At 66.5% G+C, this 57671-nt stretch carries 50 protein-coding genes and 1 pseudogene (1 of these 51 running past the window's edge); 17 read left to right on the forward strand and 34 right to left on the reverse strand.

Annotated features, from left to right (window positions below):
- The 21 genes and pseudogenes from AC1DS0_RS29010 to AC1DS0_RS29110 form a co-directional block, all read right to left on the reverse strand.
- A pseudogene (locus AC1DS0_RS29010) lies at window positions 1-1518 on the reverse strand (hypothetical protein); the annotation flags it as partial.
- A gap of 343 nt (window positions 1519-1861) precedes the next feature.
- The gene (locus AC1DS0_RS29015) at window positions 1862-2701 is read right to left on the reverse strand and encodes an outer membrane protein (protein ID WP_476817680.1); all 840 of its coding nucleotides are present in this window, start codon (window positions 2699-2701) and stop codon (window positions 1862-1864) included.
- A 570-nt stretch (window positions 2702-3271) separates the two neighbouring features.
- Window positions 3272-3961, reverse strand: a complete 690-nt coding sequence (locus AC1DS0_RS29020; RefSeq protein WP_476817681.1) for an aspartate/glutamate racemase family protein — start codon at window positions 3959-3961, stop codon at window positions 3272-3274.
- Entirely contained in the window at window positions 3958-5418 is a 1461-nt protein-coding gene (locus AC1DS0_RS29025) for an MFS transporter (protein WP_476817682.1), read from the reverse strand. Before AC1DS0_RS29025 ends, AC1DS0_RS29020 begins: the two co-directional genes overlap by 4 nt.
- Window positions 5419-5712: 294 nt before the next feature.
- A complete protein-coding gene (locus AC1DS0_RS29030; protein ID WP_152013874.1) occupies window positions 5713-6552 on the reverse strand; it encodes a MurR/RpiR family transcriptional regulator in 840 nt (279 codons plus the stop codon).
- 123 nt (window positions 6553-6675) lie between these two features.
- Window positions 6676-7344: a TetR/AcrR family transcriptional regulator gene (locus AC1DS0_RS29035; RefSeq protein WP_476817683.1), complete on the reverse strand. Its 669-nt coding sequence runs from the start codon at window positions 7342-7344 to the stop codon at window positions 6676-6678.
- 7 nt (window positions 7345-7351) lie between these two features.
- Entirely contained in the window at window positions 7352-8533 is a 1182-nt protein-coding gene (gene bktB / locus AC1DS0_RS29040; protein WP_476817684.1) for a beta-ketothiolase BktB, read from the reverse strand.
- 11 nt (window positions 8534-8544) lie between these two features.
- Window positions 8545-10368: an AMP-dependent synthetase/ligase gene (locus AC1DS0_RS29045; protein ID WP_476817685.1), complete on the reverse strand. Its 1824-nt coding sequence runs from the start codon at window positions 10366-10368 to the stop codon at window positions 8545-8547.
- 11 nt (window positions 10369-10379) lie between these two features.
- Entirely contained in the window at window positions 10380-11189 is an 810-nt protein-coding gene (locus tag AC1DS0_RS29050) for an ABC transporter ATP-binding protein (protein ID WP_476817686.1), read from the reverse strand.
- A gap of 30 nt (window positions 11190-11219) precedes the next feature.
- Window positions 11220-12401 carry an ABC transporter substrate-binding protein gene (locus AC1DS0_RS29055; RefSeq protein WP_476817687.1) on the reverse strand — a complete coding sequence of 394 codons (1182 nt, stop codon included), beginning with the start codon at window positions 12399-12401 and terminating at the stop codon, window positions 11220-11222.
- 53 nt (window positions 12402-12454) lie between these two features.
- Entirely contained in the window at window positions 12455-13495 is a 1041-nt protein-coding gene (locus AC1DS0_RS29060; RefSeq protein ID WP_476817688.1) for a branched-chain amino acid ABC transporter permease, read from the reverse strand.
- A 4-nt stretch (window positions 13496-13499) separates the two neighbouring features.
- A complete protein-coding gene (locus AC1DS0_RS29065) occupies window positions 13500-14378 on the reverse strand; it encodes a branched-chain amino acid ABC transporter permease (protein WP_476817689.1) in 879 nt (292 codons plus the stop codon).
- Window positions 14378-15193 carry an ABC transporter ATP-binding protein gene (locus AC1DS0_RS29070; protein WP_476817690.1) on the reverse strand — a complete coding sequence of 272 codons (816 nt, stop codon included), beginning with the start codon at window positions 15191-15193 and terminating at the stop codon, window positions 14378-14380. Before AC1DS0_RS29070 ends, AC1DS0_RS29065 begins: the two co-directional genes overlap by 1 nt.
- A 1-nt stretch (window position 15194) precedes the next feature.
- Complete coding sequence (locus AC1DS0_RS29075) at window positions 15195-15983, reverse strand: enoyl-CoA hydratase/isomerase family protein (RefSeq protein WP_476817691.1); 789 nt, start codon at window positions 15981-15983, stop codon at window positions 15195-15197.
- 299 nt (window positions 15984-16282) lie between these two features.
- Entirely contained in the window at window positions 16283-17575 is a 1293-nt protein-coding gene (locus tag AC1DS0_RS29080) for an MGH1-like glycoside hydrolase domain-containing protein (RefSeq protein WP_476817692.1), read from the reverse strand.
- 11 nt (window positions 17576-17586) lie between these two features.
- Complete coding sequence (locus AC1DS0_RS29085; RefSeq protein WP_476817693.1) at window positions 17587-18636, reverse strand: ABC transporter ATP-binding protein; 1050 nt, start codon at window positions 18634-18636, stop codon at window positions 17587-17589.
- Window positions 18637-18645: 9 nt separating this feature from the next.
- Window positions 18646-19452 carry a carbohydrate ABC transporter permease gene (locus AC1DS0_RS29090; RefSeq protein ID WP_476817694.1) on the reverse strand — a complete coding sequence of 269 codons (807 nt, stop codon included), beginning with the start codon at window positions 19450-19452 and terminating at the stop codon, window positions 18646-18648.
- Window positions 19449-20303, reverse strand: a complete 855-nt coding sequence (locus AC1DS0_RS29095) for a carbohydrate ABC transporter permease (RefSeq protein ID WP_476817695.1) — start codon at window positions 20301-20303, stop codon at window positions 19449-19451. Before AC1DS0_RS29095 ends, AC1DS0_RS29090 begins: the two co-directional genes overlap by 4 nt.
- A gap of 76 nt (window positions 20304-20379) precedes the next feature.
- Window positions 20380-21657 (reverse strand): ABC transporter substrate-binding protein, encoded by a 1278-nt coding sequence (locus AC1DS0_RS29100; RefSeq protein WP_476817696.1) that lies wholly within the window; start codon window positions 21655-21657, stop codon window positions 20380-20382.
- Between the two features lie 65 nt (window positions 21658-21722).
- A complete protein-coding gene (locus AC1DS0_RS29105; RefSeq protein WP_476817697.1) occupies window positions 21723-22736 on the reverse strand; it encodes a substrate-binding domain-containing protein in 1014 nt (337 codons plus the stop codon).
- Window positions 22737-23154: 418 nt separating this feature from the next.
- On the reverse strand, window positions 23155-24630 hold the full coding sequence (locus tag AC1DS0_RS29110) for an ABC transporter substrate-binding protein (RefSeq protein WP_476817698.1): 1476 nt from the start codon (window positions 24628-24630) through the stop codon (window positions 23155-23157).
- Between the two features lie 209 nt (window positions 24631-24839).
- Here AC1DS0_RS29110 and AC1DS0_RS29115 point away from each other — a divergent pair, with 209 nt between their 5' ends.
- Entirely contained in the window at window positions 24840-25889 is a 1050-nt protein-coding gene (locus AC1DS0_RS29115; RefSeq protein ID WP_476817699.1) for a phosphotriesterase family protein, read from the forward strand.
- Window positions 25890-25898: 9 nt separating this feature from the next.
- Here AC1DS0_RS29115 and AC1DS0_RS29120 read toward each other — a convergent pair whose 3' ends face one another.
- Window positions 25899-26840: a TetR/AcrR family transcriptional regulator C-terminal domain-containing protein gene (locus tag AC1DS0_RS29120; protein ID WP_476817700.1), complete on the reverse strand. Its 942-nt coding sequence runs from the start codon at window positions 26838-26840 to the stop codon at window positions 25899-25901.
- A 22-nt stretch (window positions 26841-26862) separates the two neighbouring features.
- On the opposite strand from AC1DS0_RS29120, the gene AC1DS0_RS29125 reads away from it, so the two are divergent.
- Entirely contained in the window at window positions 26863-28149 is a 1287-nt protein-coding gene (locus AC1DS0_RS29125; RefSeq protein ID WP_476817701.1) for an aspartate aminotransferase family protein, read from the forward strand.
- Window positions 28150-28236: 87 nt separating this feature from the next.
- Here the strand turns inward: AC1DS0_RS29125 and AC1DS0_RS29130 are convergent, their stop codons facing one another.
- Complete coding sequence (locus tag AC1DS0_RS29130) at window positions 28237-28941, reverse strand: TetR/AcrR family transcriptional regulator (RefSeq protein ID WP_476817702.1); 705 nt, start codon at window positions 28939-28941, stop codon at window positions 28237-28239.
- Between the two features lie 113 nt (window positions 28942-29054).
- Here AC1DS0_RS29130 and AC1DS0_RS29135 point away from each other — a divergent pair, with 113 nt between their 5' ends.
- The 5 genes from AC1DS0_RS29135 (at window position 29055) to AC1DS0_RS29155 (ending at window position 35444) form a co-directional block, all read left to right on the forward strand.
- A complete protein-coding gene (locus AC1DS0_RS29135; RefSeq protein ID WP_476817703.1) occupies window positions 29055-30113 on the forward strand; it encodes an ABC transporter substrate-binding protein in 1059 nt (352 codons plus the stop codon).
- A gap of 107 nt (window positions 30114-30220) precedes the next feature.
- On the forward strand, window positions 30221-31252 hold the full coding sequence (locus AC1DS0_RS29140; RefSeq protein WP_476817704.1) for an ABC transporter ATP-binding protein: 1032 nt from the start codon (window positions 30221-30223) through the stop codon (window positions 31250-31252).
- On the forward strand, window positions 31249-32961 hold the full coding sequence (locus AC1DS0_RS29145) for an ABC transporter permease subunit (RefSeq protein WP_476817705.1): 1713 nt from the start codon (window positions 31249-31251) through the stop codon (window positions 32959-32961). Before AC1DS0_RS29140 ends, AC1DS0_RS29145 begins: the two co-directional genes overlap by 4 nt.
- Window positions 32962-32969: 8 nt before the next feature.
- Entirely contained in the window at window positions 32970-33773 is an 804-nt protein-coding gene (locus tag AC1DS0_RS29150; protein ID WP_476817706.1) for an enoyl-CoA hydratase/isomerase family protein, read from the forward strand.
- A gap of 9 nt (window positions 33774-33782) precedes the next feature.
- Window positions 33783-35444, forward strand: a complete 1662-nt coding sequence (locus AC1DS0_RS29155) for a class I adenylate-forming enzyme family protein (protein WP_476817707.1) — start codon at window positions 33783-33785, stop codon at window positions 35442-35444.
- Window positions 35445-35636: 192 nt separating this feature from the next.
- On the opposite strand, the gene AC1DS0_RS29160 is transcribed toward AC1DS0_RS29155, so the two are convergent.
- The 11 genes from AC1DS0_RS29160 to AC1DS0_RS29210 all read right to left on the reverse strand — a co-directional run bounded on the left by AC1DS0_RS29160 (window position 35637) and on the right by AC1DS0_RS29210 (window position 48869).
- Window positions 35637-36200 (reverse strand): cysteine hydrolase family protein, encoded by a 564-nt coding sequence (locus AC1DS0_RS29160; RefSeq protein WP_476817708.1) that lies wholly within the window; start codon window positions 36198-36200, stop codon window positions 35637-35639.
- Between the two features lie 64 nt (window positions 36201-36264).
- On the reverse strand, window positions 36265-37197 hold the full coding sequence (locus AC1DS0_RS29165; RefSeq protein WP_476817709.1) for a pyridoxal-phosphate dependent enzyme: 933 nt from the start codon (window positions 37195-37197) through the stop codon (window positions 36265-36267).
- 30 nt (window positions 37198-37227) lie between these two features.
- Window positions 37228-38304 carry a LacI family DNA-binding transcriptional regulator gene (locus tag AC1DS0_RS29170; RefSeq protein WP_476817710.1) on the reverse strand — a complete coding sequence of 359 codons (1077 nt, stop codon included), beginning with the start codon at window positions 38302-38304 and terminating at the stop codon, window positions 37228-37230.
- Window positions 38297-39508 (reverse strand): alanine racemase, encoded by a 1212-nt coding sequence (gene alr, locus AC1DS0_RS29175; RefSeq protein ID WP_476817711.1) that lies wholly within the window; start codon window positions 39506-39508, stop codon window positions 38297-38299. The genes AC1DS0_RS29170 and alr overlap by 8 nt, the downstream gene beginning before the upstream one ends.
- Window positions 39505-41349 carry a hydantoinase B/oxoprolinase family protein gene (locus AC1DS0_RS29180; protein ID WP_476817712.1) on the reverse strand — a complete coding sequence of 615 codons (1845 nt, stop codon included), beginning with the start codon at window positions 41347-41349 and terminating at the stop codon, window positions 39505-39507. Before AC1DS0_RS29180 ends, alr begins: the two co-directional genes overlap by 4 nt.
- Window positions 41350-41353: 4 nt before the next feature.
- Window positions 41354-43462, reverse strand: a complete 2109-nt coding sequence (locus AC1DS0_RS29185) for a hydantoinase/oxoprolinase family protein (protein WP_476817713.1) — start codon at window positions 43460-43462, stop codon at window positions 41354-41356.
- Window positions 43459-44448, reverse strand: coding sequence for an ABC transporter ATP-binding protein (locus AC1DS0_RS29190; protein WP_476817714.1), 990 nt, complete (start codon window positions 44446-44448; stop codon window positions 43459-43461). The genes AC1DS0_RS29185 and AC1DS0_RS29190 overlap by 4 nt, the downstream gene beginning before the upstream one ends.
- A gap of 1 nt (window position 44449) precedes the next feature.
- Window positions 44450-45400 (reverse strand): ABC transporter ATP-binding protein, encoded by a 951-nt coding sequence (locus tag AC1DS0_RS29195; RefSeq protein ID WP_476817715.1) that lies wholly within the window; start codon window positions 45398-45400, stop codon window positions 44450-44452.
- Window positions 45397-46362: an ABC transporter permease gene (locus tag AC1DS0_RS29200; protein WP_476817716.1), complete on the reverse strand. Its 966-nt coding sequence runs from the start codon at window positions 46360-46362 to the stop codon at window positions 45397-45399. The genes AC1DS0_RS29195 and AC1DS0_RS29200 overlap by 4 nt, the downstream gene beginning before the upstream one ends.
- Window positions 46355-47290 (reverse strand): ABC transporter permease, encoded by a 936-nt coding sequence (locus tag AC1DS0_RS29205; RefSeq protein ID WP_476817717.1) that lies wholly within the window; start codon window positions 47288-47290, stop codon window positions 46355-46357. Before AC1DS0_RS29205 ends, AC1DS0_RS29200 begins: the two co-directional genes overlap by 8 nt.
- A gap of 10 nt (window positions 47291-47300) precedes the next feature.
- Window positions 47301-48869, reverse strand: a complete 1569-nt coding sequence (locus AC1DS0_RS29210; RefSeq protein ID WP_476817718.1) for an ABC transporter substrate-binding protein — start codon at window positions 48867-48869, stop codon at window positions 47301-47303.
- Window positions 48870-49317: 448 nt separating this feature from the next.
- On the opposite strand from AC1DS0_RS29210, the gene AC1DS0_RS29215 reads away from it, so the two are divergent.
- The 10 genes from AC1DS0_RS29215 to AC1DS0_RS29260 all read left to right on the forward strand — a co-directional run.
- Window positions 49318-50529, forward strand: a complete 1212-nt coding sequence (locus AC1DS0_RS29215) for an ABC transporter substrate-binding protein (protein ID WP_476817719.1) — start codon at window positions 49318-49320, stop codon at window positions 50527-50529.
- Between the two features lie 177 nt (window positions 50530-50706).
- Window positions 50707-51060, forward strand: a complete 354-nt coding sequence (locus AC1DS0_RS29220; protein WP_476817720.1) for an NIPSNAP family protein — start codon at window positions 50707-50709, stop codon at window positions 51058-51060.
- A gap of 49 nt (window positions 51061-51109) precedes the next feature.
- A complete protein-coding gene (locus AC1DS0_RS29225; protein WP_476817721.1) occupies window positions 51110-51865 on the forward strand; it encodes an SDR family NAD(P)-dependent oxidoreductase in 756 nt (251 codons plus the stop codon).
- A 12-nt stretch (window positions 51866-51877) separates the two neighbouring features.
- Window positions 51878-52831, forward strand: coding sequence for a 3-hydroxyacyl-CoA dehydrogenase NAD-binding domain-containing protein (locus AC1DS0_RS29230; RefSeq protein ID WP_476817722.1), 954 nt, complete (start codon window positions 51878-51880; stop codon window positions 52829-52831).
- Window positions 52832-53003: 172 nt separating this feature from the next.
- A complete protein-coding gene (locus tag AC1DS0_RS29235; RefSeq protein WP_476817723.1) occupies window positions 53004-53852 on the forward strand; it encodes a branched-chain amino acid ABC transporter permease in 849 nt (282 codons plus the stop codon).
- Window positions 53849-54850: a branched-chain amino acid ABC transporter permease gene (locus AC1DS0_RS29240; protein ID WP_476817724.1), complete on the forward strand. Its 1002-nt coding sequence runs from the start codon at window positions 53849-53851 to the stop codon at window positions 54848-54850. The genes AC1DS0_RS29235 and AC1DS0_RS29240 overlap by 4 nt, the downstream gene beginning before the upstream one ends.
- Window positions 54847-55569 (forward strand): ABC transporter ATP-binding protein, encoded by a 723-nt coding sequence (locus tag AC1DS0_RS29245; RefSeq protein WP_476817725.1) that lies wholly within the window; start codon window positions 54847-54849, stop codon window positions 55567-55569. The genes AC1DS0_RS29240 and AC1DS0_RS29245 overlap by 4 nt, the downstream gene beginning before the upstream one ends.
- Window positions 55566-56261, forward strand: coding sequence for an ABC transporter ATP-binding protein (locus AC1DS0_RS29250; protein WP_476817726.1), 696 nt, complete (start codon window positions 55566-55568; stop codon window positions 56259-56261). The genes AC1DS0_RS29245 and AC1DS0_RS29250 overlap by 4 nt, the downstream gene beginning before the upstream one ends.
- A gap of 33 nt (window positions 56262-56294) precedes the next feature.
- Window positions 56295-57491, forward strand: a complete 1197-nt coding sequence (locus AC1DS0_RS29255; RefSeq protein WP_476817727.1) for an ABC transporter substrate-binding protein — start codon at window positions 56295-56297, stop codon at window positions 57489-57491.
- An 87-nt stretch (window positions 57492-57578) separates the two neighbouring features.
- Window positions 57579-57671, forward strand: the beginning of a protein-coding gene (locus tag AC1DS0_RS29260) for an SDR family NAD(P)-dependent oxidoreductase (protein WP_476817728.1). The gene runs 675 nt beyond the window's last position; 93 of the gene's 768 nt are visible here — the first part of the coding sequence; it begins with the start codon at window positions 57579-57581; its stop codon lies off the right edge, out of view.

Genomic DNA, 57671 nt, shown 5'->3' on the forward strand with positions numbered 1-57671 from the left:
GGCGGTCCATTTTGCTCTCGCTCCCGCCACGGTGACGGCGGCCACGGCGCCTGCGCCGCTCGCGATCTGCGCATTCGTCGCCGTCAGTTGCGCTCCTGCCGAGAAGACGAGCGTCCCGCCCTCGATCGCCATCTCGCCGACGCGAGCGGTCGACGCGCCCGACAGCGTCCAGGTGCTCGTACCGCTCTTGTTGAAAACCGAGAAGCCTTGATATTGCGAGCCCAGCTCGCGCAGGTCGAAGCTCGCATTCGTCGCGCCGCCGAGAATGAGCGCCGCATTGCCGCCGCCCACCACCTCGCCGACAAGCGTATAGCCAGCCCGCAGCTCAAGCGAGTTGCCAATGCCAGCAAATGTGATCGCAGCGCCGCGCGTGCCGTAGCGAGTGCCGCCGCCGCTGATGACGCCGCTGTTGATGATCGCGACGTTGCCGCCCGTCGCCACAATTCCAGTACCGGCCCTGCCATCGGCGCCTGCCTGGCCTCGGTCGCGACTGATTGATCCGCGCCACGCACCACCAGCGCCGGCGTCTCCTCCGACGATCCTCGCGCCGGCAGCGTTGATGATCGTGGCGCCCGACTGATCGGCGACGACGCCGCTGCCACCTGAACCGCCCGAGCCGCCATGCGCATGGCGTCGCACGCTGCCGAATGTGGATCGCGATTTGATCCCGTTCTGGCCGCCGTCGCCACCATTCCCACCCGTGATCGAAACACCCGGCGCAGTCGTCAGCGTGGCGCCATTGCGGATGGTGACGCCATTGCCGCCGTCGCCGCCGCGGCCGCCATCGCCTGCCGTCCTGGCGGCCGGCGGGTCGTAGTACTGAGTGCCGACGATCGTGCTGTCCGAACCGCTGTCGTCCAGAGCGTTGCCGTTCGTCTTGCCTGGACCGCTGTCGCCACCATTGCCGCCGCGGCCGCCGTTGCCGCCCTTGATCGCCGATCCTGCTCCGATTGATGCGCTGCCGCGCGACAACGACAGGCCGACGCCGCCTTCACCGCCGCCGCCGCCGTTTCCACCCCAACCGTCCACTCTTTTTGAGGAGGTGCCCTGGCCGCTACCGCCCCTTCCGCCGTCGCCGCCATCGCCGCCGTTTCCGCCCGTCAGCCGATTGTCGCCGAGCAGACTGACCGAGCCGCCATCGACGAGGCTGAGCCCGGCTCCGCCTCCGCCTCCGCCTGCGCCTCCGCCGCCATCGCCGCCATCACCGAGAATCTCGAAAATGAGGAAGGTGGCGACATTCCCATCGCCGCCGTTGCCGCCTTTTCCGCCGGTACCACCATCGCCGCCCTTATTCTGCAGCGAGGCTTCGATCGAATAGGCCGCCGTACCCCGCAGAACCACCGCCGGGCCGCCACCGCCTCCACCGCCACCGCCTCCGCCCTTGCGACCATTGCGGGACGCGACCAGGCGCTCACTGCCATCGTCCCCCGTTTCTCCCGGAGCGCCAGCGCCGCCTGGCGCGGCAGAAAATCCGCTGGGAGGGGATATTGAACCGTCGAACGCCGGCGCGCCGGCCATGCCACCAGTGCCGACCCTTCCGTCGTGCCATCCGCCGCGGCCCCTTCCGCCGCCCTCGCCACCGCCGCCGCCTGTTCCGGTCGATGCGTCGGAGGGCGCGCCGAGGCGGCGATCACCGGAGCCTCCTCTGGCTCCGCCATCGCCGCCGCGCCCCTCGCCCGCCTTCGCTAGGGAAATCGCAAGCGCACAGGACAGCAGCGCAGGCGCAGCAAGCGCCCGCGCACGGATCGTCACCTCAAAGAGCCGATTGCGGCGCGCGAGACCCTGATCTGGAGCCATTGCAGGACACGGTGGCCATTGCAGCAGCGGCGCGAAGCCCTTCGGCCGCACCGCCACAACCTCGTCAGTAGGTCGTGAACTTCCAGTTCAAGCCGGCGCGGGCGATGCTGCCGGTCTCGTTGTGCCGGGCCGTTCCGCCGAGGAAACCTTCGGTCGGGTCGCTGGAGCCGCCGCTGATCGCATAGCTCGTGCGGCCGAGATCGTAATAGAGATACTCCGCCTTCAGCGTGATGTTCTGGGTCAGCGCATATTCGGCGCCGGCACCGATGGTCCAACCCACGCGCGTATCGCTCTTGCCGCCACGCCATGCGCCCGCATAGGCGACATTGTCCACCACGCCTGCCGCGGTGATGCCGGTCTGGTTGGTCAAGCGGCCATAGGCGAGACCACCGGTCGCGTAGATCAGGGTGCGGTCGAAGGCCACGCCGGCGCGCGCCCGCACCGTGCCGAGCCAATCGACGCCGGCTTCCGCCGCAGTGACGATCGTCGTCGAATCGGCGCCATCCCTGAAGCTCGTGGTCTGGTTGGAGCGGCGCTTGACGTTGAGGGACTGGAAGTCGGCCTCGATGCCGAGCACCAGCGCGCCCATCTGATAATTATAGCCGATCTGCCCACCGCCGATGAAGCCGCCGCGGTTGCCCCCAAAGCCCTGCGGCACCAGGCCCGCCGCGTTGAATTCCGCGATGTCGTCCGGCCCCGGATTGTCGCCGAGGCGATAACTGTAACGCGTGCTGTTCTGCGTCCAGGCGTAGCCGGCATTCACGCCGACATAAAAGCCATTCCAGCTGTAGGCCGCCATGGTCGGTGCAACGGGCGCCGGCCTGCGACCCGACAGATCCGCCGCGTCGGCCGTCGCGCTCGCGCCGGCGATCAGGACCCCGGCCAGCAGCATTCTCGTCTTCATGGCTCTACCTTGCTCTCAACGAATGTCGATTGGCGCAGCGATCGTTCGCGCAGCACGAAACTGGCGCGCCTGGCGATGTCACCGACCGAGCGGTCGGCAGCCCCAACGTCGAAAGGATATCCCGGCGGGCGGCCAGCGCGTTAGGCTGCTCGTCTCAGTGCCGATTGTCGGGCCGTCTCACGTCAACTCTGGCCTTTTCGCCGAAAGCGTCTCTTGTTCGGCGGCGTTTCCATTGGCTGGACGCGCCTGATGGGGCTGCGAAAACTGACGCCGATTGGTCCAAATGTGGTCGGATTGCCGACGACTATGGACATCCGGACGTGCGATCTGCCCCCAAAGATCAAGGGACGTGTCGAGATGCGCTTCTGAAGGGAAAGGCGGGATCGAGGTCAGCTTTCTGCATGCGCCTGTCGATCCGTCTTAATCAAATGAAGAGCTCGCACGTGCGCCAGGAATGGACATTGAACGGTTGCCAGGAAGCGGATGTTCAAACGAGAGCGCCGGAGCCGGCTATCTATACCCGCCTTCTCTGAGGCGTGGCCTCTTCATCAGCCCAAGGCGATGGTCGGCTTACTTTGCCGCTGTCGTTCCTATTCTCCCCTCGCTCTGCGCGCTCGGAATCTGCTCCAGCAGGGAGGCGACCGCGCAGGGGATCGGCGCGATCACGGAGGTGGAGAACCGTGCTTCCAGAGCCCCCGCCGCCTCGCCGAGCGGCCCGCCTCCGATGATGACAGCCTCGGCCTCGTCCGCGATGCAGGCCTCAACCATCTCGCCGAGGGCTTCCGTCAACGCCGCCTTGTCATCGGTCAAGGCGGCGGGATCTCCTGTGGTGCAGCGGATCCCGGTCAACAATTCCGCGAGGCCAAGCGCGCTCGCGCGTGCCGCGATCGCATCGACCAATCGCGGCGTCGTGGTGGCGACGCCGAATCGTCGCCCTCCCCGCGAGGCTACCCGCATCGACGCCTCGCAAATGCCGGCGACCGGGATGCCCACCTGCTGCCGCAAGATCTCCAGCCCGGGATCGCCGAAGGCGCCGACGATGATGCCAGCGCAATCGGGGGCATGCCGCAGGCCGATCTCGACGACCTCCTCGGCCGAGGCAAGCAAATCCTCCCCGGTCACGATCATGGCCGGGCTGCGCTTGGCCGTGGCGACTGCCACGGCCAGCGCATCACCAGCTGCCCGCTGCGCGATGGCTTGCATCATCGCGCTGGTCGCCTGCGAGCTGTTCGGATTGATCAGCAGGATATGCCGGGTCACGCCCTCATCGCCTTTGCTGGTTCGGACAGGGGCTCGACCGGCACGACATCAGTCTCAGCAGGCTGGGTGATGTCTTCCATCGAGCGGCCAAAGGTCTCCGGCCCCAGCTGGATGCAGATTACGAAGACTGCATACATCGCTGCGGCGAGCGCGAAGACACCGACCATGCCGTACCTGTCGAACAGCATGCCCGAGATCGTCGGCACGAATGAGCCTGCCGCCGAGCCGGTCGCCAGGATCAGGGCGACGCCGAAGGCGCGGATACGGGTCGGAAACAGCTCGGGTGCATAGATCCAGATCGAGGTGTTGAGCAGCAGCACGAAGAACTGGAAGATCGCACCGAACAGCAGCACCATGTAGATGTTGCTGCCGAGATAGGCGATCGACACGGCTGCGACGCAGGCTAGGGCCGCGCCGACAGTGAGCACGAGCTTGCGCGGCAGGTAATAGCCGAAGGTCGAGGCCGCGATGGCGCCGAGCACGCTGCCGCTCTGGATGATCATGCTGTAGAGCAGGCTGCCCTGCAGCGTGTAGCCCATCGAGACGAAGATCAGCGGCATCAGCGTCAGCACGGAGAGCTGGGCGCCGTAGCTCATCAGGATGGCGATCGCGACGGGAATGGTCCGGCCGATGAAGGGCTGGCGGAACAATTCGCGCCAATCGGCCTTGGTCGGGGCGGGCATCTGCGCCAGATCGACGGCCAGGAAGGGTTGCACGACGAGATTGCGCGGCCGCAGGCTGCCCGAAGCCAGGATCGACAGGACCTTGTTGGCCTCGTCGAAGCGGTTGCGGGAGGCCAGGAAGCGCGGCGTCTCGGGCACGTAGCGCCGGTAGAACACCGCCAGCAGCGCCGGTAGCGCGAGGGCGGCGAAGAGCCAGCGCCAGCTGTTCTCGCCAGGAAACAGGGTGAAGATCAGCAGGCCGAAGGCCGGGGCCAGGAAATTGCCGAAGCCGCCGGCGCCGACATTGACGAGGCCCGCCGCAGTGCCCCGGAACTTGGAGGAGCAGAATTCCGACAGCATCGTCACGGCGGTGGAAATTTCGCCGCCGACGCCGAAGCCGACGATGGCGCGCGCAATGCAGAGCGTGAAGAAGTCCGGGGCCAGGGCGCAGGCGCCGGAGCCGATCGAGAACAGCAGCAGGTTCGTGGTCAGCATCACACGACGGCCGTAGCGATCGCCGAGGATGCCCGACATCAGCCGGCCGATGGCGGCGCTGGCGAAGGTGATGGTGTTGAGGAAGCCGATATCGGCACCCGTCAGGCCCCAATGCTGCCGCAGCAGCGGGCCGGCGACGCCGATGGTGTTCTGCTCGAAGCTGTCGAACAGGCAGCCGATCAGCACGAGCGCCAGGATCTGCTTGTGAGCCCCCGTCACACCGATCTTGTTGAGGGCGGAATCCAATTGCCTGCTCATCGGCGTCGATGCGCCCGATGGCTGCGAGATCTCCATTGCCATGATCGTTCCCCTGATTGTTCGTGGTTGTCCGCGCAATGCCTCCTGCTGCTCTTTGGCTGGTGCGAGGCTGCGCCGTCTGCTGGTGCCCTGGAAGCGGCCTTCTCCTTCCACCTCGTTCCAGGAGGGGCTCATCTCCTTCGAGCCGCTACTGGAACTATTAGATCATATTATTATGTCTGAAACTACAGTTTCAGAAAGGGCCATAAATGCGCCATCGCCACCGCTTCTTGCGGCAGGGCTGCCAAGCTGTTCACGATGGCCGAAAACGATCCGGCCGCGGCAGCCCGGAGGATGTCAGAGTTCGTCGAGCGCGTCGTTCAGCGTCTCGATGTGGCGCAAGCGCGTGCGGCCCTTGGCCCCGGCGATCTCGATGCAGCGCATGATCAGCAGGTGGCAGAGCGCCATCACCGCCGTGTGGTTGAACAACGGGCCGGGTGCCAGGGTCTGGCAGCGGAAATGCCATTGGCTGCGCGTCTCGTAGTCGGCGTTCTCGTCGGTGACGAAGAGGAGCCGAGCGCCTGATCTGGCGATCTGGTCGAGCAGCATGTCGGTCTGGGAGACGCGCCGGCGCAATCCAAAGAAGATCACGACGTCGTCCGCGGAGAGGCTGACCAGATGCTCGCCGAAGGTCTGGCCGCCGCCGGGAATGGCGACGATGTTCTCGATGACCTGGGTCAGCTGCCATTGCAGATAGGTCGAGAAGGCGACGCTCGCCCGGAAGCCGATCACCCAGACCTTCCGCGCCGCGAGGATCGCCTCGGCAGCGGCGCCGATCTGGGTCTCGCCGATCGTACGGAAGGTTTCCTCGATATTGGCGATGCCCTGGGCAAGATTGGCGGCGATCGATTGCTCGCCGGTCGTATCGGCCGTGGTGAGGAACAGGCGGGAGCCGCTCTGCCGGTCGAGCCTGGCGTGCCGGCGAGCCTCCTCGTAGCTCTCATAGCCCAGCCGCTGGATGAAGCGGGAGACCGTCGCTTTCGAGACATGGGCCAGCGCCGCCAATTCCTGCGCCGAATAGGTCGCGACCTCGCCGGGAAAGTCGCAAATGAAATCGCCGAGACGCCGCTCGGCCGGAGAGAGATCGGGCAGGATGCTGCGGACGCGGCTCAGAAACGACGTTTCCTTGGAGTGCATTACCGGGACCGCGGGATTGGAGGTAACGCAACCTCTTCCGTCATGGCCCGCTTTGCAAGCTGCTTCCCGGCATCGGTTCGCGCGGACGCCGTGCATCCGCACGAGCTTGCGAACCAAAAGGATTCATTTGGTAGACTTGACGCTGTCAGCGCCTGAACACCCTTCCGGTCCAAGGTGGCTCGCCCCGATGCCGTTGACGAAGAGTCCGATCGTCTCGCGGGCGATGTGGTCGACCGAGAGCGGCCCGGCGGGATCGTGCCAGCGGGCGATCCAGCTCAATGCGCCCGCCGCGGCGAAGGCGAGCAGCTTGGGGTCGCAGGCGCGAATCGAGCCGTCGGCAATGCCGGCCTCGATCAGGCCGCGGAAGCGCTTGTCGATCTTGCCCTTGAGCGCGCGCAAGTCCTTGCGCGTCTCGGCCGGCAGCGGATCCTCGCCGACCAGGATCAGGCAGCGCCCGAAATCCTCGGTGACGATATGGGCGTATTCGGTCCAGAGCACCATCAGCCGCTCGAGGCCGCTGCCGCCGCTGCGCCTGGCCTCGGCCGAGGCGGCGGCGGCATCGAGCCGTTCAAGCCCGATGCGCACGCATTCGAACAGGATCTCGTCCTTGCTGCGGACGTAGTGGTAGATCGTCGGCTTGGTGACGTTCAGCCGCTCGGCGACGTCGTCGAGCGAGGTGCGGTGGAAGCCCCGCTCGGCAAAGGCCTGCGCCGCGACGCGCAGCACGGCCTCACGCTTGAGCGCGCGCTCGTGCTCGCGCTGCGCCGGCGTCTTCCAGAGGGCTGTCGCCATGGTCGGCTCAGGCCCGTTCGATCGCGAGCGCGATGCCCTGGCCACCGCCGATGCACATGGTCACCAGCCCGTAGCGGCCACCGGTGCGCTTCAGCTCATAGGCCGCCTTCAGCGTGATGATCGCGCCGGTCGCGCCGACCGGATGGCCAAGCGCGATGGCGCCGCCATTCGGGTTGACCTTGGCCGGATCGAAGCCGAGTTCCTTGGCGACCGCACAGGCCTGGGCTGCGAAGGCCTCGTTCGACTCGATCACGTCGAAATCGCCGAGCGAGAGCCCGGTGCGCTTGAGCAGCGCCTGCACCGCCGGCACCGGGCCTATCCCCATCACGCCCGGCTCGACGCCGGCATGGGCGTAGCCGACGATGCGTGCCAGCACCGGCTTGCCCTCGCGACCGGCCCGGCCTTCCTCCATCAGCACCACAGCGGCGGCGCCGTCATTGATGCCCGAGGCGTTGCCCGGCGTGACAGTGCCGTCCTTCTTGAAGGTCGGGCGCAGGCCCTTCAGCGTCTCCGCCGTCGTGCCGGGCTTGGGATGCTCGTCGGTGTCGAAGCTGATCGTGTCGCGGCCCTTGCGAACCTCGACCGGAAGAATCTGCTCCTTGAAGCGGCCGGCGGCGATGGCCTCGGCGGCGCGGCGCTGGCTCTCGGCAGCGAAGGCGTCCTGCGCCTCGCGGTCGATGCCGTAGCGCTCGGCGACGTTCTCGGCGGTGATGCCCATGATGCCGTTGCCGAACGGGTCGGTCAGGATGCCGGTCAGATGGTCCGAGGCGACGGTGTCGCCCATGCGCTGGCCGAAGCGGGCGGTCGAGAGCAGATGCGGCGCGCGGCTCATCGTCTCCGCACCACCGGCGACGGCGGTATCGCAATCGCCGAGCATGATCGACTGGGCGGCCGAGACGATCGCCTGCACGCCGGAGCCGCAGAGCCGATTCAGCGTCAGCGCCGGGACCTCGACCGGGATGCCGGCCTCGATTGCGGCGATGCGGGCGAGATAGGCATCCTTCGACTCGGTCAGGATGACGTTGCCGAACACGACATGGCCGACCTCTGAGGCCGGCAGCTCGGCCCGGCGCAGCGCCTCGGCGACACAAGCTGCGCCGAGCGCGGTCGGCGCATGGCCGGAGAGCGCTCCGCCGAAGGTTCCGATCGCGGTGCGTACGCCCGCGGTGATGACGACATGTCGGCTCATGATAATTCTCCTCAGACGGGTTCGGCTTGCCGCTCGGGCTTGTACAGGGCTTCGATCTCGGCGGCGTATTTCTTCGCGATGCTCGCTCGCCGCACCTTCATCGTCGCGGTGACCTCGTCATCGTCATGGTCGAGTTCCTTGACGAGAAGGTGGAAGCGCTTGAGCTGCGCCACCGGCGCGAGCTGGCTGTTCGCCTGCTCGATCTCGCTGGCGACGAGCTCGCGCACCCGCTCATGCTCGGCGAGGCTGCGGAAATGGGTGAAGGCGATACGGTTTTCCTCAGCCCATTTGCCGACGGTCTCGCCGTCGATCTGGATGAGGGCGGAGGGGTAGCGTCGGCCGTCGGCGACGACGATGCACTCCTTGATGAAGGCGCTGCCCTTCACCGTGTTCTCGATCTCGGACGGGCTGAGATTCTTGCCGCCGGCGGTGATCATGATGTCCTTCAGACGATCGACGATCCGGACCTGGCCACGCTCGATCACAGCGACGTCGCCCGTATGGAGCCAGCCCTCGCGCAGCACGCCTTGCGTCGCCTCGGGGCTGCGGAAATAGCCCTCGAAGACGATGTCGCCGCGCACCAGCAATTCGCCCTGATCGCCGAGACGGGCTTCGGCGCCCGCGACCGCTTCGCCGACCGAGCCTGGCAACAGATGGTCGAGGCGCTGGCCGGTCGCCATGCCGGAGGTCTCGGTCAGCCCATAGACCTCGACCAGCGGCACGCCGAGGGTGCGGAAGAACTGCACGATGCGCGGCGGGATCGGCGCCGCGCCGGTCAGCGCGACCTTCGCCTTGCGCAAGCCGATGAAGTTCTGCAGCGCCCGGAAGATGACGAGGTGGTAGAAGCCCGCGAGCGCTTTCTCGCGCAGGCTGCGCGCCGCCCTGGGCTTGGTTGCGAAGGGCTCGCAGGCGGCAAGGCCAGCCTCGAACAGTCGCCGGCGCCAGCCGCCGGCCTCCATCAGCTTGATGTGGATCGCGGCATGCAGCTTCTCCCAGATCCGCGGCACCCCGAGGAAGAGAGTCGGCGCGACCTCGCGCAGATCTTCCTGCACGGTGCGGATCGACTCGCCGAAGGAGACGCAGGCGCCGGCATAGATCGGCGCCATCGTGCTCAGCATCTGCTCGGCGACATGGCAGAGCGGCAGATAGGACAGATTGGTCGTGGTGGCGTCATAGCCGAGCCGCTCGACGACGCCGGCGGCCTGGGCGCGCATGTTGCGATAGCTCAGCATCGCGCCCTTGGGCTTGCCGGTCGAGCCGGAGGTGTAGACCATCAGGCCGATATCGGCCTGCGTCTGAGCGGCGAGGCAGGCTTCGACCAGTCCGCGATGCCCGGTCTCGTGCTGCGCGCCCAAGCGCAGCACCTCGGCGAAGGCGACGACCAGCTCCGAGGCGTAATTGCGCAGCCCCTTGGGGTCGATCACCACGATGCGCTTCAGCTGCGGCAGTTCCTCCAGCCGCTCCAGCACCTTGTCGGTCTGCTCCTGGTCCTCGCAGACCACGATCTCGATCTCGGCATGGCCCAGCACATAGGCGACCTCATTGGCCGGGCTGGTCGCATAGACGCCGATCGCGACCGCACTGACCATACCGGCGCCGAGCTGGGCGACGACCCATTCGGCGCGGTTCTCAGAGAGGATGCCGACATGACCGCCCTGCCCCAGACCGAGCGCGCGCAGGCCAAGGCCGAAATGGCGGGCGCGGCGATCGTAGTCAGCCCAGCTGATCGGCAGCCAGATGCCGAAATCCTTCTGCCTGATCGCGATACGCTCCGGCATCGTCCGCGCATTCTCGCGCAGCATCTGCGGCAGAGTGAGGTTCGGAAGCTCGCGCATCGCCGCCATCCCTACGAGAGCCAGCGCTTGCGGCGCTTGTAGTGCTTGATATCGCGATAGCTGCGCTCAGATCCCGCGCCGCCGAGGCCGAGATAGAATTCGCGCACGTCCTGGTCGCGCATCAGCTTCTCGACCGGTCCGTCGATCACGACCTTGCCCATTTCGAGGATGTAGCCGTAGCTCGCCACGGCGAAGGCGACTGCGGCGTTCTGCTCGACCAGCAGCATCGAGACTTTCTGCTCGGCGTTGATGCGGGCGATGATCGCGAAAATCTCCTCGACCAGCTTGGGCGCGAGGCCGAGCGAGGGCTCGTCGAGCAGGATCAGCGAGGGCCTGGCGATCAGCGCCCGCCCGATCGCCAGCATCTGCTGCTCGCCGCCGGAGAGATAACCTGCCAGCCCCTTCCGGCGTTCGTGCAGGCGGGGGAAGTAGCTGTAGACGAGGTCGAAATCGGCTGCGGGCAGCTTGCGCCCGGTCAGGGCGAAGGTCGCGGCGGTGAGGTTCTCCTCAACCGTCAGGTCCTCGAAGATCCGCCGCCCCTCCATGACGTGGAAGAGGCCGCGCCGGACCAGCCCGTGCGGGGTTAGGCTCGCGATATCGTCACCGCGGAAGCGGAGGGCGCCGGCGGTGACGTCGCCATCCTCGAGCGAGAGCAGATTCGACACCGCCTTCAGCAGAGTCGACTTGCCGGCGCCGTTCGAGCCGAGAAGGGCGACGATCTCGCCCTCCGGCACTTGCAGCGACAGCCCGCGCAGCACCTGCACGGTCTGGTTATAGACCACCTCGACATTGTTGACGTCGAGCACCGCGGGACCGGCCATGACCTCTAGCCCTTCATCCGGCAGTTGCCGTCACAGCTTGATCCAGTCGGAGGCCGGCTGCATCTGCTTGGCCTTGGCGTCGAAGCGATAGATGCGCCCGACCGGCACGGAATTGCCGGGGATCGAGATCGGCACGCCGAACAGGCCGCCGGTGTCGAAATCCTTGATGCTGTTGAGCCCGGCCTTGAGGTTGACGCCGGTCAGCTCCTTGCCGGCATCGAGCGTGCGCTTCACCGCCTCGGCCATCAGCATGGCGGTGACGAAGCCCTGCAGATAGCCGGTCGACTGGTATTCCGGGCGCATCTGCCGGATCTTCTCCAGCATCGGCGAAGAACCGTCCTTGTCGTAATAGTAGCGGTACGGCATCACACCCATGAAGCCTTCGGCCGCGTCGCCCATGCGCTGCACGGTCGAGTTGTCCATGGTCCAGAACGTGCCCATGAACTGGCTCTTCATGCCCATCTGCTTCGCCTGCGCGACGAATTCCGGGATCGGCGCCAGCACATAGCCGTGGAAGATCGTGAAGTCGGGATTGGCGCGGCGCAGCTTCAGCACCTCGGTCGAGACGTCGACGCTGCCGGGCGGCGTCACGATCTTCTCGACGACGTTGAGCTTCAGATCCTTGGCGACCGCCTCGCTCGGCACGATCGGATCGCGCCCGAACTCGCTGTCGGAATAGACGAAGGCGACGCGCGCGCCCGGCTTCTCCTTGGCGATGTAGCGCAGCAGGATGCCGAACATCTCGGTGTAGTCCGGCCCGGCCATGAACTGCAGCGGGAACTTCTTGGGATCGTTGAGCTCGGTCGCGAAGGAGGCACCGGCCATGATCATGCTGCCGCGGCGCTCGAGCTCGGGATTGATCGTCTTGGAGAAGCCGGTCGAGTCGCCGTAATAGAGCGAGACCTTCTCCTGGCTGGTGATCTTGTTGAAGGCCGCAACCGAGGCGTCGACCTTGTAGGCGGTGTCCTCGGCGACATACTTGATCTTGCGGCCCTTGATGCCGCCGCCATCGTTCAGGATCTTCAGATAGTCCTGGATGCCGGCATGGATGCCGACCCCGGCGAAGGCGAAGACACCGGTCAGCGGGATCGAGCCGCCGAGCACGATGTCGCCGCCTTCCTGTGCCGTGAGCGGCCTGACGCCGAGCGCCAGTCCGGCGAGCGCCGCCGTGCCGGCCAGAAGCTGGCGCCTGTCGAGTGTCGTATTCGTCATCTCATCCTCCCTAGGGTTGGCTGCTCTTGACGGCAGCCGTTTCAGCGAAGTGCTCAGGTCCTGAACGGCCAGAGATGGAAGAAGCGCCGCAACCGCCGCCAGATCTCGGCGAGGCCGCGCGGCTCGAAGATCAGGAAGCCGACGATCAGCCCGCCGAAGACGATGGTCCGCACCGGCGCCAGCGCGGCGAGCGCGTCCGGGTAGACCGGCGTCGCCCAGTTCGCGACGAACTTCAAAAGCTCCGGCACCAGCGTCATGAAGACGGCGCCGAGGATGCCGCCGAGGATCGTGCCCATGCCGCCGACGATGATCGCCGCGAGATAGAAGATCGAATTGACCAGCGGGAAGCTTTCGGGCGTGACCACGCGGAAGAAATAGGCCCAGAGCCCGCCGGCGAGGCCGGCATAGAAGGACGAGATCGCAAAGCTGGTCAGCTTGTAGCGCAGCAGCGGAATGCCGAGCACCTCGGCCGAGATGTCGCGGTCGCGGATCGCGATGAAAGCGCGCCCGATCCTGGTGCGCAGCAGGTTGGCCGCACCGAGCACCATCAGGCAGGTCACCGGCATGATCAGCCAGTAGAGCGAGAAGGGCTGGTCGAGGGTGAGGCCGAACAGGCGTGCCGGCGGCATCGACAGGCCGCGCGACTCGCCGGTCAAGCTCCAGTGCGCGAACAGGAAATGCAGGATGACCGAGGCCGCGATGGTCGCAATGGCGAGATAGAGCCCTTTCACCTTGAGGCTGGGAATGCCGACGAGGATGCCGATCATCGCGGCGAGGCCGGCACCGACCAGGAGGTTGATGAAGAATGGCGTGCCGAGCCGGATCTCCAGCACGGCGACCGTATAGGCGCCGACGCTCATGAAAGCGGCCTGGCCGAGGCTGACGAGGCCGGTATAGCCGGTGAGCAGGTTGAGGCCCGTCGCGCTCGCGACATTGATCGCACAGAGGCCGGCGAGGAAGAGCCAATAGGGGCTGGCGACGAAGGGAAAGGCGATCGCGCAAAGCGCAAGCAGTCCCAGCAGCAGGCGTTGCGTCGGCGTGTCGAACAGCGCCTCGTCGGCGGCGTAGCTGGTCTTGAGCGTGCCGATCCGCATGGCGCTACAGCCTCTCGATCTCGTGGGTGCCGAACAGCCCGTAAGGACGGACCATCAGCAGCACGAGCAGCAGCGCGAAGGTGACGACGAGCTTGAATTCGCCGCCGAGGAAGGCGCCGGCAAGCGCCTCGACCAGCCCGATCAAAAGGCCGCCGACCAGCGCGCCGGCAATCGAGTCGAGCCCGCCGATGATCACCACGACGAGGACGGAGAGGCCGAACACGCCCATGGTCGGCGATATCCCGCCGATCGCGCCGATCAGCACGCCGGCGCCGGCCGCGGTGGCGCAGGCGAGTATCCAGGCCACTGAGAAGACGCGGGGAACGTCGATGCCGACCGAATAGGCCGCGCCCTGGTCGGCTGCGGTCGCCTTCAGCGCGACGCCGCCGCGCGAGAAGCGAAACAGAGCGAGGAAGAGTCCGATCACCACGGCGGCCGCGACGAAGCCAATCGCGACCTTTGGCGCGAGATAGGCCTCGCCGATGAAGACCGGCGCCGACGGCATGAATTCGGGCAGGCGCAGCGGATCGGCGCCCCAGCCCAACTGCACGACACCGGCCAGGATCGAGCCGAGGCCGATCGTGACCATGAACACCGAGATCGGGCTCTCGCCCAGCATCGGCCGGATCAAGGCGCGCTCGACCAGCCAGCCGAGCGCGCCGCCGGCCGCAATCGCAAGCGGCAGCGCGAGCCAGGGCGAGAGGCCAAGCCCGGCCGCGAAGCCGAGGAAGGCATAGCCGCCGAGCATCAGGATCTCGCCGATCGCGAGGTTCACGACGCGCGTGGCCTTGTAGATCAGCACGAAGGCGACGCCGGTCAGCGCGTAGAGCGCGCCGGCGCCAAGGCCAGCCAATGTCACTTCGGCAAGGAAGAGCGCATCCATCACGCCGCCTCCGCCTTGATCCGGCGCGCGATCGCGCCGACATCGCCCGAGCCGAGATAGGCGGCGATCACCGCTTCGTTGCCCTGGACCTCGCGCGGCGTGCCGCTTGCGATGACCTGGCCGAAATTCAGCACCACGACATGGTCGGAGATGTCCATCACCATGCCCATGTCGTGCTCGACCATCAGGATGGTGACGCCCCACTCCTCCTTCACGTCGAGGATGAAGCGGGCCATGTCCTCGGTCTCCTCGCGGTTCATCCCGGCGACCGGCTCGTCGAGCATCAGGATACGCGGGCGCATGGCGAGCGCCCGCGCCAGCTCGACGCGCTTCTGCAGACCGTAGGAGAGCGTGCCGACCGAGGCATTGCGGATGTGCTGGATCTCGAGGAAGTCGATGATGCGCTCCTCGATCTCGGCGCGCAGCTCCAGCTCCTCCTTCCGGGCCCGGCCCCAATAGAACAGCGCGTCGAGCACGCCGGTGCGCATATGGGCGTGACGGCCGAGCTTGATGTTGTCGAGCACGGTCATGCCGCGGAACAGCGCGATGTTCTGGAAGGTGCGAGCGAGCCCGCGCGCGGCGCGCTGCGGCGCGCGCACGCCCTCCAGGCTCTCACCAGCGAAGCGGATGCTGCCGGCCTGCGGCCGGTAGAAGCCCGAGATCGTGTTGAACAGCGAGGTCTTGCCGGCGCCGTTCGGGCCGATCACGGCGGTGATCGCGCTTTCCGGCACCTTGAACGAGACGTCGCTGAGCGCACGCACCCCGCCGAAGGCGAGCGAGATGCCCGAGACCTCCAGAATGGGCGAAGCCGTCATCTCAGCGCCCCTCGAACTGCGGCGGCCGCTTGGCCAGGAAGGCCTGCGCGCCCTCCCTGAAGTCTGCCGTGCGCGTACCGGCGAGGAAAGCCTCGCGTTCGAGATCGAGCTGGGCGGAGAGGTCGTTGCCGAGCGAGCGGCCGACGAGATGCTTGATCCGGGCATAGGCCACCGTCGGTCCCTGCGCGAGCCGGCGCGCCATCGCCAGCGCCTCGCTCTCCAGATCGGCAGCGGGGACGACCCGGTTGACCAGCCCGAGCGCCTGCGCGCCGGCGGCATCGACCGGCTCGGCCAGCAAGGCGAGTTCGAGCGCCTTGCGCTCGCCGACGAGGCGCGGCAGCCGATAGGTCGCCGAGCCATCCGGGGAGGCGCCGATGCGCGAATAGGCCATGGTGAAGACGGCATCGTCAGCCGCAATGCAGAGGTTGCAGGCCATGGCGAGGCTGAAACCGGCCCCGGCCACCGGGCCTTGCACGGCGGCGAGAGTCGGCAGTTTCAACGTGTCGAGCGCACGCAAGGCGGCATGAAACGGGTCGATGATCGCCTCGACCGCCGCGGCCGGGTCTTCCCCCGCGAAGCTGGCGACATCGCCGCCGGCGCAGAAGGCTCTCCCCTCGCCGCGCAGCAGCAGGGCTCGTGCCGTGCCATCCTGCTCGATCCGTGTAACGGCATCCGCAAGGCTGCGGGCCATCTGCGCGTCGATCGCGTTGAGTACGCGCGGACGATTGAGCGTGATGACGGCGACGGCCTGCTCGATCGTGAGCAGCACCGGGCTTCCGGCCTGGTCCATGACGTTCCCCTTGAGTCCGCAGTCGTTTGCCGCCGCGGTATCTCCAGCTCTACTCGATATTCCTGAGCTTACTCATGAGTAAGGCGAAAGCTGACGGCGTGCGCTATGCGCAATTGCGCACGGCCGGGATTGTCGAAACGGAACAGACCTGATCGCACCGGGTGATTGCGACGACCCACAGAGTGAAAAAAGGCCGATCTCGCCCCGAAGGCGTGGCCCGGCGTGGCCATCGCTCCGCCGAAGCCCGAACGCCTCCCTCGAGTGGAGGCGACGTCAAGGCATGTCGATCCTGGCCTCCTTCACATTTTGTCACGTCCTGGGCCCGCAACAGCAGCCTGATCGATCATCAGGCTGATCGCTGCGGTCCAGGAGAAGTGGCTGCCACCCAGCCCTTCGCCGGAGGTCGGGTCGAAATATTCGGCGATACCGCCATCCCGCATCAGGGTCTGTGTCGCCAGGTGGATCCGGCTGGCGAGAGCCGCATGCCCATAGCGCTCGAAGCCCTCGGCGATCATGAAGTTCACCACCGCCCAGATCGGGCCGCGCCAGTACCGCTTCGGCTCGAAGCGGGGATCGCGCGGCGAGGTGCTCGGAACCGGATAGGGTACCCTGGCAAGCCAATCTTCCAGCTCGCCGGCAAGGGCGGCTGCCTGCCCGGCCGAGGGGATGCCGGCGAACAATGGCAGCAGGCCGGCCGAGGTCGAGGCGTCGACCGTGGTGCCCGTGCAGAGATCACGCGCCTGGTAGATGCGCCGGCCCTCGCTCCAGAGCCGGGCGAAGGCCGCGGCCCGGCGCGCCATCCGCGCCTCGATCCTGCTGCGCTCCGCTTCGGTGCCGAACTGCGCGGCCAGGGCCAGCAGATCCTCTTCCGCCTTGTGCAGGATCGCATTCGTCGCGACATCGACGAGCTTGAAGGGCGAGGCCCGCCACATCGCCGCGGGCTCCCAGCCGAGCCCGGCATAGAGATCGACCAGGGCAATGAAGCGGCGATAGTCCTCGTCGCGCGGGCGCATATCGGCGCCGATATGGGAGGTGTCGCGGCGCCGGATCGGCGTCGTAGGGGTGATCGTCAGGCGCGCCATCGCCTCGTCCCAGGCCGGGCTGTTGTCCATGCCCGATTCCCAGGGATGCAGGATGGCGACGAGGCCGGTCCCGTCCGGATCGCGGGCCTTCTCCCACCAGTCATGCGAGGCAAGCGCGCAGCGATAGAGCCGGGCGGCTCGTGCCTGCGCGTCAGGGGCCCGTGCGATCTCGAAGACGCGGCGCAGCGCCGTGGCGAAGACCGGCGGCTGGGTGATGCCCGAGGTCGGGATGGCATGGCGGGTGCGCCAGACGTCCGGTCCAGGGAAATAGTCGTCGCTCGGCGCGTGGAAGACGATATGCGGCACCATGCCGTCATCCCATTGGCCCTCGACCAGCCGCTCCAGCTCGCGCCAGGCGCGCTCCTTGTCGAAGGTTGCCCAGCCCATCGCGACGAAGGCCGAATCCCAATTCCACTGGAACGGATAGAGCCGGTCGGTCGGAACCGTGTAGCCGCCGCGGTCATTGGCGCGCAGGATGGCGCGGGCCGCCTCGATGTCGATCGTCGTCATGCCCTAGTCCATCATTGCGTCGGAAGCGCCCGGCCGGAGGCCGGGTCCATCCAGACCAGTCGCTTCGGGTCCGGCTTGAGGCCGATGCGGGTGCCCGGCTTGTGGCCGCTGCCAGCGGGGGCGGCGACGCGCAGCAGGGTCGCGCCGCTACGGCCGGTGACGAGGTCATGCGCGCCGAGGGGCTCGACCACCGCGATGTCGAAGGGCAGGCCCTCGCCGGCGGCGACCGGCATCAAGTCCTCGGCCCGGACGCCCATCAGCAAATCGCCGGAAGCCTTCGGCGCCGGCAGGTGCGCACCTGCCAGCTCTAGCCGTGAATCCTCGACTGAGACCGGCAGGAAGTTCATCGGCGGGCTGCCGACGAAGCCGCCGACGAAGGTCGTCGCCGGGCGCTCATAGACCTCGGTCGGCCGGTCGATCTGCTCGATGCGCCCGCCATGCATCACGGCGATCCGGTCCGCGAGGCCCATCGCCTCGGTCTGGTCGTGGGTGACGTAGATCGTGGTGGTCCTGGCCTCGCGCAGCACCGCCTTAAGCTCGGCGCGCATTTCGAGCCGCAGCAGCGCATCGAGATTGGAGAGCGGCTCGTCCATCAGCAGCACCGGCGGCTCGACCGCAAGCGCGCGGGCGACCGCGACGCGCTGGCGTTGCCCACCCGAGAGCTTGGCCGGATAGCGGTCGAGATAAGGCGTGATGTGCAGGAGTTCGGCCGCCTTGCCGACCTGCGCCTTGATACGCGCTTCGTCGGCACCCTGCATGCGCAGGCCGAAGCCGACATTCTCGTAGACGCTCATATGGGGAAACACGGCGTAGTTCTGGAAAACCATGGCAAGCCCGCGCCGGCGCGTCGGAATCTGCGTCAGGTCACGCCCGCCGATGACGATGCGCCCGCTGGTCGCGCTCTCCAGCCCGGCGATGATCCGCAGCAGCGTGGTCTTGCCGCAGCCGGACGGGCCGAGCAGCGCGACGAACTCGCCATCGGCGACGGAAAGGTCGATCTGCTCCAGCGCTCGCGTCGCGCCGAAGGATTTGGCGATGCCGTCGATGGTGATCTCGGCCATGGTTCCCCGTCAGCGGTTGGCGATGCCCCACATCGCGAACAGGTATTTCCGGACCGCGAAGATGAAGGCGAGCGAGGGCAGGATCAGCAGGAAGCCGCCGGCGAAGCGGAAATGCAGCGGCGATTCCGCCAGCACCGTCAGCAGATAGGCGGTGAGGGTGCGGTTCTTCACCGAGAGCACCGAGGCGGCGAAGACCTCGTTCCAGGAAATGACGAAGGCGAAGATCGCCGCTGCGGCGATGCCGGGCAGAGCCAATGGCAGCACCACCTTGCGGAAGGCCTGCCAGCGGCTGCAGCCGAAGACCCAGGCCGCCTCTTCCAGCTCGCGCGGGATCGCCTGGAACAGGCTCGCCGAGACCAGTGCCGCGAAGGGCAATGCCAGCGCCGTGTGCACGAGACCGACGCCGAAGGCGGTATCGTAGAGCCCGATGCGGATGAAGGCGACCGTCAACGGCAGCGCCAGGATGGCGAGCGGAAAGGCGCGGGTCAGCAGGATCAGCAGACGATAGGCGTTCTGGCCGCGGAAGGAGAAGCGCGCCAGCGCATAGCCGGCGGGCGCGCCGAGACCGATCGAGAGGGCCATGCAGGTCAGCGCCGCGATGATGCTGTTGACCATCGCCGGCCAGACGCCCTCGACGGCGAGGAAGGTCTGCAAGGCGGCAAGCGAGGCATCGCCCGGCCACAGCGATTTCGGCCAGCGGAAGACGCCGCTGCGTCCGCCGACGGCGCCGAGCGTGATCAGCCAGATCGGCACCAGCACCCAGGCGCAGAGCGCGACGACGCCGGTCCAGAAGACGGTGCGCTTCAGCCCGCTCATGGCTGCTGCTCCGCCGGGACGCGCAGCACCCGCAGGTAGATCGCGGTCGCGGCGAGCGAAATCAACACGATCAGCATCGCATAGGCGGCCGCGACGCCGGTGTTCTGGTTGGCGTTCTGCCAAGTGTACGCTTCGCCGACCAGCACCGGGAAATTGGTGCCGCCAATGGCGTAGACCACCGCGAACACCTCGAAGGCGAGCACGGTGCGCAGGATCAGAGCCGTCTGGATGCTGGGCTTGAGCAGCGGCAGGGTTATCAGGCGGAAGATCGTCCAGGGCCTGGCGCCGAAGACCTCGGCCGCCTCGCGATATTCCTTCGGGATGAGCTGCAGGCCGGCGACCAGGATGACCAGCACGATCGCGGTGGCGCGCCAGATCTCGGCGAGGACGACGCCGAGGAAGAGCGTTCCCGGCGTCTCATAGGTCAGCCAGGCGGTCGGTCCGTCGACCAGCCCGAGCCCGTAGAGCGCGCTATTGAGATAGCCGCGATCCTGCAGGATCGCGAGCCAGACCAGGCCGGCGGCGAGATCGGAGACGCCGAGCGGGATCGTCCAGACCCAGAGCACGAGATCGCGCCCGCGACCGATCTTCTCGATCATCACGCTCAGCCCGAGGGCGAGCGCGAGCTGGATCGGCACCACCACGAGGACAAGGAGGAAGGTGTTGCGCAGGGCCGGACCGAAGTTCAGGTCCGAGACCATGCGCCGGTAGTTGCCGAGCGAGGCCACCCCGCCTTCGCTGAAGGACAGCGCGATCGTCTGCACCAGGGGCAGCAGGAAGATCGCCGCCAGGAAGACCAGGGACGGCGCCAGCAGCAGATAAGGAAGGGCTCGCGACTGCGCTCGCTTCATGGCGGTCCCGGCGGCGGGTGGTAGAATGGGAAAAGCGGGCGGCCCGAAGGCCGCCCAGGAGGGAGGAAGCGTTGGGTCAGTTGACCGGGCAGGCGCCTTCGCTCGGCTTGTCGGGCGCCCAGCACGGTGCCTTTGTCGTCTCCATCAGGCCCTTGAGCACGACGGCCTGCGCATCGAGCACCGCGCGCGGGTTCTCGCCGCGCAGCACGATGCGCTGGAAGCTGTCGGAGAAGACCTTGTTGAACTCGCCGCCCTTGTCGCCGAGCCCGATCGGCAGCAGCGCCGGCAGCGCGTCCTTCGCCCCTTGCGTCTTGGCGACGCCCTCGGCGATCAGCTTGATGCCCGGCGAGAGATCGGCGGGCAGCTCGGCCTTCACCACTGGGAAGAAGCCGACCTCGGCCGCGGTCTTCACCTGCACGTCAGACTTGGTCAGGTGCTCGATCACCGCGGCGGCGCCGGCGCGATCGGGCGCGCCCTTCGGAATGGCGAGGCCGGCAATGACCGGCATGTAGCCGCGCCCCTTCGGGCCAGCCGGCGCCGGGAAGGTCACGTATTTGTCGGGCTCCTGCACCAGGGCGTCCTTGACGCGCGCGACATGGTCGAACGCGACCCAGACCTCGCCGGCCATCAGCGGCTCCTGCATGAAGTCGTAGCTGGTCGAGTTCGGATTGACGTACTGCCAGAGGCTCTTGAACTTGCCCCACATCGCCTCGGCCTCGGCCGAGCGGAACGGCGTCACCACCCCGCCGGTGAAGGAGGGGTAGAGGTAGCCTTGATAGAACCGCGGCATCAGCCCTTTCGGCCCGGCCGGAAAGCCGATCAGGCGCTTGCCGGTCTTCTCGGTCAGGGCTTTGCCCCAGCTTTCGAGCTGGTCATAGGTCAGCGCGTTGACATCGGTCCCGGCCGGCAGCGAGGCGAGCGCCTCCTTGCGCGCGACCATGATGTAGGTCGCCTGCATCCACGGAATGTAGACTTGCTTGCCGGTGCCTAGCTTGCCGAGCTCCATCAATCCTTGCGGGATGCCGCGATCGGCGAGCTTGGCGGCGATGTCGTCGATCGGCTCGATATCGCCGGAGGTGACGAGCGGCTGCAATTCGCCGTGGAGGGCGCCGGCGAGGCTGATCGTGCGCTTGCCGGCCCTGCCCTCGGCCTTCATGCGCACATCGAATTGTGGCGGCTCCTCGACAAGATAGGAGACCTTGCCCGGCACACCCTTGAGCAGGACCTGGCGGACCTTCTGCGCTTCCTCGACCGGTCGCAATTGCGTCGACAGGAAATTGACGTCCTGCGCGGCGGCGAGGTTCGTCGTGAACAGGATCGCAGCGGCGCCCGCGCTTGCCAGAATGGGTTTCATCAACTCCTCCCTCAGTGTTCGTTTTCGTGCGACCTTGCCGGCCGCTTCAGTCCGGCTTTGGAATGTCAGGCTTCACCGCTCGAGCCTCGCGGTATCTGGCGCAAATCCAGTACGGCCGAGAGCTCGCGCGGGTCTCTCCCGCCCATGCGGGCAAGAACCATCGCGGCGAGCCGCGCGCCGACCTCGGCCGGCGGCAGTTCCAAGGTCGTGAGCCCGGGCCGCGCATAGGAAGCGGCGGGAATGTTGTCATGGCCGGTGACCGCGATATCCGGACCGATGGCGAGGCCGGCCTCGACCACGGCCTGCATCGCTCCGAGCGCCATCCGGTCGGTGGCGCAGACGAGAGCCGTTGGCGGCTGGCTTCCAGCCAGCAGTTCGGCGGCGAGGCGGTGGCCGTCCGCTTCGGTCGGCTCGCCTTCGATGAAGAGCCGTTGCACGTCCTCCTCAAAGCCGGCTTCGATCATCGCCTGCCGCCAGCCGGCGGCGCGCAGCGTCGCGAAGGTGAGGTAGGACGGCGCCGATAGATGCGCGATCCGGCGATGCCCCAGGCCGATCAGGCGCGTCGTCAGCGTCCTGAAGCCGGCTTGCCCATCGCCGTCGACGAAGGCATAAGGCCGCCTGGTCTCGGTCCGGCCATGGCAGATGAAGGGAACGCCCTTCGCCTCGAGATAGGCGACGCGCTCGTCCTTGCGGCGGGTGCGGGCGAGGATGAAAGCGTCGGCGCGGCCACTCTCCACCAGCCGGCGATAGGTCGCCATCTCCTCGAGGCCGGGGCGGGCCGCGAGCAGGATGAGGTCATGCTGCTCGGCCGCAAGCTTCTCTCCGATCGCCGCCAGCAGTTCCGCAAAGACCGGCTCGTGAAAATGCCCGGGCTGTGCCGGCATGACGAAGGCGACCGTCTCGCCAGTGCCCTTGCGCAGGCGGCGCGCGGCGCTGTGCGGACGATAATTGGCTTCGCGCGCCGCATGCCGGACGCGCTCGCGCGTCGACTGGGCAACGTCCGGATAATCGTCGAGAGCCCGCGACACCGTGGTGATCGAGAGCCCCAGATTCCGCGCAAGGTCCTTCAGAGAGCTCAAAACAGGTCTCCAAAACGTTTTGGAAAATTACCGTGTCGATGACACAAGTCAACCGGCCAGCGTTGACCGGAGGGCCTGTCTTCCTCCTGGGCGGCCACGCGACCGCCCGGGCGCGGCACGCTTTCGCGCCGATGACGAGATCTCGCAGGCCTGGGCGCCCTATGCGCTGGCGCCGGGCTTGGTCGCACAGCTGTCGACCAGCCACCTCCTCCTTGCCACGCCGGCCGGGCTCATCAGGGCGGCAATGGGCTGGATCGGGACGGGTGCGCTCGCCGCTGTCCTCGCCATCACCTAGGGACTCGGTGACGTCCTCTCCTCGCGGCAAGGCATCGGCCAGACACTCGCGACAGCGCTGCGCTAACTCCGGACATTGGTGATCAGCCAGAACCAGACTTTCCTGGGTAGCCGCCGCCTTTGACTATGGAATGCGGCGAACATTCCACATGCTCGGTATCGTCGACTCGAGGAAGCCGGTCAGGTCAGCCCGATAGGCCGTTGGGATGAAGAACTGGCCGAGCGGGATGATCGGAGCCTGCTTGAATGCATCGACCTGGATGGCCTCCGCGATCGCCTTCTGTTCGACCGGATCCTTCGCGGTCAGCCATTTCGAGGCGAGCTCCTCCACCGTCGCGTTCTCGTACCAGCCAAACCAGCCCTTGCCGCCCTGCCCGCGCAGCGTCTGGTTGATCGCGGGATTGTCGACGGCGAGCGAGGGCCACCAGGTGTGGAAGACGCTCCAACCACCCTTCTCGACCGGCTCGCGCGAGGCGCGCCGCTGGACGACCGATCCCCAATCGGTTTCCACCAGCTCGACCTTGATCCCGAGCTTGCGAAAGAGATCCTCGGTGATCTGCCCGAGCGGACCGATGCTGGCGATGTCGGTCGGGCTGATGATGACCACCCGCTCGCCCTTATAGCCGGCCTCGCGCAGCATCGCCTTGGCACGTTCGAGGTCGCGCGGTCCCTTGAGCGGCTCGGCACCGGCCTCGCCGGCATAGCTCGTGCCGCATGGCCACATCGAGACGCAGCTGCGGAAATTCTCATCGATGCCGCCAGTAACTGAGCGCATGTAGTCGGTTTGCTCGACGGCGAACACGATCGCCCGGCGGATGGCCGGATTGTCGAATGGCGGGTGCAGCGTGTTGAAGCGCATCATGCCGATGAAGCCGGCCCGGTCGTGAATGGCGACCTTGACGCCCTTGCTGGTCTGCAGGGCCGGGATCAGATCCGGCAGTGCCTGGTCCCACCAGTCGATCTCACCCGTCTGCAGGGCTGCCGCAGCGGTCGCGGCATCCGGCATGACGATCCATTCGATCCGCTCGAAATGCGCGACCTTGCCGCCGGCCGTGCGCTCTGCCGGCTCGGAACGCGGGACGTAGGCGTCGAACCTGGCATAAACCGCCTTGCTGCCGGAGACGTATTCGTCCTTCAGGAAGCGATAGGGTCCCGAACCGACGATCTCGGTGATCTGCTTGAAGGGATCGGTCTTCGCCACACGCTCCGGCATCATGAAGGGCGTGATGCCGAGAGGCTTGGCGAGCGCTTCGAGGAACAGCGGAAAGGCGGAACGGAACGTCACGCGAAAGCGCTTGTCGTCCAAGGCCTCCCATGTGTCCGCCATAGCGTCGAGCAACTGGCCGAAGGCGTCGCGCTTGGCCCAGCGTTGCAGGCTTGCGATGCAGTCGCGGGCGAGCACGGGTTGGCCGTCATGCCATGTCAGACCTTCGCGCAGCTCGACCGTCCAGACCCGGCCATCGGCCGACACGGAATGGCCCCTGGCCATCTGGGGCTGCGGCCTCAGCGCGTTGTCGAGGCCATAGAGCGTGTCGAAGACGGCGTAGCCATGGTTCGTCGTGACCTGGGCCGTCGTCCAGATCGGATCGAGCGAAGTCAAATTCGCCTGCGGCACAAATTTGAGGACTTTCGGATCGCGCCGCTGGGCACCCGCTCGACCTGAAGCCGCGATCGTCACAAGCCCTGCCGACGCCGCCAGGAAATCTCGCCGTCTCATCACCATCCCCCTTCTGTCTTTTATCGGATCAGGTTGACACGTGCCAAATTAATTGTCCATCGTACAATTAATCTGCAGCTGAGGGAGAAAACATGAACCCGCGTTTCGATCGTGCTGCTCTGCGCGGCAAGGCTCAGAGTGTGCTCGGGCTCGTCGATCCAGCGAGCCTTGGTCCTACGCTGATGCACGAGCATCTGATCTGGGACATCCGCACGACTGCGATGGTCGCGGACCCCGATCAGGGACCCGAGATCTCCCTCTGCAACTGCTTCCGCATGAACTACGGACGCTGGAAGGTGCCCGGAAATCTCGTCCTGCGCTGCCGCGATACGGCCGCCAGGGAAGTCCAAGCCATGGTCGATGCCGGCGGGCGGACCATCGTCGAGCTCAGCAATGGCGGGCTGAGGCCCGATCCCGATGGACTCGCCGAAATCGCACGCCGGACCGGCGCGATCATCGTCATGGGCTGCGGCCACTATGTCCACGACTACCAGGACCGGGCCAATGACGACCGCGACATCGACAGCTTCGCCGCGGAGATGATCGACCAGGTCTTCGAGGGTGCCTGGGGCACATTGGTGCGTGCCGGTATCATCGGCGAAATCGGCTGCCAGGTGCCGTGGACCGATCTGGAGAAGCGCGTGCTGCGCGGTGCCCTGATCGCCCAGAAGGAGACCGGCGCGGCGGTGAACATCCATCCCGGACGTGCAGTCGAGCAACCGCAGGAGATCGCCGCTTTCGTCCTGGCGCATGGCGGCGATATCGGCCGCGTCATCTTCAGCCATATCGATCGGACGATCTTCGACGAGGCCACGCTGCTGCGTCTGGCCGATACCGGCTGCGTGATCGAGTTCGACCTCTTCGGCCAGGAGCAGGCCTTCTACACCTGGGCCGATATCGACATGCCGAACGACGCAGGGCGTCTTCGCTTTATCCGCAGCCTGATCGACCACGGCCATCTCGAGCGCATCGTGATCAGCCACGACATCTGCTACAAGACGCGGCTGACCAGCTTCGGCGGGCATGGCTATACCCACATCTTCGAGAACATCGTTCCGCTGATGCGTTCTCGAAACTTTTCGGAGGCCGAGATCGAGGCGATCCTGGTCGGCAACCCCCGCCGGCTGCTGACCTTCGTTTGACCGGGCGGCTCAGGCCGGCTTGTGTGCGAGCGTACGCAGGCCGGTGATGATCGTCTCGACATAGAAGTCGAAGCTGTGCGTCATCGGCTTCTCGGCGCCGCCTTGCCAGCGCACGATGAAGGCGCGGTTGGCGAGCGCGTCGAGATTGCGTGCGAGCCGGGGGAAACGGCCGGCATCGACGCTGCGGATCTCGGCCTCGAAGGCGTTCGCCCATTCGCTGGCGTCTTCGGTGGGGCCGGGTGCGAGCTCCAGCGTGACATAGCCGAGCAGGCCCGCGACTACCGTATTGTAGGCATCGACCAGCCGTTCGCCGCCAAAGCCCGCGGATTCCAGAGCCGCGAGGATGCGCTCCACGATCTCCATGTCGACGCCGGTGTTCGAGACGATCTGGGCGCCGAGCAATGGCGCGATATTGGGGTGCTTGCGCAGCGAGTCGCGGTAGCGGGTGAAAAGCGCGCGAATCCAGTTCTCCCAGTCGACGACCGCATCCTCGGCGGGCGGGACGACATCCGTGAAAGCCGTGGCCGCGACCGCGCCGAGCACGGCATTGCGGCCGCCAGGCATGTGCCAATACAGCGCCGTCGGAAACACGCCGAGCGCTCGCGCGAGCTCGCGCAGGCTGAAGCCCTCCAGTCCCCGCTCGTCGATGAGCCGCAACGCTTCCGCCACGATCTGCGCGCGATCGAGCGCGACCACTTCGTCACGCTTGGGGCGGCCCCGACGCTTGCGTTGCTCGGCTTCCGGCATGTCCTCCCCGGCGTTCGCTTCGATCGGGCCCGCTTCTGCTCGACACGTCGCAATTAGCAGCCGCATCGAGGACGCGATACCATGCAGCGCAAATCCTCGCCGGCGGCTCTCGACAAATAAATTGTACAACGTACAATTATTGTCGATGAGGCGATGACGCTGCAGGAGCGGCGCGTCGAGGCAAATCGATGGACGGCAGATCATGGATGCGGCGCGGCGGAACAGAGTGATCGACGACGAGTTGGTGGAGGCCCGGTCGCGCTATGCGGAGCGGCGGCCGAAGTCGCTGGCCGTCCACCAACGCGCCTGCGAAGTGATGCCGGGTGGAAACACCCGGACCGTTCTCTACCATGGCCCGTTTCCGCTGCGGCTGGCTCACGGCCAGGGAGCGGTGGCGACCGACGCCGACGGCCATCGCTATGTGAATCTTCTCGGCGAATACACCGCCGGCCTGTTCGGCCATTCCCACCCGGTCATCCGCAAGGCGATCGACGCAGCGCTCGACGGCGGCGTCAACCTCGGTGGCCACAACCTGTTCGAGACCGAGCTCGCCCGGCATGTGGTCGCCCGTTTTGCGGCGATCGAGCAGGTGCGCTTCACCAATTCCGGCACCGAGGCGAACCTGATGGCGATCGCCACAGCGCGCGCCTTCACGAAACGGTCGAAGGTGCTGGTATTCCGGGGCGGCTACCATGGCGGCCTGCTGTATTTCGGGGGCGGTGGCATTCCGATCAACGCGCCCTACGACTTCATCGTCGCGCCCTACAACGACAGCGAGACGACGGCGCGTCTGATCCGGGAGAACGCACCGGATCTCGCCTGCGTACTGACCGAAGCGATGATGGGCTCGGGCGGCTGCATTCGCGGGCGCCCGGATTTCCTCGCCATGCTGCGCGAGGAGACGCGCGCTGCGGGCGCGCTCTTCGTCCTCGACGAGGTGATGACGTCGCGCTTTGGCCGCAGCGGCGCCCATGGCCTGCTCGGCCTCGACCCCGATCTCGTCACGCTCGGCAAATGGATCGGCGGCGGCATGTCCTTCGGGGCCTTTGGTGGCCGGGCCGACATCATGGCGATGTACGATCCTGAGAGGCCGGGCTCTCTGCCGCATGCGGGAACCTTCAACAACAACGTCCTCTCCATGTCGGCCGGCATCGCTGCGCTGACGCAGGTCTTCACGCCGGAGATCGCCGTAGAGTTGCACGCGCACGGCGAGCGCCTGCGAGAACGGCTGAACGAGGTTTTCCGCGAGGCCGATGTCGCGCTTCAGGCGAGCGGACAAGGCTCGCTGATGACTATCCATGGCCTTCGCGGCCCGGTAAACACGCCGGACGACCTCGCCGGCAGCGACGATCGCATCAAGGAGCTCGTCTTCCTGGATTTGCTCGAGCGCGGCTTCTACCTCGCCCGTCGCGGCTTCATCGCCTTGTCTCTGGCCGTCGACGATGCGGCGACGGAGCAATTCCTCACCGCATTGCGGGACATCGTCACGGAGCGCAGGCATGTGCTCACCTGAGCGGATGTGGCTGCAGTCACCGCAGGGCGGTTTCTTCTCGTAGAGCTGCGTCGAAATCGGGTTGCTGGATCATGCCGATAGCTCGCCTCAATCGGCCTCGTAGAGGGCCTTGAACCAGATCGCCGATAGCTCCTGGATCAGCGCTTCGCGATCGGCCGCGGCTGCAATGATGTCCGGATTTCGGATGACGAAAATTTCGCGCAGGATGTCGTCGACCATGCATTCCATGGCGAAGATGCGCAGCTTCAGCCGGACTGGATCGAGCGGTGATGGGCGGTGCTGGCCGGCATGCGCCAGAACCCGCTCCGCCCAACGGCGGTTGACGCGCTGCTTTTCCGCCATCAGCTCCGGCAAGATCTCGCGAAGCTCGCGGACGCGCTCCATGAAGACCGCGTTCTTCTCGAAATAGTCGACGTAGTAGCGGTTCGTATTGATGATCGCCTCGAGCGGCGAGCGTCCGACGGCGCCTCCGCTGGGCATCGCGAGCGTCAGGTCCTGCAGCGCGAGGAGGACGAACCGCACGGCCTCCTCCTTCGAGGCGACGTACTGATAGAGCGCTGCGCGCGAGACGGTCGCGATCTCGGCGATGCGGTCCATCGACAATTGCGCGAAGGAAGCCTGCTCCAGGGCAACCGCGCTCGCCCAGACGATCCGGCGGCGCGTCCGCTCGCCCTTGCGCAGCCCGATTTCGGACGCGTCGGCCTTGAGCAGCTCGGTCAGGCGCGGCGCCGGCTTTCCATCCCTGCCCAGGCCTTCGATCGCCGGATTGGCCGCTGTGGTGCTCTTGGCCATGTCAGGATCGTCTCGCTTTTTTGGTCATGAGGCATCTTGCCAAAAACTAACGTACGTGTCAGCTTTCAAAAACTGACATGAATGTCACAAAATATAAAACGGGGATCCGACCAATGGCAAAGCTTGTGCAGCCGACGCGCCGTCATGTCGTCACCGCGCTTGGTGGCGTTGCCTCGACACTGGCGATGCCGAATATCGGCCAGGCACAGGCGCGCCGCATCGTCGTTCGCGATCTCGGCATCGGCACGTCCTTCAACGATGCCTATGGTCGCGAGTTCACCAGGGCCACGGGGATCGAGGTGCAGCCGATCACCGGCGCCAATGATCCGATCGGCCAGATCAAGCAGATGGTCGACGCCAAGACCTATACCTGGGACATGTCGATCGTCGCGCGCCAGGTCGCCAATCAGCTCGCGGCCGACGGAAAAGGTTATCTGGAGCCGCTCAAACTGGAGAGTGAGCCGAGCTGGCAGGCGCTGCCCGACACCTTCCGCTCGCCGTTCTATGCCGGCAACGACGTTGTCGCGACCGTCCTCGGCTACCGCACCGACCGGGTGAAGGCGGCTCCGAAAAGCTGGGCCGATTTCCTCGACGTCGCCAGATTTCCCGGCCGACGGGCGATGCGCCGTTCGCCGGTCGACAGCGTCGAGCAGGCGCTGCTCGCCGATGGTGCTGGGCCGGACAAGCTCTATCCACTCGACTTCGACCGCGCCTTCCGAAAGCTCGATGGAGTCAAGAAGGACATCTCCGCCTGGTGGACCTCCGGAGCTCAGTCGACCCAGCTGCTGCAGTCCGGTGAGGTCGATTTCTGTCCGAGCTGGAACGGTCGCATCCAGGCCGCGATCAATGCCGGCGCACCGGTGGCGATCATGTGGGAGCAGGCCCTGTGGCAGTCCGAGGGCTGGGTGATCCTCAAGGGCGGTCCAAAGGCCGATCTCTGCCGCGAGTTCATCAAGTTCGCGCTGGCACCTGAGCGCCAGGCGATCTTCGCCAAGGCGACCGGCTACGGACCGACGGTGCCGGCCGCGCTCGACAAGATCGAGCCCGCCGTAGCGCGGACCATGCCGACCTTCCCCGCCAACAAGGCCAGCGCGATCCTCGTCGACGTCGATTTCTGGACGCGGACACGCGATCAGGCGACCGAGCGCTTCACCAAATGGGTCGTCGGCTGACGCGAGGCCGATATCCGACCGTTCAACGCCATGGGCGACCTGAGCCGTGCCGCCTGCCCCGTACCAAAGCTAGTCCTTTGACCCATCCAAAGCTCGATATTCGCAGCGTGGCCAAGCGCTATGGCGAGGCGGTCGCACTGAACCCGACCAATTTGCAGGTCGCTGCCGGTGAGTTCCTGACCCTGCTGGGACCGTCCGGCTCGGGCAAGACGACGCTGCTGATGATGATCGCCGGTCTCACCGAGACCTCCGGCGGCGAGATCCTGCTGGATGGGGAGGAGATCACCGGCAAGCCGGCTTATCGACGCGAGATCGGCGTGGTCTTCCAGAACTATGCGCTGTTTCCGCATCTCAGCGTCTTCGAGAACGTCGCCTTTCCCTTGCGCATGCGCAAACGCTTGGAGAGCGAGCTCAAGAGCGCTGTCGGCCGCGCGCTCGAGCTGGTGCGACTCGGCCATCTCGCCGGACGCTTGCCACGAGAGCTTTCCGGCGGGCAGCAGCAACGCGTCGCCTTCGCGCGCGCCATCGTTTTCGACCCGCAGCTCGTGCTGATGGACGAGCCCCTCGGCGCTCTCGACAAGAAGCTGCGCGACGAGCTCAAGCTCGAGATCCGCAAGCTCCACGCCGAGCTGAAGAAGACCATCGTCTACGTCACGCATGATCAGGACGAGGCGATGCTGCTCTCCGACCGCGTCTGCCTGATGAACGAGGCGCGAGTCGAGCAGATCGACACGCCGGCTGCGCTCTACGAGCGGCCACGCACGCGCTTCGCCGCGGGCTTCGTCGGCGAAAGCAACCTGATCGACGGCATCGTCGCCGGTGGGCGTATCAGGATCGGTGAACAGCTGCTGGCAACGGCCCATGGTGATCGCCTGCCTGCGGAAGGACAGTCGGTCACCGTCCTGATCCGCCCGGAAAGGCTGCACTTCGCAGGGATGTCGGACGTCGCGCAGCTGCAAGGCAAGGTCGTCGACGTCATCGATCTGGGAGCGGTGCGGCGCCTGTCGATCGCTGGCGATCTCGCTGCCGGGCTCACCATGACCGTCCTCGGCGGCGGCAGGCCGGTCGAGGTCGGGACCGACGTTGCGCTGACGGTTGCCCCGGAAGACGTCGTGCCCTTGACGGAGCGTGCGTCGTGACCCGTCTCGGCCGGCACCTCCTGCCCTTCGCGCCTGCCGCCCTGCTGCTCGGCCTGTTCTTCGTCGCGCCGATCGGCGGGTTCCTGGTCCAGGGCTTCCTCGATCGTGACGGCGCGTTGACGCTGGACCATGTCGGCCGGATGTGGGCGGCCGGCACCTATGTGCAGGTGATGATCACGACAGTGAAGATCTCGCTGTGGGTGACGGTCTTCAGCGTGCTCGTCGGCTATCCCGTGGCTTATGTGCTCGCCAACGCCGACCCCCGGCGCAAATCGACCTGGGCGCTGTTCGTCCTGCTGCCGTTCTGGTCGAGTTTTCTCGTGCGCACCTTCGCCTGGATCGTGATCCTGGGCCGGCAGGGCCCGGTCAATGCCGCACTTGTCTCGGCGGGCTTGAGCGATCAGCCGCTGGACCTGCTCTATGGCTGGGCGGCGGTCGTGATCGGCATGACCAATGTGCTGGTCCCCTTCGCGATCCTCACCATGGTCGGCGTGATGGAGCGGATCGACCGCGGCCTGATGGTCGCGGCGGGCACGCTCGGGGCACGGCCGGTGCAGGCCTTCTTCCGCGTTTACCTGCCGCTGTCCATGCCGGGCGTCACGGCTTCGGCGCTGCTGATCTTCATCACGGCACTCGGGTTCTTCATGGCTCCGGCCCTGCTCGGCAGCGCGCGCGAGACGATGATCACGCAGCTCGTCATCCAGCAGGTGATGGAATTGGTGAACTGGCCCTTTGCCGCCATTCTCTGCCTGCTGCTTCTTGCCACCGCACTCGTCCTGTTCGTGCTGTTCGACAAGGCCGTCGGCCTCTCGACCCTGTCGGGCGAGGCTGGCCGCAACGCATCTGCCGGGAGCGGCGTGGGGCGCCAGATCTGCGGAGTGCTGGGAGATCTCGCTGCATGGCTGGCGGAGACCTTGCGCCTGGCCCCGCCCAGGCCCGGAGAGGGAGGTGTCGGGACGAAGGGGCTCGCCATCCTCGCGGTCCTGTTCCTCGTCGTGCCGCTGTTGCTGCTGCTGCCGGTTTCTTTCTCTCGGCAGGAGTTCCTGTCCTGGCCTCCAGCTGGCATCGATTTGCGCTGGTACCGGGAGGTATTCTCCTCGCCGGTCTGGCTCGACGCAGCCGGCCGCTCCTTCATTGTCGCCCTGCTGACCACGGTGCTCTGCCTTGTGGTGGCGGTGCCGGCGGCCCTGGCCTTCCAGCGGCTCCAGGGTGGCAGGGCGAGCGCGGCCTTCGCCGCGATGATCGCGCCGCTGCTGGTGCCGCGCATGGTGATCGCGGTTGCGCTGTTCTACGTCTACGCCAGGCTCGGCCTCGTCGGCACAGTCGCCGGATTGGTCATCGGGCATGCGGTGATCGCGCTGCCTTATGTCTTCATCGCCGTCACGGCCGTGCTCAAGACCTATGACCGGCGCCTCGATCAGGCGGCGGCCTCGCTCGGTGCATCGCCGCTGGTGACGGCGCGTCGCGTGACGCTGCCGCTGATCGCCGGCGGCATCGTCTCGGCGTCGCTGTTCGCCTTCGTGATCTCGCTCGACGAGCTCAATGTCGCGCTCTTCGCCTCCGGCGGGCTGCAGTCGACGCTGCCCAAGTTGATGTGGGACGAGGCGACTCTGCGCTTTTCGCCACTGCTGGCTGCCGTCTCCACCCTCGTCCTGCTCGTGATGAGCGCGCTCGTGCTGCTCGCCGCGCGCCTGCGTCCCGCTTCCTGAGGATCCCCATGCCGCTCAGCTATTCCAAGGCCGGTGCCGTCGCCACCTTCACCATCGACAATGGCAAGGTGAACGTCTTCACCCCGGCGATGCATCGCGAGCTTCACGACGCGCTGGTCGACTTCAACCGCGACCCGGCCATCCGGGTCGGCATCCTGACCGGCTCGGCCGGCGAGAGCTTCTGTGCCGGCGACGATATCCGCACTATTCTGCCGGAGCTCACCCCGCAGGAGGCTTTGGAAGCGCATCTGTCCCCGCACTGCCATGAGGAGCGCACCGGGCTGACGCGCCCAGGCTGGGAGCAGGACGTCATGCGCCTGCGCCGCGTGAAGCCGATCATCGGCGCGGTCGACCGGTATTGCCTCGGCCAGGGGTTGATCTACCTGCTGCTGCTGACCGAGCTCAGGATCGCGACGGAACGCGCGCAGTTCGGCTTTCCCGAGATCGCCTATGGCATGGGCGGCGCCGGCGCGATGACGCGTCTCGGCCGTATCGTCCCGCAGGCGGTCGCGATGGAGATGCTGCTGCTCGGGGAGCGGATCGACGCCGCCAAGGCGCTTTCGGTCCACCTGATCAACAGGGTCGTCCAGCCGGAACGATTGGCATCCGAAGCGCAGGCGATGGCGGAGGCGATCGCGAAGCATCCGCCGGTCGCTGTGCAGGTCGAACTCGAAACCTACAACCGGGCGATGGACATGCCGCGCGAGCAGGCGACGGACTATGCCGGCACGCTCTTCCGCTTCCAGCGTGTCGCCTATGACGGCCCCGGCGCCGGCACCGGCTTCTTCCGCAAGAACGACGACCAGCAATAGGCCGGCGCGATGACGACAAAAATAAGCGTTGCGGAGCTCGCGGCGGAAAAGGCTCGCATCAAGACGCTCGAGGCGGGCTTCCTCACCACCACGATCGGGGAATTCTGCCGTAAGCGCGCCGCCGAGCTTGGCGACAAGCCTTTTCTGGAGGTGTTCGATCGAGGCGAGACCGCGACCTATGCGCAGGCGGACCGGGCTTCGAACCGGATCGCGAATGCGCTCGCCGGCCTCGGCATCGGCAAGGGCGACCGGGTCGCTGTCATGCTGCCGAACCGGATCCTCTACCCCTTGCTGTTTCTGGCGCTGGCCAAGCTCGGCGCGATCCATGTGCCGGTCAACGCACGCTACACGCCACGCGAGATCGCCTATGTCGCCGGCGATTCCGGCGCGGCGGCGTTGATCATCGATCCGGCTCATCTGGATACGCTCGCGGCGGTCGAGGATCGCGACCGGCTGCCCTCGATGGCTCGAACGCTGGTGCCCGACGGCAAGGCAAGGCCGGGCATGATCGATTTCGATGCACTTGCCGCGGAAGCCTCGGACGCTGCGCCCGTCGATCCAGGCATCGGCCCGGACGACCTGATGAACATCCAATACACATCCGGCACCACGGGTTTCCCGAAGGGCTGCATGCTCAGCCACGACTACTGGATGGTGTTAGCTCAGAGTGCAGCAGGGTGGGACGCCGAGCCGGCCCTGCGCCTGATGACGGCCCAGCCCTTCTTCTACATGGATCCGCAATGGCACCTGCTGAAGACCATGGTGCTCGGCGGCACGCTGTTCATCGCCCCGCAGCTCTCCTCCTCGCGTTTCATCGGCTGGGTGAAGCAATACGGCATCGAGTGGTGCCAGTTCCCGATCCTGATGACCCGCCAGCCTGAAGAGCCGGATGACGGATCGACCGCACTCAGGCAGGTCGCCAGCTTCGGCTGGGACGGCGAGACCTGCCGGGCCTTCAAGCGGCGCTTTGGCGTCATGGCGCGCGAGGGCTTCGGCATGACCGAGATCGGCCTCGGCACGCTGATGCCGGCGAGCTTCGAGGCGATGTACGATTCCGGCTCCGTCGGAATCGACGGGCCGTTCCGTGAAACCACGATCCGTGACGAGGACGGCAGGGTGGTTTTACCCGGCCAGCGCGGAGAGCTCTGGGTGCGCGGGCGCGGTCTGCTCAAGGGCTATTGGAACCGCGCTGACGCCGACGCGGAAGCATTTCGCGACGCGGACGACGGCGGTTTTCGCTGGTTCCGGACCGGTGATCTGTTCGAAGGCGACGAGAATGGCTTTCTCTGGCTGGTCGGGCGGCTCAAGGACATGATCCGCCGTTCCTCGGAGAACATCGCCGCGCGCGAGGTCGAGGCTGTGATCCGCGAACTGCCGCAGGTGGAGGATTGCGCGGCGGTGCCGGTGCCGGACATCAAGCGAGGTGAAGAGGTCAAGATTTACGTGCAGCTCAAGCCCGGCCTTTTGCCGACGGATCTGCCGGCCGAGGCGATCCTGGCACATGCCCGCAAGGGCCTGGCTGCCTTCAAGGTTCCGCGCTTTTACGCCTATGTCGAGAATTTCCCGCGAACTGTTTCCAACAAAATCGAAAAGCGCAACCTGCTAGCTGGCGTCGACGATCTGCGTGCGGATGCCTGGGATGCGGAAGACTCGACAGCCTCGCCCCGATAGCTCCGAGCGCGATCCTACGCATACAGCTTGCGTTCGGCCTCGCCGCAAGGCGCCAACTCGCGGCCGACACGCAGGACCACGCCTTCAAGGCGAACCTCGCGTCGGGTTCCGGCTGGTTCAAGCTTGGTCGGCTGCAAATCGCTATCGGTTGGCGGTTTACGGCAGCCGAGGCGCCGCAGGTTCCGCAGCGCCTCAACGCATCCCGCTCACCACCTGCACACGCCCTCCGAAGCCTGAGCGGAACAGGGCCTCATGCGCGTCCTGATCAGGATCGTAGCAGCAGTCTTCGACCAGATGCACATCGTAATCTGCATCGCTGGCCCAGGCGACGCTCGAAAGAACGACGCCCGTCGTGCTTATCCCGGCCATGACGAGCGTGCTTACGCCGCGCGTCCGCAGGTCGGCGTCGAGTGACGTGCCATGAAAGACGCTGGCTCGCGGACATGCGTAGAAGAGGTCTCCTTTCTCCACCGCCAGTCCTGCGACGGGCAGTCCGGTCCGAAACCGCCCGCTCGGGAGATAAGGGGTGATCTGGCGGTTGCTCGCCGGTGGTGCATGCTCATAGCCTTCGCCCAACGAAAAATTCGGGAAGAGCACCGGCCGGCCGGTGGAGCGCCAACGCCGGATCAAGGCGTTGCAACGATCCAGCAAGGGCGATGGCTGCTCCCCGAACAGGATGTCGAACACATCGACCTGGTAGTGCATGACGACGAGAGCCGCCCTCTCGATGAAACTACCCTGAAAATCGACCGGCATCGCAATCATCCCGCGCTAGATTTGAACCGCGCCCCGTAGCTCGTACGCACAGCTCGACTTGAACTCAGGAAGCGTTCGCTGACGCGAGGCTGCGACCCCACGCAATCAACTGCTCCACGGTCGCTATCGCCCCGCCACACACGATGACCAGGATGTTCTGGAAATCGGCGAGTTCCGCCACCTGCTCGTAGATCGTGGCAATGCTGGCTCCGCAGGCCGGTTCGACGAGAATGCGATGGTCGTCGAGGAAGCGCAGGCAGCCGTCGACCGCCTGAAGATCCGACACCACGGCGCAGCCGATGCGGTGCTTCGACAGCACGGCGAACGCATGCGCCGCCACCTGGCGAGCGCCGAGCGAGGTGGCGATGCTGTCGATCGCCGGCAGAACGATGCGTTCGCTCCGGGCAGCCGATTGGGCGAGGCAGGAGGCACCGATCGTCCCCACAGTAAGAACGGGCGTCGTCAGCTTGTGGCGCTGCAAGCCTTCGACGACGCCGCTGAGCAATCCCCCGCCGCCGACAGAAAGGACGACGAGGTCGGGCTGCACGCCCGCCTCGACCACTTCGTCGATGATCGTCGAATGCCCCTGCCAGACCACCGGATCGTCGAAAGGGTGGATGAACGCATCGCTGGCCGTCAGCATCGCCAGCGCGTGCTCGTTCGCCTCCTGCCAGGACGCGCCGTGGACCAGGATTTCGGCACTCATGTCGGAGATCAGGCGACGCGCCCTTGGCGGTGTCGTCTCGGGGACGACCACCGTCACCGGGATGCCAAGCTCACGCCCGGCATAGGCGGCGGCTATCCCGGCGTTGCCGCCGGACGAGCTGACGAAACGTTCGACCCCGCGGCTCGCATGGTGCTGGCACGCAAGGCCGATGCCGCGCAGCTTGAACGATCCCGTCGGCTGAAGGGATTCGAGCTTCAGCCAGACCTTGCATCCGCTCGCGCGGGAGAGAGGCGATGAGCAATAGGTAGGCGTTCTGACATGGAGGGACATCATGGCCTTCCCATCATGAGCGATCAGGGCTCAGGCACGGTCCGGGCTGCGCAAGCCAGGCCCGCCACCCTTGTTCAAGGGTGCGGTGGAATGCCGGACCTTGAGTTGCATCCCGACGGACAGGCGCTCCGGCGCCGTCTCGGATTGCTTGTCGGACATTTTTTTCAGCAGAAGATTGGCTGCAAGTTGCGCCACCTTCGTGCCATTGCCGCGCACGGCCGTGATCGACGGCGTCATCACCTCCAGAATGCTGGCGTCACCGATCGAAACGATCGACAAGTCGCGCGGCAGAACCAGGCCGCGCTTCGCGCAAAAGCGCAGGATACCGGGGATTTCGTCGATATTGGCGATGATGGCCGTGATCGGCCGTTCGCGACGACATAACGCCTCCAGTTCGCGCGCCTTGAACGCGCCAACCTCGAAGACCAGACCTGCGGCCTGCTCCAGCCCACGATCTGCGAACGCGGCATCAAGGCCGGCCTTTTGCTCTCGGCCGACCCAGGTATCGAGATGACCGGCGACGAGCGCGATCTCGCGGTGCCCAAGTTGCAGCAGATGCGCGGTCGCGCTGCGGGCGCCGTGCCGATGCTCGGTCAGAACGGTGTCGAAACCACCGCTCGGATTGCGTTCCCACAGCACCATGGGGATGTTGATCGCGGCGAGCCGCTGCGTGACATCCGGGTCGTTGTCGCGATTGACGGCTAGAAGCATGCCGTCGACGACGCGGTTCTGCATCAACGACAGAATCTCGGCTTCTCGCCTGTTGTCGAAATGGGTGCTCGCGACGATCAGCGTGTAGCCGGCCCGGCCGAGCGTCGTCTCCGCTGCCGCGATCATTTCGGCCGCGATCGGCTGCCTGATATCGGTGACGAGGCAGCCGACAGCGTAGCTCTTGCCGAGCCGCATGGAGCGCGCGACCGAATTGGGATGATAGCCGAGCTCCTGAACGGCTCTGAAGACCTGGTCGCGCAACTGGGGCGCGACATTCTCGTTTCCGTTGAGGACGCGCGAAACGGTACCGAGGCCGACCCCGGCCCGGCTGGCGACATCCTTGATCGTGACAGCCTTGGCCTCGCTGGTCGCTTGCCCCGCCCTTTCCTCACTCACACGAACCGCCCTCTTCCTGCGCCTGGCCGACATACACGTGCGGCAGGCACCGTGCGAGCCGGGGAACCAGTTCGATGACGGGAATGCCGATCGCCTTGGCGAGATCATGGATCGAGATCTCCTCGCTTCCCTGCTGACCGAGGACGACGACCTCGTCGCCGAGCAAGACATCGCCGAGCGCTGTCACATCGATGACTGAATGCTGGAAGGTCCGGCGTCCGAGCACAGGGCAGCGCCGGCCGCGGATCAGGACTTCGCCCAGCGGCGGGATGTGGTTCAGCCCGTCCCAGAAGCCGATGGGTGCGACCGCTGTGCGCATGCCGTGTGCGATGGCGATCGGCGCGCCATAGCCGATTCCCAGCACGGTGCCGGGAGGATGCTCCTGGATCTGGATGATCCGGGACTTCACAGCCTTGAGCAAAGGCGAGAGGGCGCCGATCTCCATCCAGTTCTCATCGAGCCCTCCGCCATAGATCAGCCGCCCGGGATCGACTGCATTGAAGAGCATGTCGGGATAGGCCAACACCACGCGGCTCGATGCCAGTATCAGGGTGAGGTCGTCATGCCCGGCCGCGGCGGCATCGGCTGCCGCTTGCCGGAAGAGTGCGGCCTGATCCCGACTCGTTGCGGGATCGTCCGGCGTGCTCAAATGCGAGTACAGGCCCCGAACCGTGACATGACCAGCGGCACGAAGGCGCTGCAGCACGCCGGGCCATTGCTCACGGCGCAGGCCATAGCGGCCAAGACCGCAATCAACCTCGACGAAGACCTCGATAGCCTCGCCCGCGGCGATCACCGCCTCCGCATCGGCGATGCTCTGCACCGTCACCATGGCACCGAGCCGAGCTGCAGCCGGCAGATCGGCCGGAATGGTGGAGGCGAACAGCAGGACCGGGAGCGTCGTGCCGGTGCTGCGGATCGAAACGACCTCATCCGGGCTGCCGGCGCAGAAGCCATCGACGCCCGCCCGCTCCGCGGCCTTCGCGACCGCCGCGGCTCCGAAGCCGAAACCATCGCCCTTGCAGACGAAATAGATGCGGACATCCGGGCCCACCCGTTTGCGCGCTGCCGCGACATTCCGGCTCAGTGCGCCGAAATCGAGCTCCGCCCAGCTTGGACGCAGCAAGCGAACGCGATCATGCCGGCGGCAATCAGTCCGCGCGAGGCTCGAAGCGAGATCCGGAACCGCTGCGTGCGCCGTCATGCCGCTTCTCCTTCGCATTCCGCGCTCAGCGCCCAGCCGCGATTGCGCGCCATGAAAAGACGAAGCTGGGCGGCGGCCGGCCCGGAGGGGTCAGTCGCCAGGCGCTCGCGGCGGGCCTTCGTTGCGGTGGTATCCGCGCGGCCATCCGCGTCGATCACCACCCCATAGACGTCGCGCGCAAACACTTCGGTGAAGCGCCCGTCACGCACATCGGCCGCCACCTGCGCCGGATCGCGCTCCAGCGGATCGCCATTGCCTCCGCCGCCGGGAGCGACATGCGTGAAGAGATCACCTTCGTGCAGCGCAAGCGTTCGCATCGGCATCACCGGCAGGAGCTCGGCCTTGCCGCCGTGATCGAGAATATTGAGGGACGGCGATCCCGGACACCCGCCGAGCAGCCCCGGCGGCAGATGCGCGCGGCGGTCCGAACGGACGGTGAGGGCCGCAGTTTTTCCAAGAATACGATACGACCGCGTGATCGCCATGCCGCCGCGCCGCCGCCCTGCACCGCCCGAATTGGCAACCAGACCGTAGCTCTCGATCCGCAGCGGATAGCGTGCCTCGATCAGCTCCACGGGCATGTTCGAAAGGTTGGCGCCGGGGTTGGAGATCCCGTCGACGCCGTCCTTGGTGGCACGGCCGCCCCAGCTTCCAAGAATTCCGTCCGTGATCAGCCAGGCCTTGCCATCGTGGACGCCGCTCAGCGAAATGGCCGAAGGGCCTCCCTCGCCGGCGGCCGGCATCCGGTCGGGCACGATCTGGGCGAAGGCGTTGAACAGCACATCGAGCATCCGATAGGCCATGACGCCGCGCGCAGCGCAGGCAGCAGGCGGACGCGGATTGACGATGGTGCCGAGCGGCGCCACGACCCGGATCGGGCGGGCATAGCCCTCGCAGTTCGGTACCGCCGCCTGAACGGCGCAGCGCAACGCGGCATAGGCGACAGAATAGGTAATCGCGACGGGCCCGTTGATGGCGCCTGGCACCTCCCCGCTCGTTCCGGTCCAGTCGATTTCGATCTCGTCGCCGGCGACGGTGATCGCGACCTTGAAGCGGATCGGCCCGCCAACCTCGCCGAGGCCATCGATGAAATCCTCGGCCTCATAGACGCCATCGGGCATGGCGCGGATCTCGTCGCGGACGAGCCGCTCCGCATAGTCGTGCAGTTCGGCCAGCATGCCGCGCATCGGCAACGCGCCATATTTGGCGAGCACCTTGCCAAAGCCGCGCTCCGCCGCGGCGCAGGCGGCGATCTGAGCCCGCAGGTCGCCCAGGACCTGCTCCGGCATGCGCGAATTCACCTCCAGAAAGGCGAGCAGGTTCTCGTCCATCCGGTCGTCATGCATGGCCTTGATCAGCGGAATCCGCAGGCCTTCCTGGAAGATTTCCGTCGCATGGAGCGCCATGCTGCCCGGCGCCATGCCACCAAGGTCGGTGTGGTGGACGAGGCTGGCGACGAAGCCCTCGACCTCTCCGTCATGGAAGACCGGCTTGACCAGGTAGACATCCGGCAGATGCATGCCGCCGGCGCCATAGGGATCGTTGGTGATGTAGCCGTCGCCCGGCTGCATCTTTCCGCCGAAGCGCTTGAGAATATTCGCCATCACGCTCGGGAACGAGCCGAGATGCACGGGATTGGTGAGGCCCTGCGCGATGATGAGCCCGTCCCGGTCGCAGAGCGCCGTCGAATAATCCATCGAGTCGCGGACGATCGGCGAATAGGCGCTGCGCAGGATGACGAGCGCCATCTCGTCGGCGATCGAAGCAAGGGCGTTCTTGACGATCTCCAACGTCACCGGATCGGAGCGCGTCCGGTCGGGAACAGAATTCGTGGCAAGCATGGCGTTACCTTTCGGAGGCTGTGAGCACGAGGTTGCCCAGTTCGTCCAAGCCCGCGGTCCAGCCGGGCGGCACGACGCAGGTGGCGTCGTATTCCTCGACGATCAGCGGGCTTTCCCGGTCGCCGGCAGCGAGGTCCCAGCGCGTGATGACCGGCGTCGGCAGGTGGCCCCATTCGGCGCCGAACCAGCAGGTCCGCGCCGCTTGGGTACCGGATGATGCCGTCTGCGCCTGAGGGGGCGATGGCCGGTAGGCCGTGGCACTCTCGCCATGAGGGCGTCCGGTGATGCGGATGTTGACGATTTCGAGTGGATCGTTCGCCGAGGCATGGCCATAGGTCAGCTCGTGCTCGCGATGGAATGCCTCGCTCGTGGCCGCGATGTCGATCGCCCCGTCCGGATGACGGGCCACCCCGATCGTCAGCTCATAGGCCTGCCCGGCGTAACGCAGGTCCGCGAGCCGATCGATCTCGATGTCTTCCTTCGCGAACCCGTCCGTCTCCAGGCTGGCGACCATGCTCGTCTCGATCTTGCGGTAGGCAATGTCGAGCTCGTCGGTGTCGACCCCATCCAGAGCGCAGAAATAGGTTTGCATCAGGTCGTGCTCGGTCGTCGAATAGAGCAGCCCGAGCGCGCTGAAGACGCCGGGATGGGACGGGACGACGACGCGCTTCATGTCGAGGAGGCGCGCGATCTCGGCCGCCACGGCCGGACCATTGCCGCCGAATGCGAACAGGGTGAAGTCGCGCGGGTCGCGCCCGCGATAGGTCGAGACGGCCTTGACGGCGCGCATCATCGTCGATGCCGCGATGGCGTAGACGCCATGCGCTGCGGACTGGAGATCGAGGCCCGTCGGCGCGCAGACCTGTTCGCTGAGCGCCTGCCGGGAACGCTCGGCGTCGAGGCGTACGGCGCCACCGGCGATATATTCCGGATTGATGTAGCCGAGCATGACGAGCGCGTCGGTCAGCGTCGGCCGGGATCCGCCCGCGCCATAGCAGGCCGGCCCCGGAACCGCGCCGGCGCTGTCGGGGCCGACCTGGATCAGGCCGCCGGCATCGACCCGGATGATGCTGCCGCCACCGGCCCCGATCTCCGAGACGTCGATGAACGGCAGCTTCACAGCATGTCCGCCGCCCTTGATCAGTTTGCTCGAAATGTTGATCCCGGCCCCGACCTCGTACTCCGTGGTGCGAGCGGGCTGGCCCTGCTCGATGATCGCGGCCTTGGCGGTGGTGCCGCCCATGTCGATGGTGATGATGTCGTTGGAGCTGCCGGCCGCGCCGATGCGAGCCGCCGCGATGACCCCGGCCGCGGGACCGGACTCGATGATGCAAGCCGGCTTCTCGCTCGCCGCCAGCGCGCTCATCACGCCGCCGCTCGACTGCATCACCTGCAGCGGGGCGTGGATGCCGGCCTCGCGCAGCCGGGTCGTCAACGCCCGCAGATAGGAGCGCACGACCGGCCCGAGATAGGCATTGACCACCACCGTGCTGGTTCGCTCGTATTCGCGGATCTCCGGCAGGACATCGCTGGAGCAGCAGACGAAGACATCCGGACCGAGGATATCGGTCAGGATCTCGCAGGTCCGCCGCTCGTGCTGCGGATTGGCATAGGCGTGCAGGAAACTCACCGCGACTGCGCGCGTGCCGTCGGCAGCGATGCGGCGCGCCACCTCGGCCACCGCCTTCTCGTCGAGCGGCAGGACGACCTCGCCATGCGCACCGATGCGCTCGGGAATCTCGTAGCGCCTGTGGCGTGGCACGAGCGGCGTCGGCTTCTCGTAGTTGAGGTTGTAGAGCTCGGGCGTGCGCAGCCGGCCGAGCTCGAGGACATCCCGGAACCCGCGCGTCGTCAGCAGCGCAGTCTTGGCGCCCTTGCCTTCCAGGATGGCGTTGGTCGCCACGGTCGTGGCGTGCACGACCTCCTCGATCTCGCTCGCCTTGCCGCCGATGCGCTCGAGCAACGCCAGGATGCCCTCGACGATTCCGCGACTGTAATCGTCCGGCGTCGACGGGTGCTTGAACGAATGAACCGTCTCCCCGTTTTCCAGGAATGTGATGTCGGTGAACGTGCCGCCGATATCGGCGCCCACGCGAAACGAGCGCGTTGTCATGGATTGGTCTCCGCGATGATGGGCCGAGATGGCGCGAGGTGGCAGGCGACGAGCCGGTCGCCGAGGCGGACCTCGGGCGGTTCACCTTGCGCGCAGATCGGAATCCGGTTGCTGCAACGGGGTTCGAAAGGACAGCCGCCATGACGGGCAGCCTCGGACAGCGGCGGATCGGCCGGGCGATTGCGGCCGGCGAGCCCGCGCGGAATGGCGGCCACCAGGCGCTGCGTATAGGGATGCGCCGGTTCCGCCAGAATTTGTGCGGCGGGCCCCGTCTCGACGATGCGTCCGGCATACATGACCAGCACGCGGTCGCAGAACGCCCCGACGAGCCCGAGATCATGGCTTATGATCACCAGCGTCAGCCGCCGTTCGCGATGCAGTTGCTGCAGCAGCGCGACGATCTCGCTCTGCACGGAAACGTCGAGCGCCGATGTCGGCTCGTCGGCGATCAGCACCTCCGGCTGGCGCGCCAGGGCCCGGGCGATCCCGATGCGCTGCTTCTGTCCGCCCGACAATTGGTGCGGTAGCCGCTCCAGCAGCTCCGGCCCGAGGCTGACCTGCGCCAGCAAGGCATTGAGCGCCCCGGGCGTAGGCTGCTCCGGAAAGGCTTCGCTCAAGCTGCGCGCGACGGTCTTGCGAGGGTTCAGCGCCGTGTGCGCACCCTGAAAGACGAACTGGACGCGGTTGCGGAAACGCTGCCAGTCCGCGGCCGCGAACGAGGACAGATCGCGTCCCTCGAACAGAACACGGCCACTGCTCGGGCGGTCGAGACCGACAAGGAGCCGCGCGAGCGTCGACTTGCCACTGCCGCTCTCGCCGACGATCCCAAGGACATCGCCGGCCTGGACCTCGAAGCTCGCTCCCAGCAGCGCAGGTGTCGTGCGCCGGTCGAACAGGCGCGCCAGCGGCGAATGCGCGACCGGATAGCGTCGGCCAGCGCTCGCGGCGGCCAGAAGCGGTGCTGCAGATCCCCGTGCGTGCGTCATGTCAGGCGCTCCGCCAGCAGGCGCTCAAATGCGTCCCCGCGCCCCGCAGGGCAGGCCGCACATGGCAATCCACATCCGCCAGGCGGCAGCGGGAGAAGTAGTCGCAAGCGCCCTCGCCCGGGCTCTCGGCCAGGGGCGCTGGGGCAGCCGTCCGCAGTGGGCGGCCCGGTCGCGGCACGGCGTCCAGCAGGAGGCGCGTATAGGGATGGCGCGGAGCGCTGAAGATCGCCTCGGCGCTGCCGGATTCGACGATCCGGCCGCGATACATCACCGCGATCCGGTCGCAGAACTCCGCAACCAGATCGAGATTGTGCGAGATGAACAGCAAGGCGATCCCGGAGCTGGCGCAGATATCGCGCAGCAGCGCGACCACCTGCGCCTGAACGGTAACGTCGAGCGCCGTCGTGGGCTCGTCCGCGATCAGCAGGCGCGGCCGGCAGGCAATGGCCATGGCGATCAGGACCCGCTGGCGCATGCCGCCGCTGAGCTCATGGGGATATTGGCCGCTACGCCGGCGCGGGTCGTCGATGCCGACCTTGGCGAGGAGTTGCTCGGCCTCCGACCAGGCCGCCTTGCGGCCGGGGTCGTCATGGCTGCGGATGGCGTCCACGAGTTGACGGCCGACGGTGAAGGCGGGATTGAGGGCGGTCATCGGATCCTGGAAGATCATCGCCACCTTGCGGCCGCGGAGGTCCCGGCAGGCGCTTTCGGGCAGGCTGGTGATGTCCTCGCCGTCGAGGCGCATCGAGCCGCCCACGATGCGGCCGGCGCGTCCAAGCTGGTGCATGACGGCGAGCGCCGTGACGCTCTTGCCGGAGCCCGACTCGCCGACGATCGCCAGCTTCTCGCCGGCCATGACCTGAAGCGTCACGCCGTGGACGACCTTGCGGGCTGCGATCTCGGGGCCGAAGGCGACCGACAGATCGGTGAGGGACAGCGCGGGAGCGGTCATAGCGCCGGCCCTCCGTCGCGCCGCCGGGGATCGAGAACGGTGCGGAGCGCATCGCCGACCAGGTTGAAGCCGATCACGGCCATGAAGATGGCCAGGCCCGGCCAGGTCGCGACCCACCACTCGTCCGAGAAGGCGAGCGAGCGCGCATCGGCCAGCATGCCGCCCCAGCTCGGTGTCGGCGGCTGCACACCGAGGCCGATGAAGCTCAGTGACGCCTCGATGATGATGCCGATGCCGATCAGCACGCTCGCCTGCACGAAGATCGGCGAGAGGATGTTGGGCAGGATGTCGCTGGTCATGATCGACCACGCCCCCGCGCCCTGCAGGCGCCGTGCCGCGACATAATCCGCCCTGGCCTCGGCCAGGGCCAGGCCGCGGGCGACACGCGCCAGCCCGGGAATGAAGAGCAGCCCGACGAGCAGGACGATCTTGGCTTCGTTCGGGAGCAGGAACGGGCCCAGCTGCACCGGCCCGGTGCCGAAGATGCCGACGATCGCAATGGCCCAGACGAGCAGCGGAATCGCCGCGAAGATGTCCATGAGGCCCAGCAGGACGCTTTCGACCAGCGTCCCGCTGTAATAGCCGGACAGGGTCCCGACGAAGAGACCGCCGGAGAGTCCGATGGCGACGGTCAGCACGCCGATCATCAGCGAACTCCGCGCGCCCCATACGAGCCTGGCGAAGATGTCGCGCCCCATCTCGTCCGTGCCGAGAAGGAACGACGCGCTCGGGGACTCCAGCCGATGCTCCATCATCAGCTCGAGCGGATCGTGTAGCGGCAGCCAGGGCGCCGACAACGCCGCCAGGCTGAGCAAGCCGACGATCACCAGGCCGACCAGGCCGATCCGGGTTCCGGCAAGGCGGCGCACGAGACCGGCAAGCCCGGCGAGCGGACGCGGGCGCCTTGCACTGGCGGCCCCTGCCGCCGACGCAGATCCCGTGGAGCGCACGACGTCAAGCATGTCGCAGCCTCGGGTTGATCAGCCTTTGGATGAGATCGGCGACGAGGTTCGAGACGATGAACATCGCCGTGACGACCAGGACGGTGGCCTGGATCATCGGGTAGTCGCGCTGCGTGATGGCGGTCAGCAAGGCCCGCGACAGGCCGGGTATGTTGAAGACCAGCTCGATGATGATCGCCCAGCCGAACATGTAGCCGAACGACATGCCGGCGACGCTGACGAAGGGCGGCAGCGCGTTCTTGACCACGTAGCGGGCCACTAGTCCCCGGCTCAGGCCGAGCGAATGCGCGGTGCGGACATAGTCCTGTCCCAGGACCTCGATCACGGTGGCGCGCATCAGGCGGCTCAGCGCACCGATATAATAGAGCGCTATCGACAGGGCGGGCAGCACCAGAGAGGCGAGATGGGCGTGCCAGCCCTCGGCGAGCGGTGTGATCCCGATGGGTGGCACCCAGCCCAGCTTGACGGCGAAGACGCGGACCAGGATCAGGGCAAGCCAGAATCCCGGAACCGACACGGCCATCAGGGACAGCACGCGGATCAGATGGTCCGGCCAGCGGTCCTCGGTCAGCGCAGCGATGAGACCAAGCGGAATCGCGCCGGCGAGCGTCAGCAGAAAGGTGACCGCTACCAGCTCGACCGTGACGGGCAGGCTTTCCAGGAGCTCGAGATCGATGGAGCGGCCGGTGATGTAGGACTGCCCGAACCCTGACCGGGGAAGCTGCGCCACCCAGGCCGAATACTGCGCCGGCAGGCTGCGATCGAGACCGCGGTCATGCTCGAATGCCTGGATCTGCTCGGCGGTGGCATCGGCGCCGAGCACGATCCGCGCCGGTGACAACGGCGTCAGCCGCGTGAGCGCAAAAAGCACCGCGCTGACAGCTACGAGAACCGCAAGACTGCTGAGTATTCGACCCGCGAACCACATGGTTTTCGCCTCAGCGTCCGTCGGTCATGGCCACGTCGGTCAGGCGGAGCGTTATCCCCGTATTGGGCTCGAAGCCCTGCACGTTGGTCCGCCAGAGGTTGAAGCTGTGGATCGCGCCGATCCAGGTCGAGGGCGAATCCTCCGCCAGAATTGCCTGCATGTCGGCGAGGATCGGCCCGAGCGATGGCTCGTCGTCGACACGGAAACTGTCGGCCAGGAGGGCATCGAGCCGCTCGTTGCTGTAGCCGGAGCTGCGCGTCATCACCTGGTTCGGCGTATAGATGCCCTGGATGATGAAGGTCGGGTCGGACGGCCCGATCACGGCCATAAGTACAGAGGTCTGGTTTCCGGCGAAGACCTGCCCGATGAGCTGACCGGTCTCGAGCGGCTGGAGCTTCACCTTGATCCCGAGCCGCGCCAGCGATGCCTGGATGAACAGGGCCGCATCGCCGACATCCAGCAGATAGCCTTGCGACGAATAGAGCAGCTCGAACTCGGCGCCGGACGCGTAGCGGGATTTGGCGAGGTAGGCCTTCGCCTTTTCGAGATTGAAAGCCAGCTCCTCGGCCGCCTTGGCGTTATACCACCAGGCCGAGGCCGGCGCCGGCACCGCCGAAGGCTCGACCAGGCCGTTGAAGATCTTCTCGGCAATGGTCTTGCGATCGGTCGCCAGCGAGACCGCCTTACGGAAATTGGCGTCGTCGAACGGCGGCTTGCGGGTATTGTGGATCATCAGCATCATGCTGCCGAGCGCCGGGCGGCTGCCGCCAGTGATGCCCTGCACCTTGGCCTGCTTCAGGCGAACGTAGTCGCGTACCGGCGGCGCGCCGATGATGTGCACCGACTTCGACAGCAGCGCAGCGATCCGGGCCGCCTCCTCGGAGACGATCCGCACGCGCAGCCGGTCCCAGGCGATGCTGTCCTTGCGCCAATAATTCGGGTTGCGGCGGAATTCGACGACATCGTTGGACCGCGCCGAGACGAAGATGCCAGGCCCCGTCCCCAGCCCCTCGGGCTTCTGCTGGAAGATCTCGTTACCGTATTTCTCGCGGCTCCCCGCCGGAAAGATCCCCATATACTTGGTCATGTAGTCGAGGAAGGGCCGGAAAGGCGTCTTCAGCTTGAAGCGCACCTTGTGGCGTTCAAGAACATCAACGGATTCGATATTCGTCCAGACCGGGCGTCGCAGCGCCTTGTGAGCCGGATCGAGCATATAGTCGTAGCTGTACTTCACGTCCTCCGCAGTGAACGGCTGGCCGTTCTGGAAGGTGACGTCGTCGCGTAGCTCGAAGACATACTCGGTTCGGTCGGCGGAGATCGCCGGCATCATCTTGGCAAGCATGGGGCGCCGGCGACCTTCGCCATCGATCTCGATCAGGTTCTCGAAGATGAGCTGATTGACCACCATGGCATCGTGATTGCCCTGGTTGATCGGGTCGAAGGTCGAGGGGTTCGACGGGATCGCGACGATCAGGGAACGCTCATCGGCGGCTCGTACTGCGAGCGAACAACCGAGCCCCCCGATTGTGACCGCTCCACCTTGGAGAAAAACACGGCGATTGAGAGAGGCAGAAGCCACGGTGATCTCCCTTGTGGAAACGTTTCCTTTGTAATTGGAAACGTTTCATCAAGCGAATTCCTTGTCAAGTGGCCCAGCGCATCGATTTCAGCAGGCGGCCAGCCGGGGTGCGCCGGAACTCTCCATGGCGCCACGGCCGTCAGACCGTAGGCAGGGAGTTGAACGACCGCTGCGGCAATGACGAGAGCGAACGCTGCAATCGGCGCGACGAGATTGACGCCGCCGGGCTGCCTGGCCGCTTTCCAGGCAGCCGGTTTTCGATCTGTGATTCCGCCGTCACCCGGACGCATGCTCGTACGAACGTCGTGACGGATCGCCATGCTGAGTAGCAGTCACGGCGCCTTGCGCTAAAAAAGTGATAATTGACGAAATTCTCACAGAGTGAGATATTAAGAAAAATACAGGAAGCGCCAGACCGAAAGGCGCCGAGTTTCTCAGGGAGGTGTCAGTGAAGATCACCAGATTTGCCAGCGCCTGCGCGCTGCTTGCGTTGTCTTCCGTCGCGGCGCAGGCGCAGTTCAGCAACAATGTCGTGCGGATCGGCGTGCTCAACGACCAGTCGGGCATATATGCCGACATGGCCGGGCCGGGATCGGTCGTCGCCGCGCAGATCGCCGTCGAGGAGTTCGGCGGCAAGATCGGCAATACGCCGATCGAGATCATCCGCGGCGACCATCAGAACAAGCCGGATATCGGCCTCAACATCGCCCGCAAATGGCTCGATACCGATGGCGTCGACATGATCGCCGACATTCCCAACTCCTCGATCTCGCTGGCCCTGTCGACGCTCGTGCGCGACAAGAACAAGGTCGCGGTCGTCACCACCTCGAACAGCAACCGCCTGACCGGCGACGCCTGCACGCCGAACCACGTCCACTGGGTGCTGGACAATTACAGCCTCGCTAAGAGCACGGGCACGGCGGTCCTCAGGACGATCGGCAAGAGCTGGTACTTCATCACCGCCGACTACGCCTTCGGCCACGACATGGAGCGCGAGGCCGGCGAGATCGTGAAGCAGGCAGGCGGCAACGTCGTCGGCGCGGTTCGCCATCCGTTGAGCTCGTCCGACTTCTCGTCCTATCTGCTGCAGGCCCAGAGTTCGAAGGCCGGAGTGATCGCGCTCGCCAATTCCGGCAGCGACTTCACCAACACCGTCAAGCAGGCGGCCGAGTTCGGCATCGTCGGCAGCAAGCAGAGTCTGGCCGCGCTCGCGGTCTACCTGACCGACATCAAGTCGCTCGGCCTCGATAGCGCCAAGGGCATCTATCTCAGCGAGCCGTTCTACTGGGACCTGAACGAGCAGACCCGCGCCTTCGCCAAGACGTTCGCCGCGCGCCACAACGGCGCGATGCCAACCTCCTACCAGGCCGGCGTCTATTCCGGCGTGCTGCACTATCTCAAGGCGGTCAAGGCCGTCGGCAGTGATGCCGACGGGCGCGCCATCGTCGCCAAGATGAAGGAGCTGCCGACCGAGGACCTCACCTTCGGCAAGGGTTCGGTCCGCGAAGACGGCCGCAAACTGCATCCGATGTACCTGTTCCGGATTAAGGAACCGGCGCAGTCGAAATCGCCCTGGGATCTCTACGAAAAGGCCGGCGAGACCTCCGCGGCCGAGGCCTTCAAGGCGCCCGACCCGGCCTGCTCGCTCGTCAAGAAATAGGTTGGAATGTCCAGGCCGCGCGCGATGCGCGGCCTGCCGCTTGCGCATCACCGCAGCAGTGGGAACGCAGGCTTCCCATAGCGACGCTGCGCGCTACCCGCAGCCGCGCCGACAGCTCCAGCGAGGGCAGCTTCGCCCGCAATCCGCCGGAGCCCCCTGATCTGAGAGGAGACGATCGTGATCGTCGAGGAACGCATCTACGTCCTGCACACCGAGGTCGACGTCAACGAATACCTCAGGATCTACAAGACGGAGGGCCTGCCGCTGCAGCTGGAGATCCTCGGCGGCTTCCTCGGCTACTTCACCACGGAAATCGGCATGCTGAACCAGCTCGTCCATTTCTGGGCCTATGCCGATCTCGAGGATCGCCGGCGCCGGCGCGCGCGGCTCGCCGAGCAGCCGGGCTGGCGTGGCTGCCTCGCCAAGATCCGCCCGATGATCCGCAGCATGGAGAACCGCATCCTGCTGCCGACCGACTTCTCGCCCTTGCCGGCAAAGCTCCTCGGCACGGCCGGGGCTGCGGGCGGCTGAGCCGCAGCAGAAACGGCCGAGCTTCACGACGCGACAAAGGAAACCACGCATGCCTCTGCTCAAGGACAAGGTCGCCCTGATCACCGGCGCGGGGATCGGCATCGGCGCCACCGCGGCCGGACTGTTCGCCCGCAACGGCGCCAGGGTCGTGATCGCCGAGATCAACGAGGAACAGGGCAGAATCGTCGCCGAGGAGCTGAAGGCACAAGGACTCGATGCGCTGTTCGTGCGGACCGACGTGACCGATGCCGGCAGCGTGCAGGCCTGCGTCGCAGAAGCTGTCAGGCATTTCGGCAAGCTGGACGTCATCTACAACAATGCCGGCGGGTCCAGCATGAAGGACGGCGACGTGACGCGCGTCGAGGCCGACGAGTTCTGGCGCGCGATCAAGCTCGACCTCTTCGGCACCTGGCTCGTCTGCCATTATGGCATCCCCGAGCTGATCCGGGCCGGCGGCGGCGCCGTCGTCAATGCGAGCTCCGTCGTCGCCCTGATGGGCTGGCCGGGCAAGGACGCCTATACGGCGGCGAAGGGCGGAATCTCGGCCCTGACACGCTCGATGGCGGTCGAATTCGCCCCGCACAAGGTCCGCGTCAATGCCGTCGCGCCGGGTGTGACGCGGACACCGCGCGTCGTGGCGCAGCTCGCCGCGCTCGAAACCACGCAGAAGCTAACGGCGGCGCATCTGCTGGGAATCGTCGAGCCGATCGATGTCGCCAATGCCGCCCTGTTCCTTGCCTCCGACGCCTCGGGCAAGACCACGGGGCAGATCCTTCCGGTCGATAGCGGCCTGACGATCTCCTGAGCGGTCTCAGCGATGACCAGCCACGCCGCCCCGGACGAGATCACCAGCGTCGCCGTCGTCGGGGCCGGCACGATCGGCGCGAGCTGGGCGACCTACTTCCTCGCGCGCGGCCTCGGCGTCGTCGCGGTCGAGCCCGTTGCGGCGATACGCGCGGGCCTGCCCGAGGCGATCGCCCGCGACTGGCCCGCACTCGCCGATGCCGGCCTCGTTGCGGCCGGCGCGAGTCCGGGCAAGCTGACCGTCGTTGCGGCGCCTGAGGATCTCGCCGGGAGCGGCGTCGGCTTCGTCCAGGAGAATGTCCGCGAGGAGCTGGCGCTGAAGCAGGAGGCGCTGCGCGCACTCGACGCCGCGCTGCCCGCCGATGTCCTGATCGCGTCCAGCACATCGGGGCTGAAGGCCAGCGACCTGCAGGCGCATTGCGCCGATCCCGGCCGCATCCTGGTCGGTCATCCGATGAATCCGCCGCATCTGATCCCGCTCGTCGAGATCGTCGGCGGAACCGCGACGGATCCCGGGGCGATCCGGGCCGCGTGCGCCTTCTATGCCGCGATCGGCAAGCGCCCGGTGGTGCTGAACCGCGAGGTCGTCGGCCATCTGGCGACGCGGCTCACGGTCGCCCTCTGGCGCGAGGCCGCCTTCCTCGTCGCGAGCGGCGTCGCCTCGGTCGAGGATGTCGATGCTGCCGTCACGCATGGGCTCGGCCTGCGCCTTGCCGTCGCCGGCCCGCATCTGAGTTATCACATGGGCGGCGGCGAGGCCGGGCTCGCCGGCTTTTTCGCCTGGGCTCGCGAGCCGCTGGCGCAATGGTGCGCCGATCTCGGCGATGTCGCGCTGTCGCCAGAGCTGGAAGCGAAGCTCGTCGACGGCCTGCGCGCGGAGACTGGGGGCGCCGCCGTTTCCGAACTGACGCGGCAGCGCGACCGCGGGCTCGCAGCACTGCTGAAGGCGCTGCATTCAGGCTCCTGAAAACTGCGCATTGACTCAAATCAATAATTGCCAATAATCGCAAATTATGAGATTAGTGTAGAAATCGAGAAGCCGCAAACGGCCGCGCAACCGCGCTCCGTCAAGCGGCGCGGTCGGAGGAAGCAGATGTCGACGGCATCGAAGCTGGCCCGGCGCGGCTGACGGGCGCGCCATGCTGATCCACATGCTCAACGGGCTCGTCTTCGGCGGCCTGCTCTATCTCGTCGCCGTCGGCCTCGTGCTGATCTTCGGGCTGCGCCAGGTGGTGAACTTCGCCCATGGCAGCCTGTTCATGGTCGGCGCCTATGTCACCTACGCCACGGTCGCCATTGCGGGCTTCTGGGCCGGGCTCCTCGCCTCGACGCTGGTGCTGATGGCGCTCGGCCTGCTGCTCGATCGCACCGTCTTCCGCCAATTGCAGGACCAGGACCCGATCGTGACGGTCCTTGTCACCTTCGGGCTGCTGCTGGTTCTCGAGGATGCGGTGCGCACCATCTGGGGGCGCGACAACCTCACAGTGGCCGTGCCGCAGTTGCTGCAAGGCACCGTGCAGATCGCCGGCTCGACCTTCCCGATCTACCGCCTGTTCGTGATCGCGGCCGCGGCGCTGATCGGCCTTGCCCTGACGTTCTGGCTGAAGACCAGCCGCGTCGGCCTCTATGTCCGCGCCTTCGCCGCCGATCCCGTCACGACCGGCATGCAGGGCGTCGACACCGAGCGCGTCAGCGCCACCGTCGTGGCGATCGGGGCCGGGCTCGCCGGCCTCGCGGGCGCGATCGCCTCGCCGCTGCTGGCGCTGTCGCCGACGATGGGCAGCACGATCCTGATCGAGAGCTTCATCGTCGTGGTGGTCGGCGGCTTCGGCAGCTTCTCGGGTGCCTTCGTCGCAGCGCTGCTGATCGGGCAGCTCCAGAACTTCGGCATCGTCTTCGTGCCGTCGATCGCCTCGATGATCCCCTTCCTGCTGATGGTGGTGGTCCTGATCTATCGCCCCGCCGGGCTCGCCGGGAGGGCGGCATGAGCATGGCCTCCGAGACCACCATGGCCACGCCTCGCGAGCTTGCTCCGTCGCGCCGCCTCCTGCCTGCCCTCGCCGCGGCGCTCGTCGCGCTCGGCGGCTGCGCATTTCCTTTCTTCGTCTCGTCGCCGCTGACGCTTTCCCTGCTGACGCAGGCGCTCATCGGCGCACTGCTGGCCACCGGCGTCGGCTTCCTGGTGCGGCAGAATGGCATGGTCAGCTTCGGCCACGCGCTCTTCTACGGGCTCGGCGGCTATATCCTGGGCGTCGGCGTCGGCCGCGGCCTGCTGCCGGCAGAGCTCGCCCTCCTGCTCGCCCTCGTCGTGCCGCCAGCCCTCGCCTTCCTGCTCGGCCTCGTCATCACCCGCATCCCCGGCGTCGCCTTCGGCATGCTAACGCTCTCCTGCGCCCAAGCCTTCTACGAGCTCGCCCTCAAGGTGCGCACCCTCGCCAATGGCGATGACGGGCTGGTGGTCAACTTTCCAGCCCGCATCTTCGGCCTCGACGTCTCGGCGCTGCAGAACCCGCACTCGATGTTCGTGGTCTGCTGGATCGTACTGATGCTGGCGCTCGGCGGGCTCTGGCTGCTGGTGCGCAGCCATTTCGGGTTGCTCACCAGCGCGATCAAGGCGAACGAGGAGCGCGCCCGCTTCATCGGCTACGAGACGCTGGTGCCGCGCGCCGCCATCTATGCGATCTCGGCGTTCCTCGCCGCCATCGCCGGCATCCTCGCCACCTTCTACAACGCCTTCATCTCGCCCGACATGCTGCATTGGACGCTGTCGGGCTCGGCCCTGATCATGGCGATCATCGGCGGTACCAGCGTCGTCTGGGGGCCGGCGCTCGGGGCGATCGTCTTCTTCTACATCAAGGAGATCGCCGGCGACGCCACCGAGCACTGGCCGGCAGTGATCGGCACGATCCTCATCGTCGTCACCGTCTTCGTGCCGGTGGGCCTCAGCGGCCTGATCATGCGGCTGGTCTCGCGGAGGCGCGCATGAGTACGTCCGTGGCGGCTCCCGCGCTCGAGGGCACCGGCCTGACCCGTCTCTATGGCGGCTTCAAGGCTCTGGACGGTGTCGACATCGCCGTACCCAAAGGCGAGGTGCGTGGCATTATCGGCCCCAACGGCGCAGGCAAGTCGACGCTGATGGACGTGCTTGTCGGCCGCGCCGAACGCTGGCATGGCACGGTCAGGCTGGAAGGGCGTGACATCGGCTCGCTCTCGCCGCGCGAACGACGACAGGCTGGGCTCGCGCGCTCCTTCCAGAAGACCAACATCTTCGCCGAGCTGACGATCGCCGAACAGATCCGGCTCGCCGCCCGCAGCGCCGAGATCGACAATGCCGCCGAGGTTCTCGACGCGCTCGAGCTCACGGCACTGCGCCACCGCCTCGCCGGCGACGTCTCCTATGGCGACCGCCGCCGCCTCGACCTGGCGCTGGCGTTGGTCGGCCGCCCCCGCGTGCTGCTGCTCGACGAGCCGGCAGCCGGACTGACGGTCGAGGAATCGCTCGCCATGGCCGCCCTGCTGCGCGATCTCGCTCGCGAATGGCAGGTCACCGTCCTTCTGGTCGAACACGACATGGAGGTCGTGTTCGGCTTCTGCGACCGCATCACCGTGCTTCATCTCGGCAAGCTCCTGGCCGAGGGCACTGCCGACGAGATCCGCTCCAACCCGGTCGTCGTATCCGCCTATCTCGGGAGCTCGGTCGCATGAGCCTGCTCTCCTTCAGCCAGGTCGACGCCTTCTACGGCCGCGCCCAGGTTCTGCGCGGCGTCTCCTTCGAGATCGGAGCGGGCGAACGCGTCGCGGTGCTCGGCCGCAACGGCGTCGGCAAGACCACCATCGTCAACACCGTACTCGGCATCGCTTCGCTCGGCAGCGGCGAGATCCGGCTCGCCGGCAATTCCCCCGGCCGGATCAGGACCTACAGCGCCGCGCGGGCCGGCATCTCGGTCGTCCCGCAGGGGCGGCGCATCATCGGCGCGCTCAGCGTGAAGGAAAATCTCGTCCTCGGCTCCGCCGTCGACAGGAAGGGGCCGTGGACGCTGAAGCAGGTCTTCGATCTCTTCCCGATCCTGCAGGAGCGCCAGGACACGCCAGGCACTGCCCTCAGCGGCGGCCAGCAGCAGATGCTGGCGATCGGCCGGGCGCTGATGGCCAATCCGGCGCTGCTCGTCCTCGACGAACCCAGCGAGGGGCTCGCGCCCGTGATCATCGACGAGCTGGCGGAGGTCTTCGTCCGCCTGGCGCGCGAGGGTACCAGCCTGCTGCTGATCGAGCAGCACATCAGCCTCGTGCGGCGCGTCGCCCAAACCTACCACCTGATGTCGAAGGGCGCGCTGATCGAGAGCGGACGCCTCGCCGAGCTCAGCGACGAAAGGCTGAAGCGCCACGTCGCCGTCTGAACGAGAACCAGAACCAGGCAAGGGAGAAAGAGCATGACGAGCAAAGGGAAGATCAACACCGCCGGCATCCTTCTCGCCGGCCTGGCCACTCTGGCCGCCGGCACGGCGCTCGCCAAGGATCCGCTCCGGATCGGCGTTCCGACGGCCCTCACCGGGACCTACGCCGATCTCGGCAACCAGGCCAAGCGCGCCATCGATTTTGCCGTGCAGCAGGCCAATGCGGCCGGCGGCGTCGAGGGCCACAAGGTCGAGGTCGAGTATCTCGACACCGAGGCCAAGCCCGATCTCGCCCGCCGCCAGGCAGAGAAGCTCGCTCTGCAGGGCAACAAGGTCTTGATCGGCGCCATCGCCTCGGGCGAGGCGCTTGCCATCGCCCCGCTACTGGCGCGCTGGAACGCACTCTACGTCGCCACCATCAACAAGAGCGACAAGATCACCGGCGAGAACTGCGTGGCGCGCCTGTTCCGCGTCAACAACGCCGACTCCTCGGACGCAGCCACCGCCACGCCCTGGCTGAAGGAGCGGCCCGAAAAGGAATGGGCGCTGATCGGCGCCGACATCGCCTGGGGCCGCGACGTCGCCGCCAGCTTTACCAAATCGGCAGAAGCCCAGGGCAAGAAGGTCGTCTCGCAGGACTTCTCGCCGCTCGGCACCAATGATTTCGCGACCTACATCCAGAAGATCAGGAACTCGGGTGCAAAGGGCGTCTACGTCGCGCTCGCCGGCCGCGACGCGATCAACTTCGCCACCCAGGCCAAGCAATACGGCCTGCTCGACGCCGCCACGGTCGCAGGCGTCAGCTTCGTCACCGACAACACCGTCCAGGCCATCGGCGAGGCCTCGCGCGGCGTCTCGGGCATCATCAATTACTCGGCGACGCTCGACACCCCCGCCAACAAGGACTTCGTCGCCGCCTGGGAAAAGGCCTATCCCGGCACGCAGCCGTCGAATTTCGAGGGCGACACCTATATCGGCATGCAGGTCATATTCCAGGCGGTGAAGGCGTCGGGCAGCGTCAACGCCGCCGATCTGGCCAAGGCGATCCCCGGGCGCGACTACGACACGATCGTCGGCAAGGTGCATCTGCGCAAGGAAGACAACCAGCTCGTCCGGCCGAACTATTTCGGTATCGTCGAGGAGAGTGGCGGCAAGCTGCGTCCGGTGATCAAGATGTCGGTCCCGGCCGAAACCGCCACCACCCCACCGAGCCCGGCCTGCAAGCTCGGCTGACTCTCGATTTGTCGCATTTTCTTCAGGCGAAACGGTATCCACTTCGCTTGAAAGTGCTCTAGCGAGCCTCTGACCAAGGAAGACGCCATGACGACCGATCTGTTCTGCCTCGCCGGCCGCACGGCGCTCGTGACGGGCTCCGCGCGCGGCATCGGCTGGGGGATCGCGCAGACGCTCGCC

This window comes from Allobosea sp. P4_H5, assembly GCF_056400825.1.

Bases quoted from the DNA above. Each gene is read 5' to 3' on its own strand.
- AC1DS0_RS29015 (WP_476817680.1), bottom strand. From the start codon at position 2,701: ATGAAGACGAGAATGCTGCTGGCCGGGGTCCTGATCGCCGGCGCGAGC.
- AC1DS0_RS29025 (WP_476817682.1), bottom strand. From the start codon at position 5,418: ATGGCAATGGAGATCTCGCAGCCATCGGGCGCATCGACGCCGATGAGC.
- AC1DS0_RS29030 (WP_152013874.1), bottom strand. From the start codon at position 6,552: ATGCACTCCAAGGAAACGTCGTTTCTGAGCCGCGTCCGCAGCATCCTG.
- AC1DS0_RS29035 (WP_476817683.1), bottom strand. From the start codon at position 7,344: ATGGCGACAGCCCTCTGGAAGACGCCGGCGCAGCGCGAGCACGAGCGC.
- bktB (WP_476817684.1), bottom strand. From the start codon at position 8,533: ATGAGCCGACATGTCGTCATCACCGCGGGCGTACGCACCGCGATCGGA.
- AC1DS0_RS29045 (WP_476817685.1), bottom strand. From the start codon at position 10,368: ATGCGCGAGCTTCCGAACCTCACTCTGCCGCAGATGCTGCGCGAGAAT.
- AC1DS0_RS29050 (WP_476817686.1), bottom strand. From the start codon at position 11,189: ATGGCCGGTCCCGCGGTGCTCGACGTCAACAATGTCGAGGTGGTCTAT.
- AC1DS0_RS29055 (WP_476817687.1), bottom strand. From the start codon at position 12,401: ATGACGAATACGACACTCGACAGGCGCCAGCTTCTGGCCGGCACGGCG.
- AC1DS0_RS29060 (WP_476817688.1), bottom strand. From the start codon at position 13,495: ATGCGGATCGGCACGCTCAAGACCAGCTACGCCGCCGACGAGGCGCTG.
- AC1DS0_RS29065 (WP_476817689.1), bottom strand. From the start codon at position 14,378: ATGGATGCGCTCTTCCTTGCCGAAGTGACATTGGCTGGCCTTGGCGCC.
- AC1DS0_RS29070 (WP_476817690.1), bottom strand. From the start codon at position 15,193: ATGACGGCTTCGCCCATTCTGGAGGTCTCGGGCATCTCGCTCGCCTTC.
- AC1DS0_RS29075 (WP_476817691.1), bottom strand. From the start codon at position 15,983: ATGGACCAGGCCGGAAGCCCGGTGCTGCTCACGATCGAGCAGGCCGTC.
- AC1DS0_RS29080 (WP_476817692.1), bottom strand. From the start codon at position 17,575: ATGACGACGATCGACATCGAGGCGGCCCGCGCCATCCTGCGCGCCAAT.
- AC1DS0_RS29085 (WP_476817693.1), bottom strand. From the start codon at position 18,636: ATGGCCGAGATCACCATCGACGGCATCGCCAAATCCTTCGGCGCGACG.
- AC1DS0_RS29090 (WP_476817694.1), bottom strand. From the start codon at position 19,452: ATGAGCGGGCTGAAGCGCACCGTCTTCTGGACCGGCGTCGTCGCGCTC.
- AC1DS0_RS29095 (WP_476817695.1), bottom strand. From the start codon at position 20,303: ATGAAGCGAGCGCAGTCGCGAGCCCTTCCTTATCTGCTGCTGGCGCCG.
- AC1DS0_RS29100 (WP_476817696.1), bottom strand. From the start codon at position 21,657: ATGAAACCCATTCTGGCAAGCGCGGGCGCCGCTGCGATCCTGTTCACG.
- AC1DS0_RS29115 (WP_476817699.1), top strand. From the start codon at position 24,840: ATGAACCCGCGTTTCGATCGTGCTGCTCTGCGCGGCAAGGCTCAGAGT.
- AC1DS0_RS29120 (WP_476817700.1), bottom strand. From the start codon at position 26,840: ATGATCTGCCGTCCATCGATTTGCCTCGACGCGCCGCTCCTGCAGCGT.
- AC1DS0_RS29130 (WP_476817702.1), bottom strand. From the start codon at position 28,941: ATGGCCAAGAGCACCACAGCGGCCAATCCGGCGATCGAAGGCCTGGGC.
- AC1DS0_RS29135 (WP_476817703.1), top strand. From the start codon at position 29,055: ATGGCAAAGCTTGTGCAGCCGACGCGCCGTCATGTCGTCACCGCGCTT.
- AC1DS0_RS29150 (WP_476817706.1), top strand. From the start codon at position 32,970: ATGCCGCTCAGCTATTCCAAGGCCGGTGCCGTCGCCACCTTCACCATC.
- AC1DS0_RS29155 (WP_476817707.1), top strand. From the start codon at position 33,783: ATGACGACAAAAATAAGCGTTGCGGAGCTCGCGGCGGAAAAGGCTCGC.
- AC1DS0_RS29160 (WP_476817708.1), bottom strand. From the start codon at position 36,200: ATGCCGGTCGATTTTCAGGGTAGTTTCATCGAGAGGGCGGCTCTCGTC.
- AC1DS0_RS29165 (WP_476817709.1), bottom strand. From the start codon at position 37,197: ATGTCCCTCCATGTCAGAACGCCTACCTATTGCTCATCGCCTCTCTCC.
- alr (WP_476817711.1), bottom strand. From the start codon at position 39,508: ATGACGGCGCACGCAGCGGTTCCGGATCTCGCTTCGAGCCTCGCGCGG.
- AC1DS0_RS29180 (WP_476817712.1), bottom strand. From the start codon at position 41,349: ATGCTTGCCACGAATTCTGTTCCCGACCGGACGCGCTCCGATCCGGTG.
- AC1DS0_RS29185 (WP_476817713.1), bottom strand. From the start codon at position 43,462: ATGACAACGCGCTCGTTTCGCGTGGGCGCCGATATCGGCGGCACGTTC.
- AC1DS0_RS29190 (WP_476817714.1), bottom strand. From the start codon at position 44,448: ATGACGCACGCACGGGGATCTGCAGCACCGCTTCTGGCCGCCGCGAGC.
- AC1DS0_RS29195 (WP_476817715.1), bottom strand. From the start codon at position 45,400: ATGACCGCTCCCGCGCTGTCCCTCACCGATCTGTCGGTCGCCTTCGGC.
- AC1DS0_RS29200 (WP_476817716.1), bottom strand. From the start codon at position 46,362: ATGCTTGACGTCGTGCGCTCCACGGGATCTGCGTCGGCGGCAGGGGCC.
- AC1DS0_RS29205 (WP_476817717.1), bottom strand. From the start codon at position 47,290: ATGTGGTTCGCGGGTCGAATACTCAGCAGTCTTGCGGTTCTCGTAGCT.
- AC1DS0_RS29225 (WP_476817721.1), top strand. From the start codon at position 51,110: ATGCCTCTGCTCAAGGACAAGGTCGCCCTGATCACCGGCGCGGGGATC.
- AC1DS0_RS29230 (WP_476817722.1), top strand. From the start codon at position 51,878: ATGACCAGCCACGCCGCCCCGGACGAGATCACCAGCGTCGCCGTCGTC.
- AC1DS0_RS29235 (WP_476817723.1), top strand. From the start codon at position 53,004: ATGCTGATCCACATGCTCAACGGGCTCGTCTTCGGCGGCCTGCTCTAT.
- AC1DS0_RS29240 (WP_476817724.1), top strand. From the start codon at position 53,849: ATGAGCATGGCCTCCGAGACCACCATGGCCACGCCTCGCGAGCTTGCT.
- AC1DS0_RS29245 (WP_476817725.1), top strand. From the start codon at position 54,847: ATGAGTACGTCCGTGGCGGCTCCCGCGCTCGAGGGCACCGGCCTGACC.
- AC1DS0_RS29250 (WP_476817726.1), top strand. From the start codon at position 55,566: ATGAGCCTGCTCTCCTTCAGCCAGGTCGACGCCTTCTACGGCCGCGCC.
- AC1DS0_RS29255 (WP_476817727.1), top strand. From the start codon at position 56,295: ATGACGAGCAAAGGGAAGATCAACACCGCCGGCATCCTTCTCGCCGGC.